The organism is Halanaerobium sp. (genome assembly GCF_003070835.1).
In genome coordinates this window covers 1-40,409 of sequence record NZ_QBLR01000011.1, presented here as the reverse complement: position 1 = coordinate 40,409, position 40,409 = coordinate 1, and the positions used below count along the sequence as shown (strand labels likewise).

40 protein-coding genes, 1 tRNA gene and 1 other RNA gene are annotated in these 40,409 nt (G+C 36.0%); 41 read left to right on the top strand and 1 reads right to left on the bottom strand.

Annotation, left to right across the window (positions count from 1 at the left end; genetic code table 11):
• Positions 1-5: 5 nt before the first annotated feature.
• Entirely contained in the window at positions 6-266 is a 261-nt protein-coding gene (gene rpsT / locus CI949_RS02595; RefSeq protein ID WP_290762766.1) for a 30S ribosomal protein S20, read from the bottom strand.
• Positions 267-523: 257 nt separating this feature from the next.
• Between rpsT and lepA the strand changes: the two genes are divergently transcribed.
• From lepA to tgt, 41 genes are all read left to right on the top strand, one after another.
• Positions 524-2,311 (top strand): translation elongation factor 4, encoded by a 1,788-nt coding sequence (gene lepA / locus CI949_RS02590; protein ID WP_133530331.1) that lies wholly within the window; start codon positions 524-526, stop codon positions 2,309-2,311.
• On the top strand, positions 2,304-3,527 hold the full coding sequence (gene hemW, locus CI949_RS02585) for a radical SAM family heme chaperone HemW (protein WP_290762765.1): 1,224 nt from the start codon (positions 2,304-2,306) through the stop codon (positions 3,525-3,527). Before lepA ends, hemW begins: the two co-directional genes overlap by 8 nt.
• Before the next feature lie 95 nt (positions 3,528-3,622).
• A complete protein-coding gene (hrcA, locus tag CI949_RS02580) occupies positions 3,623-4,672 on the top strand; it encodes a heat-inducible transcriptional repressor HrcA (protein WP_290762764.1) in 1,050 nt (349 codons plus the stop codon).
• A gap of 5 nt (positions 4,673-4,677) precedes the next feature.
• Positions 4,678-5,313, top strand: a complete 636-nt coding sequence (gene grpE / locus CI949_RS02575; RefSeq protein WP_290762762.1) for a nucleotide exchange factor GrpE — start codon at positions 4,678-4,680, stop codon at positions 5,311-5,313.
• Positions 5,314-5,406: 93 nt separating this feature from the next.
• Complete coding sequence (dnaK, locus tag CI949_RS02570) at positions 5,407-7,296, top strand: molecular chaperone DnaK (RefSeq protein ID WP_290762760.1); 1,890 nt, start codon at positions 5,407-5,409, stop codon at positions 7,294-7,296.
• Positions 7,297-7,419: 123 nt separating this feature from the next.
• Positions 7,420-8,544 (top strand): molecular chaperone DnaJ, encoded by a 1,125-nt coding sequence (gene dnaJ / locus CI949_RS02565; protein WP_290762758.1) that lies wholly within the window; start codon positions 7,420-7,422, stop codon positions 8,542-8,544.
• A gap of 82 nt (positions 8,545-8,626) precedes the next feature.
• On the top strand, positions 8,627-9,379 hold the full coding sequence (locus CI949_RS02560) for a 16S rRNA (uracil(1498)-N(3))-methyltransferase (protein WP_290762757.1): 753 nt from the start codon (positions 8,627-8,629) through the stop codon (positions 9,377-9,379).
• A 2-nt stretch (positions 9,380-9,381) separates the two neighbouring features.
• A complete protein-coding gene (gene mtaB, locus CI949_RS02555) occupies positions 9,382-10,692 on the top strand; it encodes a tRNA (N(6)-L-threonylcarbamoyladenosine(37)-C(2))-methylthiotransferase MtaB (RefSeq protein ID WP_290762755.1) in 1,311 nt (436 codons plus the stop codon).
• Between the two features lie 109 nt (positions 10,693-10,801).
• The gene (locus tag CI949_RS02550) at positions 10,802-11,146 is read left to right on the top strand and encodes a histidine triad nucleotide-binding protein (protein ID WP_290762754.1); all 345 of its coding nucleotides are present in this window, start codon (positions 10,802-10,804) and stop codon (positions 11,144-11,146) included.
• Between the two features lie 56 nt (positions 11,147-11,202).
• Entirely contained in the window at positions 11,203-11,652 is a 450-nt protein-coding gene (locus CI949_RS02545; protein WP_290762752.1) for a GatB/YqeY domain-containing protein, read from the top strand.
• 72 nt (positions 11,653-11,724) lie between these two features.
• On the top strand, positions 11,725-13,005 hold the full coding sequence (locus CI949_RS02540; protein WP_290762751.1) for a nodulation protein NfeD: 1,281 nt from the start codon (positions 11,725-11,727) through the stop codon (positions 13,003-13,005).
• Positions 13,006-13,008: 3 nt separating this feature from the next.
• Positions 13,009-13,995 (top strand): flotillin-like protein FloA, encoded by a 987-nt coding sequence (floA, locus tag CI949_RS02535; RefSeq protein WP_108138621.1) that lies wholly within the window; start codon positions 13,009-13,011, stop codon positions 13,993-13,995.
• A 34-nt stretch (positions 13,996-14,029) separates the two neighbouring features.
• Positions 14,030-14,479 (top strand): hypothetical protein, encoded by a 450-nt coding sequence (locus tag CI949_RS02530; RefSeq protein WP_290762748.1) that lies wholly within the window; start codon positions 14,030-14,032, stop codon positions 14,477-14,479.
• Between the two features lie 117 nt (positions 14,480-14,596).
• Entirely contained in the window at positions 14,597-15,556 is a 960-nt protein-coding gene (locus tag CI949_RS02525; RefSeq protein ID WP_108138617.1) for a PhoH family protein, read from the top strand.
• 2 nt (positions 15,557-15,558) lie between these two features.
• The gene (locus CI949_RS02520; RefSeq protein ID WP_290762746.1) at positions 15,559-17,817 is read left to right on the top strand and encodes an HD family phosphohydrolase; all 2,259 of its coding nucleotides are present in this window, start codon (positions 15,559-15,561) and stop codon (positions 17,815-17,817) included.
• On the top strand, positions 17,810-18,241 hold the full coding sequence (ybeY, locus tag CI949_RS02515; protein WP_108138613.1) for an rRNA maturation RNase YbeY: 432 nt from the start codon (positions 17,810-17,812) through the stop codon (positions 18,239-18,241). The genes CI949_RS02520 and ybeY overlap by 8 nt, the downstream gene beginning before the upstream one ends.
• Positions 18,242-18,250: 9 nt before the next feature.
• The gene (locus tag CI949_RS02510; protein WP_290762744.1) at positions 18,251-18,952 is read left to right on the top strand and encodes a diacylglycerol kinase; all 702 of its coding nucleotides are present in this window, start codon (positions 18,251-18,253) and stop codon (positions 18,950-18,952) included.
• A 29-nt stretch (positions 18,953-18,981) separates the two neighbouring features.
• Entirely contained in the window at positions 18,982-20,241 is a 1,260-nt protein-coding gene (locus tag CI949_RS02505; protein ID WP_108138609.1) for a hemolysin family protein, read from the top strand.
• Positions 20,242-20,257: 16 nt separating this feature from the next.
• Positions 20,258-21,352, top strand: a complete 1,095-nt coding sequence (locus CI949_RS02500) for a DUF3048 domain-containing protein (RefSeq protein WP_290762742.1) — start codon at positions 20,258-20,260, stop codon at positions 21,350-21,352.
• A 40-nt stretch (positions 21,353-21,392) separates the two neighbouring features.
• Positions 21,393-21,812 carry a cytidine deaminase gene (locus CI949_RS02495; protein WP_108138605.1) on the top strand — a complete coding sequence of 140 codons (420 nt, stop codon included), beginning with the start codon at positions 21,393-21,395 and terminating at the stop codon, positions 21,810-21,812.
• Positions 21,802-22,683 carry a GTPase Era gene (era, locus tag CI949_RS02490; protein WP_290762740.1) on the top strand — a complete coding sequence of 294 codons (882 nt, stop codon included), beginning with the start codon at positions 21,802-21,804 and terminating at the stop codon, positions 22,681-22,683. The genes CI949_RS02495 and era overlap by 11 nt, the downstream gene beginning before the upstream one ends.
• A gap of 84 nt (positions 22,684-22,767) precedes the next feature.
• Positions 22,768-23,451, top strand: a complete 684-nt coding sequence (gene deoC / locus CI949_RS02485; protein WP_108138601.1) for a deoxyribose-phosphate aldolase — start codon at positions 22,768-22,770, stop codon at positions 23,449-23,451.
• 16 nt (positions 23,452-23,467) lie between these two features.
• On the top strand, positions 23,468-24,235 hold the full coding sequence (gene recO, locus CI949_RS02480; RefSeq protein ID WP_108138599.1) for a DNA repair protein RecO: 768 nt from the start codon (positions 23,468-23,470) through the stop codon (positions 24,233-24,235).
• A gap of 80 nt (positions 24,236-24,315) precedes the next feature.
• Entirely contained in the window at positions 24,316-25,164 is an 849-nt protein-coding gene (locus CI949_RS02475) for a glycine--tRNA ligase subunit alpha (RefSeq protein WP_108138598.1), read from the top strand.
• 5 nt (positions 25,165-25,169) lie between these two features.
• Positions 25,170-27,233 (top strand): glycine--tRNA ligase subunit beta, encoded by a 2,064-nt coding sequence (gene glyS, locus CI949_RS02470; RefSeq protein ID WP_290762735.1) that lies wholly within the window; start codon positions 25,170-25,172, stop codon positions 27,231-27,233.
• Positions 27,234-27,255: 22 nt separating this feature from the next.
• Entirely contained in the window at positions 27,256-28,062 is an 807-nt protein-coding gene (locus CI949_RS02465) for a pyruvate, water dikinase regulatory protein (RefSeq protein WP_290762733.1), read from the top strand.
• Positions 28,063-28,073: 11 nt separating this feature from the next.
• Positions 28,074-29,087 (top strand): deoxyguanosinetriphosphate triphosphohydrolase, encoded by a 1,014-nt coding sequence (locus CI949_RS02460; protein ID WP_290762731.1) that lies wholly within the window; start codon positions 28,074-28,076, stop codon positions 29,085-29,087.
• 116 nt (positions 29,088-29,203) lie between these two features.
• Complete coding sequence (gene dnaG, locus CI949_RS02455; protein ID WP_290762729.1) at positions 29,204-31,003, top strand: DNA primase; 1,800 nt, start codon at positions 29,204-29,206, stop codon at positions 31,001-31,003.
• A gap of 16 nt (positions 31,004-31,019) precedes the next feature.
• On the top strand, positions 31,020-32,096 hold the full coding sequence (gene rpoD, locus CI949_RS02450; protein ID WP_166637136.1) for an RNA polymerase sigma factor RpoD: 1,077 nt from the start codon (positions 31,020-31,022) through the stop codon (positions 32,094-32,096).
• A 152-nt stretch (positions 32,097-32,248) separates the two neighbouring features.
• Positions 32,249-32,325: transfer RNA gene (locus CI949_RS02445), tRNA-Ile, on the top strand.
• Between the two features lie 102 nt (positions 32,326-32,427).
• Entirely contained in the window at positions 32,428-33,543 is a 1,116-nt protein-coding gene (locus tag CI949_RS02440) for a Nif3-like dinuclear metal center hexameric protein (protein ID WP_133530358.1), read from the top strand.
• An 83-nt stretch (positions 33,544-33,626) separates the two neighbouring features.
• Positions 33,627-33,990, top strand: an RNA gene (gene rnpB, locus CI949_RS02435) — RNase P RNA component class A.
• Between the two features lie 51 nt (positions 33,991-34,041).
• The gene (locus tag CI949_RS02430; protein ID WP_133530359.1) at positions 34,042-34,251 is read left to right on the top strand and encodes a hypothetical protein; all 210 of its coding nucleotides are present in this window, start codon (positions 34,042-34,044) and stop codon (positions 34,249-34,251) included.
• On the top strand, positions 34,244-34,453 hold the full coding sequence (locus CI949_RS02425; RefSeq protein WP_133530360.1) for a hypothetical protein: 210 nt from the start codon (positions 34,244-34,246) through the stop codon (positions 34,451-34,453). Before CI949_RS02430 ends, CI949_RS02425 begins: the two co-directional genes overlap by 8 nt.
• 192 nt (positions 34,454-34,645) lie before the next feature.
• Complete coding sequence (locus tag CI949_RS02420; RefSeq protein ID WP_108138585.1) at positions 34,646-34,996, top strand: helix-turn-helix domain-containing protein; 351 nt, start codon at positions 34,646-34,648, stop codon at positions 34,994-34,996.
• A 63-nt stretch (positions 34,997-35,059) separates the two neighbouring features.
• Positions 35,060-35,824, top strand: coding sequence for a YebC/PmpR family DNA-binding transcriptional regulator (locus tag CI949_RS02415; RefSeq protein WP_133530361.1), 765 nt, complete (start codon positions 35,060-35,062; stop codon positions 35,822-35,824).
• 152 nt (positions 35,825-35,976) lie between these two features.
• Positions 35,977-36,474, top strand: coding sequence for a crossover junction endodeoxyribonuclease RuvC (ruvC, locus tag CI949_RS02410; RefSeq protein WP_108138581.1), 498 nt, complete (start codon positions 35,977-35,979; stop codon positions 36,472-36,474).
• Entirely contained in the window at positions 36,471-37,073 is a 603-nt protein-coding gene (gene ruvA, locus CI949_RS02405) for a Holliday junction branch migration protein RuvA (protein WP_133530362.1), read from the top strand. The genes ruvC and ruvA overlap by 4 nt, the downstream gene beginning before the upstream one ends.
• A 2-nt stretch (positions 37,074-37,075) precedes the next feature.
• On the top strand, positions 37,076-38,122 hold the full coding sequence (gene ruvB / locus CI949_RS02400) for a Holliday junction branch migration DNA helicase RuvB (RefSeq protein WP_290762721.1): 1,047 nt from the start codon (positions 37,076-37,078) through the stop codon (positions 38,120-38,122).
• 38 nt (positions 38,123-38,160) lie between these two features.
• Positions 38,161-39,204, top strand: coding sequence for a tRNA preQ1(34) S-adenosylmethionine ribosyltransferase-isomerase QueA (gene queA, locus CI949_RS02395; protein WP_133530364.1), 1,044 nt, complete (start codon positions 38,161-38,163; stop codon positions 39,202-39,204).
• Position 39,205: 1 nt separating this feature from the next.
• Positions 39,206-40,318 (top strand): tRNA guanosine(34) transglycosylase Tgt, encoded by a 1,113-nt coding sequence (tgt, locus tag CI949_RS02390; protein WP_133530365.1) that lies wholly within the window; start codon positions 39,206-39,208, stop codon positions 40,316-40,318.
• Positions 40,319-40,409 lie beyond the last annotated feature (91 nt).

Sequence of the window (40,409 nt, the reverse complement as noted above, 5' to 3'; positions counted from 1 at the left end):
TTTAATTACATATTATTATACATCTTTGTGAGGCGGGATTTTTTGCGGGCTGCATTGTTCTTATGAATAATATTTCTTGTTACAGCCTTATCGATGACCTTTTTAGTCTCTTTTAACTGTTCTGCAGCAGCTTCTTTGTCCCCTGCTTCAACTGCTTTTTCCATATCCTTAATCGCATTTTTTAATCTATCTTTCCATTCGCGATTTTGAGCAGTTTTCTTTTCTGTTGTCTTAACTCTTTTCTTAGCAGATTTAATAATAGGCATCTAACTTCACCCCCTCTTAAAAGTAAGTATTTATACTCTCAGACTTAATTTGCAACATTTCAATTTTAACATGTTGTTTCCTAAAATGCAAGAGTTAAATTCAAAAAAAGCCATGAGCAGAAAGAGTTTAAAAATTTTGAACACAACTGGCTGTTCAAAAAGAGAATTGATTAATCAGCTTAAGTATAATATAATTAAAGTGCTGTGGATATTAATTTTTGTCCAGCAAAATGATTTATTAAAAGGAGGAAGTCTTTTTGCAGACCGATAAAATTAGAAACTTCTGCATAATAGCTCATATTGATCACGGGAAATCGACTCTTGCTGATCGTATGTTAGAATATACAGGAACTATTACAGATCGTAAAATGCAGGAACAGGTATTAGATAAAATGGATTTAGAAAGAGAAAGAGGAATTACAATTAAGGCTCAGGCGGTGACTATTGAACATCAGGGCTATGAACTTAATTTAATTGATACACCGGGTCATGTTGATTTTGCTTATGAGGTATCAAGAAGCCTTGCCGCCTGTGAAGGAGCTCTTTTAGTAATTGATGCTGCTCAGGGAGTAGAAGCTCAGACAATGGCTAATATTTATCTGGCCTTAGAGCATGATTTAGAAATTATTCCAGTTATTAATAAAATTGATTTACCATCAGCTAACCCTCAGCGGGTCAAAGAACAGCTTTTGGATATTGGTATTGATCCGGATGAAGCAATCTTAGCCAGTGCTAAAGAAGGGACAAATATTGATCAGATACTGGAGGCAATTATTGAGCGGGTTCCAGCTCCTCATAATGGAGAAAACCAGCCTTTAAAAGCTTTAGTCTTTGATACACTCTATGACTCCTATCAGGGGGTAATTGCCTATGTTAGAGTTATGGAAGGCTCAGTAAAAAAAGGTGATAAAATTTTATTGATGTCCAATCAGAAAAGCTATGAGGTTGATGAGGTTGGATTTTTTAGTCCTGCCATGCAGAAAAAAGATGAGTTAAGCTCTGGAGAAGTTGGTTATATTATCTCCGGGATTAAAGATGTTAGAAACTGCCGGGTGGGAGACACAATCACTTTAAAAAATAACCCTGCTGCTAAAGCACTTCCTGGTTATCAGAAGGTTCAACCGATGGTATTTAGTGGTCTTTATCCGACTGATAATGCCGATTATGAGGTTTTAAAAGAAGCTTTAGAAAAACTGCAGTTAAATGACGCCTCTTTCACCTTCGAACCAGAAACATCTGAAGCTTTAGGATTCGGCTTCCGCTGTGGATTTTTAGGGCTGCTGCACATGGAGGTTATTCAGGAAAGACTGGAGAGAGAATATGATCTTGATCTGGTGATTACTGCTCCCAGTGTGGAATATCAGATTATTAAAAAGAACGGGGAAGAGCTGAGAATAGAAAATCCAGCTGCTTTTCCAGAACAGAGTGAAATTGATAAGATAAAAGAACCTTTTGTGACTGCTGAAATTCACCTGCCGGAAGAATATGTTGGTCAGGCAATGGAACTCTGTCAGGATAATCGCGGTGAATTTAAAGATATGCAGTATATAGATCAGGATCGGGTTACCTTAAAATATGAAATGCCCTTGAGTGAAATTATAACTGACTTTTTTAATCAGTTAAAATCGAAAACAAGAGGTTATGCAACCTTAGATTATGAATTAGAAGGCTATAAAGAGTCTAAACTAGTTAAACTTGACATTCTCGTTAATAAAGAAGTTGTTGATGCGCTTTCTACAATTGTTCATGATGAGAACTCATATCAGCAGGGAAATGCCCTTGTAAGAAGATTAAAAGAAGTTATTCCCCGCCATATGTTTAAAGTTCCAATTCAAGCTGCAGTCGGTGGAAAAATTATTGCTCGAGTAAATATTCCAGCGATGCGGAAAAATGTACTGCAGAAATGTTATGGTGGAGATGTCAGCCGTAAAAGAAAATTATTAGAAAAGCAAAAAGAAGGTAAAAAGCGAATGAAACAGGTTGGAAGTGTAGAGATTCCTCAGGAAGCATTTATGACAGTTTTAGAAAGGGATGAAAATGCCTAATTTAAATTTTAGTTTAGCCAATGCTTTATATATTCACCTCCCTTTCTGCAGCAGCAAATGTCCTTACTGTGATTTTTATTCAGTTAAATACTCCAAACAGAGGGTGGACCTTTACTGGTTCGCCCTTTTTATGGAATTAGAAGAATTATCTCAAAAAGTAAATAATAATTTACTGCAGACAATATATATTGGGGGAGGAACTCCTTCATTAGTAGAACCTTTTTATATCAGAGAACTGATAAAAAAAATTAAGAAAAAATTTAAGCTTATTCCGACTGCTGAAATTACAGTGGAGGTTAATCCTGCTTCAATTAATGAAGAAAAGATTATTGGCTTAAAAAGAGCCGGGGTTAACAGATTGAGCGTTGGAATTCAAAGTTTTAATGACCAGCACTTAGATTTTTTGGGACGAAAAAGCAGTTCAGAGAAGAACAAAGAAATTTTAACTTTGATAGATCAATATTTTGATAATTACAGTGCTGATTTGATTTTTGCTCTGCCGGGACAGAGCTTAAATGAATTTGCTGATGATTTAGAGACTATGCTTAGTTTTAAACCACCTCATATTTCATTATATAATCTTGAGATCCACGAAAACACACCTTTTTATAAGCGTTATCACAGTGGTGAACTAAAGTTACCCTCGGAGGAGCTGGATGCAGAGATGTATGAGCTGGCTGTAGATAGCTTAAAAGCTGCTGATTATCAGCACTATGAAATTTCTAATTTTTCTCAGAGAGGTTATAGGGCCCGACACAACTATCTTTACTGGTTATTTGAACCTTATTTAGCTCTTGGACCAGGGGCAGCAGCTTTCGACGGCAGCTGCAGATCCCAGAATATTGCTGATCTCAATCAATATTTAGATCATTATAATCCCCAAAAAAGAAGTTTTAAAGAATTGATAAGTGAGGGAGCAGCAGATAATTCAAATCTGTTTACCCCTAATATTGAATCAAAAATTAGGACTTTAAACTGTCTTGAGCCAAAAGAAAAGATGGCCGAATATTCTTTTCTGGCCTTAAGAACGGCCCAGGGATTATTTTATCATAAATTTTATCGTCAATTTAAAGTTGGAGTTAAAAAAGTTTTTAAAGAGGAGATTGAAGAATTGAAATCAAAGCAGCTAATAAAGGAAGGAAATGAGAGAATTTATTTAACAGAGCGGGGAAAAGAATTAGCAAACGAAGTTTTCTTAAAATTTCTGCTTGATTAATTCCAATTAAAATTTGACAAAAAAAAATCAATATGTTATTTTATTATTAGCTGTTAGCACTCTCCTTAATTGAGTGCTAAAAAAAGAGGTGAGAAATGATGGTTGAAGAATTAGATCCGAGAAAAAAGCGAATACTGCAGGCCATCATTCAGGAACACATAATTTCTGCATCTCCGATTGGCTCAAGGACACTTGCAAAAAAATATAGTCTGGATGTAAGTCCTGCAACTATCAGAAATGAAATGGCTGATCTAGAAGATTTAGGTTATTTAGAACAGCCTCATACATCTGCTGGTCGAGTGCCTTCTGATAAAGGTTATCGCTATTATGTTGATCAGCTTGTCAGCAGAGAAAAAAATGAAGTTCCTGGAGTAATAGAAAATATAGAGAATTTATATCAGGATCTTCAGGATGTACAGGATATAATTTCTGGTATGGCAAAAATGCTTTCCAATATGACTCATTATACTGCTATGGTTAGTGAGCCCAAAAGTCAGGTCAGTCGTTTAAAAAAGGTTGAGATAATGCAGCTGGCAGATAACTCCCTGCTTTTAGTTTTAGTAACTGATACAGGGATGGTTAATAATAAGATTATTAACCTTGATCAGAGTTTATCTGCACGCAAAATTTCTTATCTTAATAAATTTTTAAGCGAAAAGCTGGAGAATAAATTACTTGCTAATTTAGATACTAATTATCTAAAAGAAGTTGAAAAAGAACTGATGGCAAGACTTGATTTGTCTGTTGACCTATTTAAACAGTTTTATAATGAGTTTGAAGGTGCATTTGAACCTGGTGGAGTTAAAGTCTATCTTGGGGGAACTTCTTATATTTTAGAACAGCCCGAGTTTAATGATTTAGAAAAGGTTAAAAAGATGCTTAGACTGCTGGACCAGGAAGAAATGCTTAATAAAATTATAAACAGTATGTCTGGTTCTGATCTTGAAATTAAGATCGGCCAGGAAAATGAAGTTGAAGATATTAAAAACTGCTCACTGGTTGTTGCAACCTATTATATTTCAAATAGAGCAGTTGGGAAAATTGGCGTTATTGGTCCCACCCGTATGGAATATCCGCGTGTTATTTCATCGGTTGATGTAATTTCAGATATTTTAGGTAAATTAATTTCTAAAGCTAGTGGGTGATAATTATGGACAAAGAAAAAGAAAATATTGAAATGGAAACAGAAAAAGAGAAAACTGAAACAGTAGCCAAAAAGGCTCAGGAGAATGAAAATTCTCAGGCTGAAGAAAATGAGGAAGAGAAAGCTGAAGAAACTGAAGAGCTTAAAGGAATTCAGATGGAGCTTTCTCGCGAAGAACTAATTGAAGAAGTAAAAGAAAAAAACGAAAAAATTGAAGAAATGGATGCTGAAATCGATGATCTTTTAAGTCGACTGCAGAGGCTGCAGGCAGATTTTGTTAATTATCGCAAAAGAAGTCAGCGAGAAAAGGCTGAAATGTCTGCTCGGGGTAAAATTAAACTCTGTGCCAGTTTGCTGCCTGTTATTGATAATTTTGAGCGGGCATTAAAATCAGAGGATAATAAAAATGAATTCTATCAGGGAGTTGAAATGATCTATAATCAGCTCTTAAAAACCTTTGCTGATCAGGGGATTGAAGAAATTCTGGCAGAAGGTGAAGAATTCAACCCGGAGTATCATGAGGCGATTATGCGGGTTGAAAGTGAAGAGTTTGAAGAAGGAACTGTGGTTGAAGTCGTTCAGAAAGGCTTCAGTCTTGATGATAGAGTAATTAGACCGGCAATGGTAAAAGTAGCTGGTTAAAATAAAGCTTTAAATTTTTAGATAGATTTTTGGCAAATTTAAATTTATATTAATCAAAAACTTAGATAACAATTTTATAAGGAGGAATATAAAATGGGTAAAGTAATTGGTATTGACTTAGGAACAACTAATTCCTGTGTGGCAGTAATGGAAGGTGGAGAACCAACCGTTATTCCAAATAAGGAAGGTGCTAGAACTACTCCTTCTGTAGTAGCATATTCTAAAAAAGGAGAAAGAATTGTTGGTGAGCATGCTAAGCGTCAGGCTGTAACTAATCCTGATCAGACAGTAGCTTCCATTAAAAGACACATGGGTTCTGATTATAAAGTTAATTTGAATGAGGAAGAATATAATCCTCAGCAGATTTCTGCAATGATTCTGCAGAAGTTAAAAAGAGATGCGGAAGAGTATTTAGGTGAAGAAGTTGAGGAAGCTGTAATTACAGTTCCTGCATACTTCAGTGATGCTCAGCGTCAGGCAACAAAAGATGCCGGTAAAATTGCTGGTTTAAAAGTAGAAAGAATTATCAATGAGCCTACAGCTGCTTCTTTAGCTTATGGTTTAGATGATAAAGGTGAAGAAACTATCTTAGTTTATGATCTTGGTGGAGGTACCTTTGATGTTTCCATTCTTGATATTGGAGATGGAGTATTCGAAGTAATTGCTACAAATGGTAACAACCACCTTGGTGGAGATGACTTTGACCAGAGAATTATAGATTATCTGGCAGAAGAATTTGAAAATAGAACTGGAATTGATTTAAAGAAAGATAAAATGGCACTTCAGCGCTTAAAAGATGCTGCCGAAAAAGCTAAGATTGAGCTTTCCAGTGTAAAACAGACTAATATTAATCTACCATTTATCACTCAAACTGATGAAGGACCTGAACACTTAGATATTGATCTAACAAGAGCTAAGTTTGAGAGCCTGATCAGTGATTTAATTGAACAATCTATGGAGCCAGCTCGTAAAGCGTTAAAAGATGCTGGAATGGATAAATCAGATATAGATGAAGTTATATTAGTTGGTGGATCTACCAGAATTCCTGCTGTTCAGGAAGCAGTTAAGGGTTTAATCGGTAAAGATGCCCACAAAGGAATCAACCCTGATGAGGTTGTAGCTGTTGGTGCTGCAATTCAGGGTGGTATTTTAGCTGGAGATGTTGATGATGTAGTACTCTTAGATGTTACACCACTATCTCTCGGTATCGAAACACTTGGGGGAGTATTTACTAAATTAATTGATAGAAATACTACAATTCCTACTTCCAAGTCTAAGATATTCTCTACCGCGACTGATAATCAGTCAAGTGTAGATATCCATGTTCTGCAGGGTGAGAGAAAGATGGCTAAGGATAATAAGACCTTAGGCCGCTTCCAGTTAACTGATATTCCACCTGCACCACGTGGAGTACCTCAGATTGAAGTAGAGTTTGATATTGATAAAAATGGTATTGTGCATGTAGCTGCTAAAGATAAAGGTACAGGCAATGAGCAGAAAATTACCATTAAGTCAACAAGTGGTTTATCTGAAGAAGAGATTGATGAAATGGTAAAAGATGCCGAAGAGCATGCTGAAGAAGATAAAAAGCGAGTAGAAAAAATTGAAACTCGCAATGAAGCAGATGCTTTAGTTCATCAGACAGAAAAGACCTTAGATGAAGCTGGAGATAAGGTTGATGACTCAATCAAAGAAAAAGTAGAAGCTGCTAAGGATGAGCTTAAAGAAGTTCTGCAGGATGAAGATGCTGAGATTGAAGCAATCAAGGAAAAAATGGAAGCATTAACTGATGAGCTAACTGAATTAAGTTCTGAATTATATTCACAGGCAGAAGGAGCTCAGGCTGGAGCAGGAGCTGCAGGTGCCGGTGCTCAAGCAGGAGCAGGTCAGGCAGGTCCACAGCCAGGAGCTGGAGCTTCTCAAGCTGATGACAATACAGTAGATGTAGATTTTGAAGAAGTAGATGAAGACGAAGAAAAGTAAATTAGACAATTAATATATAACACAACTATAATTTGTAAGTAATGAGAAAGATGTGTCAGTTTAGGGAGAGGAGGCCTCTCCCTATAACTGTTTTCTCTTTCTTTTTAGAGAGGTGATTTTAAGATGGCAAAAAAAGATTATTACGAATTGCTCGGTGTTGACCGGGATGCCGATCAAAAAGAAATTAAGCGGGCTTATCGTAAGCTTGCCAAAGAATATCATCCTGATATGAATCAGGATAAAGATACTTCAGATAAGTTTAAAGAAATATCTGAGGCTTATGAGATATTAAGTGATCCGGACAAGAGAGCTCGTTATGATCAGTATGGTCATTCAGGTATTAATGATCAGGACTTCAATTTTGATGATTTTGCGCAAGGCGGTTTTGGTGGACTTGATGATCTTTTCAATATGTTTGGATTTGGCGGCGGCATGGGCGGCCGCAGACGGAATGGACCTCGCCGGGGAGCAGATCTGCAGTATAGGCTGCAAGTTTCTTTTGAAGAAGCTGCTTTCGGTGGTAAGAAAGAAATCAGAATCCCACGGGAAGAAGAATGTGACCGCTGTGGCGGCAGTGGTGCTGAACCTGGAACAGATGTAAAAACCTGTCCGGAATGTAATGGTCAGGGTCAGGTGCGCAGCAGCCAGCAGACACCATTTGGACAGTTTACTCAGACAAGAGCCTGCCCTAAATGTGGTGGAGATGGTAAGATTGTTGAAGAAGCCTGTCATAAGTGTAATGGCTCAGGCAAGGTTCGTAAACAGCGCAAATTAACTGTTAACATACCGGCTGGTGTAGATACTGGAACCAGACTCAGAATGTCCGGGGAAGGCCAGGCAGGAGAAAAAGGTGGACCTGCAGGTGACCTATATATTGTAATCGATGTCCAGGAGCATAAGATTTTTGACCGCAAAGGTGATGATCTCTACTGTGAGGTTCCAATAAGTTTTGTTCAGGCTACCCTTGGTGATAAGATTAAAGTTCCTACTTTAGAAGGGAAAGTTCAGTTTGACATTCCTGAAGGAACTCAGCCTGGTACAACTTTTAGACTTAAAAACAAAGGTATTCAGCATCTTAATGGATATGGTCGTGGTGATCAGTATATTAAGGTAAAAGTTATGATTCCAAAAGATTTAGATAATAAACAGAAAGAGCTGCTGGCAGAATTTGCTGATATCAGCGGTGAAGAAATAAATCCAGAGCATAAAAGCTTTTTAAAAAAAATAAAAGACGCGATTAATATCTAATAGCACGGTAATCTAATTAATTGATAGAATCAAATTACTAAACTTATAATCTGAGAGACTCTAAAATAGTGGAGTGAAAAAAATGCATAGATTTTTTATAGATCAGAGTACTGAAATTGACAGCAGAGTAATTATTTCTGGAAATGACTATAACCATCTAAAAAATTCCCTGCGCCTTAATCTAGGTGACAGGGTTATTCTTTCTGATGGTAGTGGTTTTGATATGGAAGCAGAAATAATTAACTTTAGTGATGATGGAGCAGAACTTAAAATATTGACTAAGGAAAAATCTAAAGTTGAGTCAGGAATTAAAGTCTGGCTGGCTCAGGGTTTACCCAAAAAGAGCAAAATGGATTTAATTGTAGAGAAAGCAACAGAAATTGGTTTTGCAGGTTTAATTCCTTTAGAAAGCAAGAGAACTATAGTAAAATATAATCATAAGAAAAAGGAGAAAAAACAGAGCCGCTGGCAGAGAGTTGCTGAAGCAGCAGCCAAACAGTCAGGTAGAGCTGTGATTCCAGAAATTAAAGATTTCTATAGTTCAGATAACCTTAAAAATTTAAAGGATAAATTTGACTATGTTTTAATCTTATGGGAAGATGAAAAAAGTTATTCAATTAAGAATTTTTTTAGGGATAATCCAGTTAGTGAGGAAGCAAATATTCTGGTGATTATTGGTCCGGAAGGCGGCTTTTCGGAAGCAGAAGTTGAGAAATTCAAAACTGAGCTAAAAGCAGAAGTTATTAGCCTGGGACCAAGAATTTTAAGAACAGAAACAGCAGGAATTACTGCTTTGACAGCAATTTTATATGAGAAAGGTGAACTTGGTGATTAAAAATGATTAAAAAGGCAGCTTTTTATACCCTGGGTTGTAAAGTAAATCAGTATGAAACTGAAGCTGTAATTGATATATTTTTAGATAATGGCTATCAGATTGTAGATTTTTCCGAAATGGCAGATGTGTATATAGTTAACAGCTGTACAGTAACTAATGAGGCTGCTCGCAAAACGAGGCAGATTGCCCGGCGGGCTAAAAGACGATCTCCAGATAGTCTGGTGGCAATTGTAGGCTGCTATACTCAGGCTTTTCCGGATGAAGTAAGTGAGATTGAAGAAATTGATTTTGTAATGGGCAGCAATAATAAGGCGGAAATATTGGACAAAGCGGAAGAGATGCTGGCCGGTAGAGATGTAGATGCTGAAATAAAAAAATATAAAGAACTTAGGGACTATGAGGAATTAAACTTAAAGCGGCTTTCTAACACCACCAGAGCTAACGTTAAAATTGAAGATGGCTGCAACCAGTTCTGCAGCTACTGTATTATACCTTATGCGAGAGGGCCTGTTCGCAGCCGCAAAAAAGAAGATGTGGTTGCAGAAATAAGAAAGCTTTCTCAGCAGGGAGTAAAAGAAATTATTTTAACTGGAACCCATCTGGGGGCTTATGGAAGTGAAAATGGGAATTCTAAAGCCTTAACAGAATTAATGCAGAGTTTAACTGAAATTGAAAGTTTAAAAAGAGTTCGTTTGAGCTCAATTGAAGGCACCGAAATTGATCAGGGAATGATGGATTTAATTGCAGAAGAAGATATATTCTGCCCCCATTTACACCTCCCCCTGCAGAGTGGTAGTGATCAAATTCTGGATGCCATGCAGCGGCCTTATACTGTTGCAGAATTTAAAGAAACTGTGGCTGAACTCAGAAAGAGAATACCCGATCTGGCATTAACTACAGATGTAATAGTTGGTTTCCCCGGTGAAACAGAAGAAACATTTGCTCAAACTGTTGAAGTAGTAAAAGAGATCGGTTTTGCTAAAGTACATGTTTTTCCTTATTCAGCCAGGGAAGGTACACCTGCAGCAGGAATGGATCAGTTGAATGGGAATATTGTGACTGAGTACAGTAAAAAATTAAGGTTAATTAATGAAGCGTTAATGCTCGATTATCAAAAAGAATTTTTAGGAGAAAAGAGAGAGGTCCTAATAGAAGAGGTAAGAGATCATCAGACTGATTTATTAACAGGATATACTGATAACTATCTGAAGGTTTTAGTTGATGGACCTGATGAATTAAAAAATGAGCTGGTTGAAGTTAAGCTGGAAGAGCCTTTTGATTCTCATCATATCCTGGGAAAAATAATAGATTAGCAGGAATATTATTCTTTTAAGCGAATATAGTTAATAGTCACTTTTTCTAAAAAAATCTGAGATATTCTTTTAAAATTGAAATTAGAAAAAATAAAAGGAGGGATTTTTCTTGGCAGATTGTTTGTTCTGTAAGATTTCTTCAGGTGAGATGGATACTGATTTTGTTTATGAAGATGATCAGGTAGTAGTTTTTGAAGATATTAATCCTCAGGCACCTGTTCATTTATTAATTGTTCCTAAAAAACATATAGCTGATTTAAACCATTTAGAGGCAAGCGAAAATGATCTAATTGGACATGTTTATCAGGTGGCCAAAAAAATGGCAGCAGAAAATGAAATTGCTGATTCAGGTTACAGACTGGTTAGTAATTGTGGAGATGAAGGTGGTCAGACTGTTTATCATATTCACTTCCATTTATTAGGTGGTCGTGAACTGCAGTGGCCTCCAGGTTAAAAATGGGTTCTAAAAAATATAATCGTTTAACTGTAAAATAGATTGGAGATGTTAAAATGAGTGAATTAAAAGAACAGCTATTGGAAGATATGAAAAAAGCAATGAAGGCAAAGGATAAGGCCAGACTTTCTGTAATTAGAATGACCAGGTCAGAAATAAAAAATAAAGAGATTGAAACTGGCGAGGAATTAGATGATCAGGGTGTAACAGCTGTGATTGCAAAGCAGGTTAAACAAATCAAAGATTCACTTGCTGATTTTGAAAAGTCAGGGAAAGATGATGTTATGGAAAAACTGCATCAAGAAATTGAGATTCTCCAGGAATATTTACCTGAACAGATGTCAGAAGAAGAAGTTGACCAGCTTGTAGAAGAGGTTATTTCCGAAACAGGAGCAGAGAATATGTCTGATATGGGTCAGGTAATGGGTGCCATCATGCCTAAAATAAAAGGTAGAGCTGACGGCTCAATGGTTAGTGAAAAAGTTAAAGAAAAATTGAGCAGCTAAATATCAAATTAAAATAGAATTTAAAAGAAGGGGATTTCCCCTTCTTTATTCCTCTATACTGGAGGTTCAATTATGAAAAGAAAAATTTTAATTTTTTTAATATTAATGTTAACTTTTACTTTTTATAGCTCTGCTGCAGAAGCAGAAGTAATTCATATCCGACTTGATGGAGAAATTAACAGTGCAGAATATGCTTTTATAGATAAAAATCTAAGCCAGGCTGAAGCAGCAGGGGTAGATTTTGTGATTATAGAAATCAGCTCTCTTGGAGGCTATGTAGACCCTGCTTTAAAAATAAGAGATAGAATTTTAGAATCAGAAGTAGAGGTAATTACTTTTGTCAGCGGCAGAGCCTGGTCTGCTGCAGCCTTAATAGCTCTGGCGGGAGAAGAGTTATACATTTCTCCTTCAGCGAGTATTGGAGCTGCTGAGACAAGGCCTAATGAAGAGAAATATATTTCTGCTTTAAGAAAAGAATTTGCAGCTACAGCAGAGAGAAGAAACAAAAATCCTCAAATTGCAGAGGCAATGGTTGATGCTGCAATAGAAATTGAAGGTCTGATAGCAAAAGATAAACTTTTAACTCTGACTGCAGCAGAGGCGCTGGAATATCAGATGGCAGATTTTAATGCCTCAACTCTTGCTGATGTAGCAGCGATTAGAGAAGTTGATCTAAATGAAATTAGGACAGTAGAAAAGACTAATTTAGAAAAAATAATGGGTATTATCAGCAGTCCTTATATCAGTTCTCTGGTTTTAATTATTGCCTTTTCAGCTCTGATTTTTGAAGCGCTGACTCCCGGCTTTGCTCTGGGAGGAACTGTTGGAATTATAGCCTTACTGATATTTTTTGCCAGTCATATTTTTACCGGAGCAATTGGGACTGGGATTGTAGTTCTCTTTATCATTGGTGTGATTTTAATTCTGGCAGAAGTGTTTATAATTCCCGGATTTGGAATTGCAGGTATTAGTGGGATTGCAGCAGTTCTTGTTAGTTTGTTTTTTATTTTTCCCAATACTACAATTGCAATAAATGTGCTGCTGGCAGTAGTTTTATTTACAATGGTGATTGCAGTATTTATGTTTAAGAAGTTCGGCAGCAGCCGTTTTTGGAAGCGGATATCTTTAGAAAGTAGTTCCAAAAATTATTATTCTTCAAGCTCTAAAAAAGATTATTTAGACCAGGAAGCGAAAACTCTTTCCAAACTGCGTCCGGCAGGTACAATTGAGATTAATGGAAAAAGAATTGACGCAGTTAGTGAAGGTGCTTTTATAGAAAAAGATAAAAAAGTAAAGGTTATTTCTGTTTCAGGCTCAAGAGTTGTTGTTAGAGAAACATCAGAGGAGGAATAAATAATGGAAATATTTTCAATTTTAATTTTAGTTGCTTTAATATTATTTTTTGTTTTGTTTTTCTACTTTATCCCAATTGGTTTATGGATTTCGGCAACGGCTGCCGGAGTTAAGGTTGGCTTTTTCAATTTAATCGGAATGCGTTTAAGAAGAGTAGTACCTTCTTCAATTGTTGGACCAATGATTAAATCCCATAAGGCAGGTAAGGGTTTAAGCAGTGATCAACTAGAAGCTCATTACCTGGCAGGAGGAAATGTTGACCGAGTAGTTGATGCTTTAATTGCTGCTCAAAGAGCAGAGATTGACTTAACATTTGAGAGAGCTGCAGCAATTGATCTGGCAGGAAGAGATGTTTTAGAAGCAGTTAAAATGAGTGTTAATCCGAAAGTTATTCAGACTCCAATTGTCACTGCGGTAGCAATGGACGGTATTCAGGTGATGGCAACTGCTAGAGTAACAGTTAGAGCAAATATAGATCGTCTTGTAGGTGGAGCTGGAGAAGAAACAGTTCTGGCACGAGTTGGAGAGGGTATTGTCACAACAGTAGGTTCTGCAGAATCACATAAAAAAGTACTGGAAAATCCGGATTCGATTTCTAAAACAGTTTTAGATAAAGGACTGGATTCTGGAACTGCATTTGAAATTTTATCTATTGATATTGCTGATGTTGATGTTGGTAAAAACATTGGTGCTCAGCTGCAGACAGATCAGGCAGAAGCAGATAAAGAAATTGCTCAGGCTAAGGCTGAAGAAAGAAGAGCAATGGCAGTAGCTGAAGAGCAGGAAATGAAAGCTAGAGTCCAGGAAATGCGGGCTAAAGTTGTTGAAGCTGAGGCAGAAGTTCCACTGGCTATGTCCGAAGCTCTTAAAAAAGGTAATCTGGGCGTAATGGATTATATGAATCTTAAAAATGTGGAGTCAGATACAAAAATGAGAACCAGTATTTCCGAAGCTTCAGAAAATGAAAAAGATAAGCAGAATGAAAACTAATAGTTTAAACTGTCATCAATGCCGGAGGTGAAATATGGAAGATCTTATTTTTGTACTTCCTACATTAATAATATTCTTTTTCATTATTTTTCAGATATTAGCATTTTTCAAAAGGGGATTTGATTTTGTCAGGAAAAACTTTGATCTGACAATTGATCAGGCTGGTGAAGAAATTAAAAAGAAAGGCTCTCAAGCTGAAGAAAATTTTGATCAGAATGAGCTTGAAAATAGAATAGCTGAAGCTGAAAAGAAATCCCTGGCTGAAAGTAAGGAAAGAATTTTAAAGAGTTCGAGAACAAATTCAAAAAGAGATAATGCTAAAATTAAAAAAGATAAACTAATAAAGGATAATCCTGATCAACAAGAACTCAGCAGTAAAAAAAGCAGCTCACTGGGGGAAATTTTTGCTCAGTACAATGAGGTGGAAAAGGCTGTTATTTATAAAGAAATCTTATCTAAACCAAAAGCTTTAAAAAAAGATTAAAATCAAATCTTCTTCAAAACTGTGGCCCCCCTCCGGCTGCAGTTTTTTCGCTAAATTTGTTTAAAGAAATAAATATGATATAATAAATAAGTAAAAGTATTAAGGAGGAGTTATAATTTGAGTCAAAAAGAGAGAAAAATTGAAATTAATGATTATCAGCTTGCCCAAAACTTTTTCGGTCATAATGATCGGAACTTAAGGCTTTTAGAAGATATACTTTCCTTAAAGCTCAGCGGCAGAGGTAATCAGATAAAAATAAAGAGTGATGGTGATCTTGAAAATCCTGTAAAGATAATAAAAAAATTATTATCATTGACAGATCAAAATGAGGAACTATCACCGCGAAAACTTAAATATGCAGCTGAGCTTTTAAAACGAAATCCGGCTGTTGATTTAAATAGAATTTATGATGAAGTTATATTAGAAAATTATAAAGGTCGGAAAATAAAAGCTAAGACGATGGGGCAAAAACTTTATTTGGAGTCAATAAAAAATAGAGATATTGTTTTTTCTATTGGTCCAGCTGGAACAGGTAAGACATATCTGGCAATGGTTATGGCGGTAAAAAGTCTTTTAAATAATGAAATCAACAGAATAGTATTGACCAGACCAGCAATTGAAGCAGGAGAAAATTTAGGCTTTTTACCTGGAGATATGCAGGAAAAGGTTGATCCTTACTTGAGACCTTTATATGATGCACTTTATGATATTTTGGGACCTGAAAAAGCTAAGTTATATCAGGAAAAAGATATTATAGAAGTTGCTCCCCTGGCTTATATGCGGGGAAGAACACTTGACGATTCTTTTGTGATTCTGGATGAAGCTCAAAATACCACTTTAGAGCAGATGAAAATGTTTTTAACCAGAATTGGATTTAATTCTAAGGCAGTAATTACAGGTGATATAACCCAAATCGATCTTCCCAGTAAAAAAAGATCCGGCCTGGCCACTGTTCAAAAAATATTAAAAGATATTAAGGGAATAGACTTTGTCTATTTAAGTAGACATGATGTGGTCAGACACGATCTGGTTAAAGAAATCATAAAAGCATATGAAAGTTATGAAAGTGGGAACTAAAAATGAAATTTATGAAAAAATTAAGAGTCAAACTCCGAAATTGGAGAAGAGAATATCTTGATTTTTCAACAAACACCTATAAAGTAATCTGGGCTGTGATCTTCTTTCTTCTGGTTGCTCTAATTTTGAATTTGGATTTAATTCCAAATCAGGTTGATTTAAGAGCAGGTCAGGTAAGTCAGAGCGATATTACAGCTCCCAGGACGATCACTTTTATTGATGAGGCTAGAACTTCTGAATTAAGACAGCGGGCAGCAGATACTGCGCCCAGGGTATATGAAGAAGACAGTACTGTGGAAGAGAATGTGCTAAAAAAAGTTGATAATTTATTTGCAGCAGTAACTGCTGAAAGAAAGTTCTTTTATAATAATAAAATTTCTCTTACAGAAGAAAATGAAACTGAGCAGGGTCAAATCAATGAGGCAGTTAGTGAAGATTCTGCTGAGGAGGAAGAGAATAATTTAACAGCCGCTGAAATTAAAAACTTTAGTCAGGCAGAAATTAATGAAATTGCTGATCTGACCAGTGCTGAAATTGATTATGAACTCAGTCAGGAAAGCCTTGGAGTCTTAATTACTCTTAACCAGGAAGAATTATCAGAAATTGAGGATCGGACACTTAATCTTTTAGAAAATAAGCTGGGCAGCAGGATTCTGCCATCAGATCTGGTATCTGCCCGTGAAGAACTGCGCCAAAGTGCAATGGAGATGGATATTTCGCGTGATCAAAGACTTGCTATCGCTGAAATTGCAGAAACAGTTATTGCAGCAAATATGTTTTTGAATCAGGAGGCTACTGCCAGCAGAAGGCAGGAAGCTATATCTGAAGTTGAAGCTGTAGAAAAAACTGTAAGACAGGGAGAAATTATTGTCCGCAAGGGTGATGTAGTTACAGAAGCTGATATTGAGATTTTAGAAAGACTGGGGCTGCAGAAAGGCGGCATCAATTATTATAATATTGCTGGAAGAATTTTAATTAGCTTTATTCTGGTTCTTTTGCTTGGCTTTTATTTTTATAAATATCAGAAAGATGTCTGGCATGATAACAGCAGATTATTATTGATAGAATTATTAATTTTAACTGTGGTTTTCTTTGCAAAGATCATGACTTTTTTTCAGAATCCTTTTGTTGATTTTATGGTACCCACAGCTATGGCGTCAATACTGCTTACAGTTTTAATCAGCAGTGATACAGCTTTAATTACTACCTTATTTGTCAGCTTATTAATTGCTCCAATTTATGATATGAATTTTAATATAGTTTTGACCTCTTTTCTGGCCGGCTTGATTGGTATTTTTAGTGTTACCAGGGTTAAAGAAAGAGGCGATATTATAAGGGCCGGTTTAAATGTTAGTTTTATTTTAATCTTTTTAATCGGAGGTCTTTCACTACTTCAGCAGAATCAGGACTGGACATATCTGCTCTGGTCAATCGGTGGTGGAATTGTCAACGGGCTATTAGTTGGGGTGCTTGCAAATGGTCTGCTGCCCTATCTTGAAGATTTATTTGATATGACAAGCTCGGTTAAACTTTTAGAGCTATCTAATCCCAGTCAGCCAATTTTAAAGCGGATGCTGGTTGAGGCTCCGGGAACCTATCACCACAGTGTTATAGTAGGAAACTTAGCTGAAACTGCTGCAGAAGATGTGGGGGCAGATTCTCTATTGGCCCGGGCAGCTGCCTATTATCATGATATTGGAAAATTAAAAAGACCCTACTTTTTTTCAGACAATCAATTTGGTGGAGAAAATCCTCATGATAAAACTTCCCCCAATTTGAGTGCCTTAATCATTAAATCACATGTTAAAGATGGGGTAGAAATGGCAGAAGAAAATGGTCTGCCTTCAAAAATTATAGATATAATTAAACAGCACCATGGTACTAATCTAATTTCTTATTTTTATCAGCAGGCTCTTCAGGATAACAAACATGATGATATTGAAAAGAAAGATTTTCGTTATGATGGTCCTAAACCTCAGAGTAAGGAAGCAGCAATAATAATGCTTGCTGACATAACAGAGGCAGCAATTAGATCTAAAAACTTTAATAAAAACAACCATGATCGGATTGAAGGGTTTGTTAGAGGCCTTGTTAAGGATAAATTAATAGAAAATCAGCTTGATCAGTCAAATCTAACACTGAGTGACCTGGATACAATTGTAAAGAGCTTTGTTAAAGTTTTAACCGGTATTTATCATCAGCGTGTAGAATACCCGGATAAACTGCTGAAAGAGATGAAGGGTGGTAATAATAGTGATTAATGTAGATTTTAATAATCAACAGGATAAAGTTGAAATTAGCGAGGAAATGTTTGATCTTTTACGGGAAGTTATTATTACAGCTGCTGAACTGGAGGGTTATAGTGGTGGTGAAGTAAGTATTGCCTTTGTCAGTAATCAGCAGATCAAAGAGTTAAATCAAAAATACAGAGATAAAAATGAAGCCACAGATGTACTTTCATTTCCAATAGATGACGAAATGCTGGGAGATATAATAATTTCAGCAAATAGGGCTCTAGAGCAGTCTAAAGAATATGGACATTCATTAAAGCGTGAACTAGCCTATTTAACTGTTCATGGAATGCTGCATCTTTTTGGCTATGATCATCACAGTGAGGAAGAAAAAAATGAAATGCGTCAGAAAGAAGAAAGAGTTTTAACCCAGCTTGGAATCAGCAGAGATTAGGTGTAAATAATGTGGATTTTAAAAACTATTGATAGTTTTAATCATGCAATTGCTGGTTTAATTCATGCTATTAGAACCCAGAGAAATATGCAGATTCACCTGACTGCTGCAATTTTAGTCCTGGCCTTCAGCCTTTTCTTTGATTTAAGCAGAATAGAGCTGGGGCTGGTTATAGTAGCTATTTCTCTTGTTATTTTTGCCGAGCTGATTAACACAGCTGTAGAAGTTATTATTGATATTTTAAGTCAGGAATATAATTTTAAAGCAAGAATTGCCAAAAACATTAGTGCGGCAGCAGTAGTTATTGCAGCTGGCAATGCAATTTTTATTGCTTATCTCGTTTTTATTAATAAAGCTCAGGAATTATCTTTAAATCTCATTTTTAATATCAGACATGAGCCACTGCATCTAATATTTATTACACTGTCTTTAATATTTATTCTGGTTATTGTTTTAAAATCTATTTTCAGCAGTGGTACTCCACTTAAGGGTGGTATTGTTAGTGGTCATGCAGCACTTGCAGCTTCCTCGGTGCTTATCATCTGGTTTTTAACCAGGAGCTTGATTGCTCTTTCTTTAGCTTCAGTACTTGCTTTTTTGACAGCACAGAGTCGGCTGGAGGCTGGTACCCATTCATTTAAGGAGATAGTACTGGGGACTTTACTAGGAAGTATAATTGCATTTATAATTTTTTATTATTTCAGTATTTAATAACTTTGATGACTGTGGAGGAATTAATAATGTATTTAGAATTATTATCTTTATTCATCTTGATATTTTTATCTGCCTTTTTTTCTGGTTCTGAGACAGCCTTTATGTCTGTTAACAGAATTAAGATTAAAGAAAAAGTTCAAAGAGGAGATGAGCATGCTGCAAAAGTAGATAAATTACTGCAGGATCAGACTAAACTATTAACAACTATTTTGATTGGTAATAATCTTGTTAATATTGCAGCTTCCTCCATAGCAACAGCACTTTCGATAGAATTATTTGGAAGTAAAGGAGTTGGGATTGCGACCGGTGTAGTGACTTTATTAATTCTTATTTTTGGAGAAATAACTCCTAAGTCACTGGGTAATAATAGAGCAATTGATTATGCTAAAGCTGCAGCAGTTCCCCTTTATTATCTTGAAATAATTTTATCCCCTTTTATTTATCTTTTCACAAAAATAGTGAATCTTTTTGTGAAAGATAAAAGCCTGATTTCTTCCGCTTTTTTAAGTGAGGAAGAGATTAGACGTTTTGTTGATGTCAGTCAGCGAGAGGGTGTCATTAAAGAAACAGAGCAGGAAATGATTCAGAGTGTATTTGATTTTGATGATACTCTGGTAAAGGAGATTATGATCCCCAGAATTGATATGGTATGTATCGAAAAAAATGCCAGTTTAAAAGAATTAATAAAAATGGGGGTTGAAAAAGGTCATTCCAGAATTCCAGTTTTTGAAGAATCCATTGATAATATTATTGGTTTGATTTACATTAAGGACCTCCTGGAATTACTGCTGGAGCAAAAAGATGATGTTGATATTGAAGAATTTGTTAAACCCATTTATTTTATTCCAGAAGGAAAACCAATCAATCAATTATTATCAGAAATGAAAGATAGAAAAGAACATATGGCAATTGTAGTAGATGAATATGGTGGTACTTCTGGTTTAATTACTATTGAAGATTTACTGGAGGAAATTGTTGGTGATATTCAGGATGAGTTTGACTTAGAAAAAAGTTATATTGAAGTTATTGATGACAACAAACTGCTGCTTGACGGTAGAGTTGATATCGAAGAGTTAAATAGATATTTAAAAGAGCCGCTGGCTGAAAGTGATGATTACGAAACAGTAAGTGGTCTGGTATTATATTATCTAAACCGCCTGCCGGTTCAGGGAGAAAAGCTGCAACTGGAAGATGTAACATTTGTTGTTGAAAGTATAATTGACAATAGAATTAGAAAAATAAAGCTGATAAGTGAAAAAGAATTAAAAATTGAAGATGATGAATAATTTTTGGGGTGAGAAGATGAAGTCAAAGTTATATTTTCTGCTGATTTTACTGCTCTCAGCACTGCTCATATTTACAGCCTGCAGTAGTGAAGAAGGAGAGCAGCCAAAGCAGAGTGAGGAAGAAGTCAGTCAGCAGGAAGATTTAAATCAAGAAGAGCTGGAAGAAGAAATCAAAAAGATTGAAGAAGAATATGAAGCCGAAACACCGGAGGAAGATGAGATAACAGAAAGCAATTATAATGCAGTTTCTCCATTTACCGGGCTGCCAATTAAGCAAAATTATTATAAAAGAGCAGTGGCTGTTTCAATTGAAAATTCACCTGCCGCCAGACCTCAAAGCGGTTTGAAAGAAGCTGAAATAGTCTATGAATTTATGCTGGAAGGTGGGATCACCAGATTTCTGGCAATTTTCTGGCCGGAGGTACCAGAAAAAATTGGACCAATTAGAAGTGCCAGACCTGCTCTGGTCAAAACTGCACAGTCATATGATGCAGTATTTTTACATGCTGGGGCCAGTCCTGATGGTTTTGCAATTTTAGCAGTAAATGATATTCTGCATTTGGATCAGCTTTATAAGAGCCAGTACTTCTGGCGCAGCAGTAAGAGAAGAGCTCCTCATAACCTTTATTCCGGAGAAGAACCTTTAAAAGACTATTTAGATAACCTGGAGGAAAAAGAATATCCGGAGCAGTTTAATTTTTTAACTGCTTCTGTAGTCAGCAACTTTGAAAAGGCTGAAAATATCAGTGTTGACTACTGGGGATCATATGAAGTTCTTTATGAATATAATAGACTGGAAAACAATTATTTAAGATATTTAAATAGCGGAGATAACCCGCATCTTGTAGAAAATGGAGAACAGCTTAAGGCTAAAAATATCATAGTCCAGTATGTCAAAACTTCTACTAAAGATAATCAAGGTCGACAGGATATAGATATTAAATCAGGTGGAGAAATGAAATTGTTTAGAGATGGAATGGTTATTGAAGGCAGCTGGGAGAATAATGACAATCAAATAACTTATTTAAATGCTGCTGGTGAAGAAATTGAGATTAATCGGGGACAAACCTGGATTCAGGTGGTTCCAAATGGTACAGAAGTTACTTATTAATATAGAAAAGTTTTAAAAGCAATTTTGTGAGGTGTTAGTAATGAAAAAAGAAATTAAAGATAAAATGTTTAAAAAAGCTTTAGAAGTTCAAAAAAATGCCTATGTTCCTTATTCAGAATTCCCTCTGGGAGCAGCTATTTTGACTGAAGATGGTTCGATTTATACAGGGGTAAATATTGAAAATGCTGCCTATGGTTTAACTAACTGTGCAGAAAGATCTGCAATTTTTTCAGCTGTATCTGAGGGACACAGAAAAATTGAAGCAGTACTAATAGTTAGTTCTACCGAAGAACCTGTCCCTCCCTGTGGTTCCTGCCGTCAGGTAATTAATGAGTTTGCTGACGGAGAAATTGAGATTATTATGATGACAGAAAAAGGGAAAGAAATAACTATGACCAGTACAGAACTGCTTCCAGGAGCTTTTTCAGACAGTTCAATGGAGAAAAATAATGAGCTATAAATCAGGATTTGTAACAGTAATTGGCAGACCGAATGTTGGTAAATCGACCCTGATTAATAATTTAATAGGAGAAAAAATAAATATTATTTCTCCCAGACCCCAGACGACCCGTAATAGTATTAAAGCTATCTATTCAGAAGACGATGGGCAGATTATTTTTATTGATACACCGGGTATTCATGAACCTAGAAATGAACTGGATAAATACATGCAGGATGAAGCTTACAGCAGTCTTGACGGGATAGATGTGATAATTTTTATTCTTGACGGCAGTACTTACTGGGGTAAAAATGATCAATTAATTTATAATCAAATTAAAAATAGTGATCAGGAAATAATCTATGTGATGAATAAAATTGATAAAATATCAAATAAAGAATTGGTAAAAAGACAGCAGAAGTACAGTCAAAAAGTTGGTAAAGAAGTTATTCCAATTTCTGCTTTAAATAACAAAAATACAGATAATCTATTGAAAGAAATATTTTCAAAATTACCGGAAGGACCTCAGTATTACCCGGAAGATATGATAACTGATCAGATAGAAAGATTTGTTTTTGCAGAAATGATCAGGGAGAAGATTTTCTACCTAACCCGGGAAGAGGTTCCTTATGGGGTGGCTGTTTTAGTTGAAGAAGTTAAGGAAAGAAAAAATGATGATTATTATATTAGAGCCAATATTTATGTAGAAAAGAAATCACATAAGGGAATTATTATTGGCAAAAATGGTAAAATGTTAAAGAAAATTGGTCGGGCAGCCAGAAAAGAAATAGAAGATTTAATGCAGACCAAAGTTTATTTGGACCTCTGGGTTAAAGTCTTAAAGGACTGGCGCGAAAAAGATAATCTGCTCAAAAGAATGGGTTATAAATAAATTTATTGCAGGACAATGACAAAGTTTGTAGAATATAAATATTGATAAAGCAAAAATATAAGAATTTAAGGAGTGGTTTTAAAAATGGCGATCAAACCTCGTGATATGGCTAAAATGATTGACCATACAAATTTGAATCCAACAGCAACTGTGGATGATATCAAAAAATTATGTGAGGAAGCAAAAGAGCACGAATTTGCATCAGTGTGTGTAAATCCTATATATGTTCCTTTGGCTGCAAAGTTACTTGAAGAAAGCTCAGTCAAAGTCTGTACAGTAGTCGGCTTTCCTTTGGGTGCAAACACTACAGAAGTTAAATCATATGAAACCAGAAATGCAATCAAAAATGGAGCTCAGGAAATCGATATGGTAATGAATATTGGAGCTTTTAAATCTGGTGCTTATGAGATATTTAAGGCTGATATTAAGGCGGTTGTAGATGCTACTAAAAAAGCAGGTGTGAGTTCGGATATCATTGTAAAAGTTATTCTGGAGACTTGTTTTCTGGATGAAGAAGAAATTGTTAAGGCCTGTGAAATTGCAAAAGAAGCAGGGGCTGACTTTGTCAAAACTTCAACTGGCTTTGGTGATTATGGAGCTCGAGTTGAAGATGTTAGTATTATGCGGAAAACAGTTGGTAGGGATGTTGGTGTTAAAGCCTCTGGTGGTATCAAAAACTTTGAGCAGGCTTTAGAAATGCTTGATGCAGGGGCCAATAGAATTGGTGCAAGCTCTGGGGTAACAATTGTAACAGATGATGAAGAATAAGCGGGAGTTGAATTAATTGGCAACTTTTGAGACAGAAGCAGTAGTCTTAAAACAATTTGATTTAGGTGAGTCAGATCGTCTGATTACCTTATACACTAGAGAAAGAGGTAAATTAAAGGCAGTTGCTAGAGGAGCCCGGAAGGGGAAAAAATCTCGTTCCGGACTTGTTTTACCCTTTAGCTATCATAATTTTACTTTATATCAGGGAAAATCACTGGCTAAAATAAATCATATCGAGTCGATAGCAATGAACTCTAAGTTGCGCGAAGACCTGGATTATATGGCTTATGCCAGTGTTGTTTCTGAATATGTAGAGCGGGCCGGCCTGGAAGATGAAGCTGATCAGGCTCTTTTTTCTCTTTTAGCCCTTATTTTAGAAAAGATGGCTCAGGCTCAAAAGTCAGAGCTTTTATTTTATCTGACTGTTTTTAAGGCTAAATTACTGCTTTTGCTGGGGGTTAAACCTGAAATTGAGAATTGTACTATCTGTGGAGAAAAAGTTGATCTCAAAAGTTCAACCCCACTCAGTGTTGAAGAGGGGGGCTCAATCTGTAAAAATTGTTTTAATAAAAAAGATTTTAAGTATACCCTTTTTAGCTTAAATGAAATGAGAGCTCTCTATAAAATAACTTTTGCTGAATTTTCTCAGCTTAAGTCTGCCCAATTTTCCGAAGAAATTATAGAAAAGCTCAATCAGCTGACAGAAAAATTTTTAGTCTATCATCTGGACTTAAGTCCTAAATCATTATCATTTCTGTATACAATCAGGAAAATGAATAGTTAATTCAATTTGAGCCTTGTCCTAAAGGATAAGGTTTTATTTTAGTGAAAATTATTAAAATGAGTACGAGAGGAAGTGTATTTATGAATTTCCAGGAAATTATTTTTTCGTTGGATAGATTTTGGAGTGACCAGGGATGTGTAATTGAACAACCATATGATATTGAGGTGGGGGCGGGAACAATGAGTCCTTCTACTTTTTTGCGCTCACTGGGAGGAGAAGCCTGGGATACTGCCTATGTTCAGCCCTGCCGCCGTCCTACAGATGGCCGTTATGGGGATAATCCATATCGTCTGCAGAGGTATTTTCAGTATCAGGTAATAATGAAACCTTCACCTGATGATATTCAGGAAATCTATTTAGATAGTCTGCGGGCACTGGGGATTGAACCTGAAAAACATGATATCCGTTTTGTAGAAGATAACTGGGAATCTCCAACTTTAGGCGCCTGGGGTCTGGGCTGGGAAGTCTGGCTTGATGGTATGGAAATAACTCAGTTTACTTATTTTCAGCAGGTAGGGGGATTTAAAGCTGACCCGGTGACTGTGGAAATTACTTATGGTTTAGAAAGAATAGCTATGTACTTACAGGAAGTTGAAAGTGTGTATGATTTGACCTGGGTTGAAGGAGTAAAATATCATGATATCTATCATCAAAATGAGGTAGAACAGTCTAAATATAATTTTGAGGTTGCAGATATTGATAATTTATTTGAACTTTTTGATATTTATGAAGCAGAAGCTGAGAATTCACTGGCAGCAGAGCTACCTTTAGCTGCTTATGATTATACTTTGAAATGTTCACATGCTTTTAATCTTTTAGATGCCAGAGGAGCAATCAGTGTAACTGAGAGAACTAGATTTATCAAGCGAGTTAGAAAACTGGCTCATGACTGTGCAGCCAGCTATTTAAACTCAGGAGAGCAGGAGTGATAATGATGGCAAAAAATTTAATTTTTGAAATAGGAACTGAAGAAATGCCGGCTGCTTCTATGCAGAGATTTAGAGAGGATTATTTAAAAACAGCAGCCGAAATTTTTGACAATAATAATCTGGAATATAACAAAATGGAAGTTTATTCTACTCCCAGAAGACTTGTGCTTGCAGTTGAGCAGCTGGCAGAAAAACAGGAAGATCAGCGGGAGATAGTTCGGGGTCCTGCAGTAAATATTGCCTTTGATGATAATGGTGAGCCTACTAAAGCTGGAGAAGGATTTGCTCGCGGACAGGGAGTTGCTGTAGATCAGTTGGTTAAAAAAGATGGCTATCTCTATGCTGAGAAAGTAGAAAAAGGAGAAGAAACAGCAGAAATTCTAACTGCTATCTTAAAGAAGATTGTTGATCAGGTTCCTCTGCCTAAAGCAATGCGCTGGGGCAGTGTTCAGATGGAATTTATCCGTCCTATCAAATGGCTTTTAGTCTTATTTGGTGAACAAAAACTTGATCTGGAAATTGCAGGTGTTAAAAGCTCCAATTATAGTATTGGGCACCGCTTTTTAAGTGAAGGTAAGGTAGAAGTTAATGCTGCTGAAGATTATTTTTCTGCCCTAAAATCTGCAGCTATTATTGTAAAGCAGGATAAAAGAGAAGAAATAATCAAAGAACAGATTTCAGATCTTAATTTATCTGCTGAGGCAGTGATTAAAGATTCTCTACTGGCTGAAGTAATTGATCTAATTGAATTTCCAACCGCTTTTAAAGGGACTTTTGCTGAAGAATATTTAGAACTGCCGGCTGAGGTTTTAATTACTGCTATGGAAAAACATCAGCGTTATTTTCCAGTAATGATAGAGGATAATAAACTGCAGGCAGAATTTATCGGAGTTCGAGATGGAGGTAATGAATATCTTGAAGAAGTAATTTCCGGAAATGAAATGGTCTTAAAAGGAAGACTAGATGATGCCCAATTTTTCTTTGCTGAAGACCAGAAATACGGATTTTTAAATAGAAGCGAAGATATTAAAAATATAGTTTTTCAAAAAGATATAGGCAGTGTTTATCAAAAAGTTGAAAAACTGCAGCAAATTACATCAAGGCTGGCTGAACTATTAGATTATGATCAGGCTCAGCAAGAAATGGCGGTCAGAGCAGCTGAACTCTGCAAAAACGATCTGGCAACAGAGATGGTAAATGAATTTGCCAATCTTCAGGGATTAATGGGTAAAGAATATGCCCTTTTAGAAGGGGAAGAAAAAGAAACAGCAGAGGCTATTTTTGAACACTATTTACCCCGTTTTGCTGGTGATAAACTGCCAGAGACTAAGAGTGGTACTGTGCTTGCTGTGGCTGAAAAGTTATTTAATTTAAGCAGTCATTTTCTTCTGGGTAATATTCCCAGTGGTTCTCAGGATCCATTTGCTTTAAGAAGACAGGCTACAGGGCTTTTACGAATTGTTTTAGCAAATAAGCTGGCAGTTGACATCGAAGAAATTATTGAATTTTCAATGGAAATTGTTGCTATAAAGCCTGAGAATATTGAAGCTGCAGCTGCTGAGTTAAAAGAATTTATTAAACAGAGACTGGAAAATCTGCTGGCAGAAGAAGAGGTCAGATATGATATTATTAATGCAGTAATTAAGATTAATGATCAAAATCTACTTGACCTTTATCAGCGGGCACATAAATTAATGGAATTTAGATCAGAGAATCCGGAATTATTTGTTGATTTAATTCGCGGTCTGGTTCGGGCTAAAAATATCAGTGAAAAAGCTGAAAATAAATTGGAGATAGATGCAGGATTATTACTTGAAGATGAAGAAAAGGAACTATATAAAGCATTTAATCAGCGGCAAACAGAAATCAATAAGTTTTTTGCTTCTGGTGACTATCAAAAAGGTTTTTATCTGCTGGTTGAATTGAAAGAATATATTGATGCCTTCCTGGATAATGTAATGGTTATGGTTGATGACAGTGAACTTAAAAATAATCGGCTGGCTTTATTAGCTCAAATTGCTGTCTTAATGTCAGAGGTAATGGATATTGAAGAAATAGCTCTAGACTAATAATTAAACCGGGGTGAAAATTATGAGTGAAACTAAGTTAATTGCATATGCAGTGTCAGATTCAACCGGTAAAACAGCTAAACACCTGATGGAATCAGCCATCGGACAATTTCCGGACTCTGAGGTACAAATAAAATCTTTTTCTTTTGTCCGTTCACTGGAGCGAATTGATGAGATTATTGAAAAGGCAAAAGCTGATAACGCAATAATTGCCTACACTTTTGTCAAAACTGAGATGAGAGAACATTTAAATGAACTTGCTGAAAAGAATAATTTAGACTATATTGATATGATGGACCAGCCTTTAAATATGGTAGAAAAGAGACTGGAAGTGGAGGCAAAAGAAGAATTTGCTCTCAAATATAAATTGGACGAAGAATACTTCAAAAGAATTGAAGCAATGGAGTTTACCCTTAGATTTGATGATTTAAATGAGTCAAAGGGGATTGCAGAAGCTGATATTGTTCTGGTTGGAGTATCCAGAACTTCAAAAACTCCTCTTTCTGTTCATCTCTCGTATCTGGGCTATAAAACTGCCAATGTACCTCTGGTTCCGGAAGTAGATGTTCATCCTTCAGTCCTGGAAAATAAAGATAATAAGGTTGTTGGGCTGACCATTGATCCTGAATTATTAAATGATATTCGGATTGAAAGGTTAAAGAAAATGGGACTAGGTGATGATGCAACCTATGCAGCTAAAGAAAGAATTAATCAGGAATTTGAATATGCTGATTCTATAATGGAAGAAATAGGCTGTCCGATAATTGATGTTACAGATAAAACTATCGAAGAAACTGCTGTAGAAGTGCTTTCTTATTTTAATGAATAGGAGCTGATATTATGTTTTCCAGAGTTGAACAGCTGGCATGGGAAAAAGAGAAACTTTCTGATTTTGCCTGTTTGAGTGCAGAAAGCAGGGGGCGGAAAAAAGCGGAAGCTGACTGTGATATTCGCACAATTTTTCAGCATGACAGAGACAGAATTATTCACTCCAAAGCTTTTAGACGGCTCAAACATAAAACTCAGGTTTTTATTGCCCCTGAGGGTGATCATTACCGCACTCGCCTGACTCACACTCTGGAAGTTTCGCAGATTGCTCGGACAATAGCCAGAGCTCTTAAATTAAATGAAGATTTAGTAGAAGCTATTGCCCTGGGACATGACCTGGGGCATACTCCTTTTGGGCATGCTGGTGAGGCTGCTCTAACTGAGATTACTGGAGAGGAATTTAAACATAATCTGCAGAGTTTAAGGGTTGTTGATCTGATAGAAAAAAGGAGCAGCGGCAGCAGGGGTTTAAACTTAAGTATTGAGGTCAGAGATGGAATAGTTAATCATACAGGTGATACTAAACCTCTAACTTTAGAAGGACAGATTGTGAGAATTGCTGACCGAGTAGCATATATTAACCATGATATTGATGATGCTTTAAGAGCAGGAATTATAGACACTTCAGACCTGCCTCAGGACGCAATTTCTATCCTGGGCAGCACACACTCTGAAAGAATAGATGTGATGGTCAGAGATTTGATTAATTCCAGCTGGCAGCAGGCAGAAATAAAAAGATCGGCTGAGATTAAAACTGCAACGGAAAAATTGAGAAGCTTTCTTTTTCAGAATGTTTATATTGGTTCTGAAGGTAAAAGTGAGGAAGGTAAGGCAAAAAGACTTTTAAAATTACTTTATGATTTTTTTATGGAGCATCTTGATTATATTCCTGATGAATATTTAGAGTTTGAAAAAAATCACAAACAGGCTGTAATTGATTATATCGCCGGGATGACTGATCGATATGCAATTAATCTTGGGCAAAAATATTTTATTCCAACACCATGGTTCGACAAAAATCGCTAATATTTGAGCTGATAATTCAAATAAATGCAGGATTAATAATCTTTTTGGAGAAATATAATTACAACGGTTAAATACTTTTCTAATTTGAAATAAAAATTAAGGTCAGGGTGGATAAATTGGCCAGATATTCTGATGAATTTATTAATGAACTAAAAGAAAATGTTGACTTAGTGGATTTAGTTTCTGATTATCTTGAATTAAAAAAATCAGGCAATAGATATAAGGGCTTATGTCCTTTTCACAGTGAAAAAACTCCGTCATTTTTTGTTAATCCTGATAATAATTTTTATCACTGCTTTGGCTGTGGAGCCGGTGGGGATTCAATAAATTTTGTGATGGAAATTGAAAATCTAACATTTGTTGAATCGGTTAAGATGCTGGCTGAAAGAAGTGGGATGGAACTCCCAGATCTCAGTAATGAGCAGAGACAGCTCTACCAGGAACGGGAACAGCTATTTTCTTTAAATAAGTTAGCAGCACGCTTTTATAACTATCTTTTAACTGAAACTGAGATTGGAAAAGATGCCCTTAATTATTTAACAGATCGGGGTTTTAAAGAGCCAGAAATTGAAGAATTTAAACTCGGCTATGCTGCAGATGAATGGCAGCTTTTATTGAATTTTTTGCAGAAAAAAGGTTTCAGTATTGATCTGATAAAAAAAGCCGGTTTAATTAGTGAAGGAAAAAATAATTCTCACTATGATAAATTCAGAAACAGAGTTATGTTTCCAATCTTTAATAATCGCGGTGAAGTAATAGCTTTTGGGGGTAGAATTTTAGAAACTGAAACTAATTATGGCCCTAAATATCTAAATTCACCTGAAACGCCTATTTTTAGTAAGAAGAAAAATTTGTACGGACTGCATCTTGCTAAAGATTCGATTCGAGAGAAAAACAGCTGTATTATAATGGAAGGTTATACAGATGTAATACAGGCCCATAAAAAAGGCTTTAAAAACTCGATTGCTTCTTTAGGTACTGCTTTTACTGAAGAACAGGCAAAATTGATCCACAGATATGCTGAAAATGCCTATATTGCTTATGATGCAGATACAGCTGGAAATAAAGCGACCCTGAGAGGTCTTGACATACTCAGCAGTACTGGTATAAATGTTAAAGTAATTCAATTGGATGAAGGCAGTGATCCGGATCAACTCTTAAAAAATGAGGGTGAAGAGGTTTTTGATAAATTTATTTCTGAGGCTGTAAACTTAATAGATTTTAAAATTAATATGATTATTAAAAATAAAAATCTTGAAGATCCTGGAATCCGGAAAAAGATTTTGAGATCAATTGTAGAACTTTTAAGCGGGGTCAGTGACAATCTGGAAAGAGAAATATATATTGAGCGAGCTGCAGCTAAAACAGATTTTAAAGCTGAAGTTCTGGCCCGAGAAGTGGAAAAAGAATTTAAGAAAAATAAAAGCAGGAATTATCAAAGAAATAGAGAAAAACAAAATAAGCAAGCAGAAAAAGAATTTGACTTATACTCGCAATTATCATATTATCAAAAAGTTGAGGAAGAAATTCTGGCACATTTTATCAGTAATCCTGGTTTGAGAGAAGAAATTGCTGCCAGACTTTCTAAAGATGATTTTAATGGACGAACTGCTCAGCTGGCTGAATATTTATTTAAGGGTAGTGTGATCAGCAACTCAGTTAAAATTGATAAAATCAAAAATGACCTGGGAGACAAGCTGGTATCGTACTGGTCAGAAATTTTAGTTAAACAGGATAACTCTTTACCAAGGGAGCATATTTTAGAACTGGCTGACTATTTAAGTTCAAAAAGAATTGCCGGAAATAAAAAGAAGTTGTGCAGTTTACTCAGCAGAAAAGAATTAGGTTTAGATAAATTAAATCGAATTTTATTAACATTTTATAGTTTGAATTACAATTTTGAAAGGAGGGACTAAAGTGGCTGATAAAGATATGAGTCCTGCTAAAATAGATGAAGTTAAGGATCTTGTCAATCGTGGAAAAAAAGAAGGGGAACTAACTTATGAAGAAATTATGGATGCCCTGGAGGATATTGATTTAGATTCTGAAGATATAGAAAAAATCTATGATATATTTAGTGAAATGAATATAGAAATAGTTAATTCTAAATTAGAAGATGATGGGGACGAGGATGAAGACGATGAAAATAGTGGTCTTGATTTGAGTGTTCCTAAAGGTGTTGGCATAGATGACCCGGTTCGAATGTATTTAAAAGAGATTGGGAAAGTTGACCTTTTGACAGCAGATGAAGAGGTGGAACTTGCCAAAAGGATGGAACAGGGTGATGAATGGGCCAAACAGCAGCTGGTTGAAGCTAATTTGAGGCTGGTTGTAAGTATTGCTAAAAAATATGTTGGTCGCGGAATGCTTTTTCTTGATTTAATTCAAGAAGGTAATATGGGACTAATGAAGGCAGTAGAAAAATTTGATTACACCAAGGGTTATAAGTTTAGTACTTATGCCACCTGGTGGATCAGACAGGCAATTACCCGCTCTATAGCTGACCAGGCAAGAACAATTAGAGTGCCTGTGCATATGGTTGAAACCATTAATAAGCTGATTCGGGTATCAAGACAGCTTCTGCAGGAAAAGGGTAGAGAACCAAAGGCAGAGGAAATTGGTGAAGAAATGGATATTTCAGCTGAAAAGGTAAGAGAGATCATGAAAATTGCTCAGGAACCTGTTTCGCTTGAAACACCTATTGGAGAGGAAGAAGACAGTCACCTTGGTGATTTTATAGAAGATGAAGATTCTCCTGCTCCTGCTTCAGCAGCATCATATATACTGCTTAAAGAACAGTTAGACGGGGTTTTAGATACCCTTACTGATAGAGAAAAGCGAGTTCTGGAGCTCAGATTTGGAATTGAAGATGGCAGGCCCAGAACTTTAGAAGAAGTAGGCAAGGAGTTTGGAGTTACAAGAGAAAGAATCCGACAGATTGAGGCAAAAGCATTACGCAAATTAAGACATCCAAGCCGCAGTAAAAAACTGAAGGATTATCTGGAATAGAGAGTATAAATGGATAACTGGAAGTATTTATGAGATATTACAATATTATCATATATATTTCTGCAAAAAAATCTAAAATAACTCTTGACCTGGGCTGATTTCTATCATATAATTATTCTTGTCGTCACAAATAATAGATTTGTTTTATTAGCGGGCCCATAGCTCAGCTGGTCAGAGCAACCGGCTCATAACCGGTTGGTCCCAGGTTCGAATCCTGGTGGGCCCACCAAGAATATTCAAACCCTGTTCTTTACTTAAAGAGCGGGGTTTTTTGTTTTATAAAAATCAAATAATATTATTTTAAAGTACTTTTAATTAGAGGAGGTCAATTATGGCAAAGGTAGCAGAAGTGGTTCAGTTAATGGGAGAACTTGCTCCAGCTAGACTGGCAGAAGACTGGGATAATGTAGGTCTGCAGGTTGGTGATCTAAGTCAGGAAGTAGAAAATGTACTGCTGGCACTTGACTTTAATCAGCAAGTTTTAGCTGAGGCTGTTGAAAAAGACTGTCAGCTGATCATTACTCACCATCCTTTTATTTTTAATGGGATCAAGTCAGTGGATGCTCAGAATGAAAGTGGTAAGTTGATTTATAAACTGATTAAAAATAATATCTCGTTATTTTCAGCTCATACCAATCTGGATATTGCTGATGATGGTTTAAATGATTATCTGATTGAAAAACTGGATGTAGAAAATATATCAATTTTAAAAACAACAGACAGTCAAAATTATCATAAGCTGGTTACTTTTATTCCTGAAGATAGTTTTGAGGAGGTGCGGGATGCTCTTTATGCTAAAGGAGCTGGTGAGTATAAAAATTACAGTCACAGCGGCTTTTATCAGCCGGGGAATGGTACTTTTAAACCATTAGAAAATTCAGATCCCTATCTCGGGCGAAAGAACAGTTTTAATCAGGTAAAAGAATACAGATTTGAAACTATAGTAGCTCCAGAAAACTTAGATAAAGTAATTAATGCTCTGCTTAAAGTTCACCCTTACGAAGAACCAGCCTGGGATCTATATCAGCTAGAAAACTTAAAAAATAAGCAGGGAATTGGAAGAATAGCTGATCTAAAAGAAGAAACTGAGCTTGAGACTTTAATTGCTAAAACTAAAGAAATTTATCAATTAGAACAGCTTAAAGTTGTGAAGTCAAAAAATAAGATTAAAAGGGTTGCTCTCTGCAGTGGCAGTGGAGCTGATTTTATAAAAAATGCTTACTATCAGGGAGCAGATCTATATTTAACTGGAGATGTTAAATTTCATGAAGCTCAGACAGCAGAAGAGCTGGGACTTGCTCTGATTGATTTTGGTCACTACGGCAGCGAAAAATTTGTCAGAGAGTTGTTATTTGAAAAATTAAAGACTGCGGCTTCAACAAAGTTAAAAAAGGATCTTAATTTTGTTAAATCAGATGTTAATACTGATCCCTGGGATTATCAGTAATCACTATTACTGCAGTCTTTTTAACTTGAGTGAATCGCTTGACATATTATATAACTGGTGGTATACTTTATATGGTAAAAAAATAAGTTAACCAGATGATCGCATCTTTTTAAGATGAGGAAAGTCCGAGCTCCACAGGATAGGATGCCGGGTAACACCCGGTGGAGGTAACTCCCAGGCTAGTGCCACAGAAATATACCGCTTTTAATGAAAGGGTTTTCTTTGAAAACTCTACTGAAAGAGTAAGGGTGAAAAGGTAAGGTAAGAGCTTACCGGGTTTCAGGTAACTGGAATGCCAGGTAAACCCCATCCGGAGTAAGTCCAAATAGGGAGAATATAAAAGTGATCCGCTTTTCTCCGGGTAAGGACGCTTGAGGGTTCAGGCAACTGTTCCCCTAGATAGATGATCATCTGATACAGAACTCGGCTTACAGGTTAACTTATTTTTTTGTCTACTATATTTTTAATTTTTATAAAAATCAAAAAAGGGGTGTTTGGATGGAGAAAGCAGTAATTGATGTAATAGATTTTATTGATGCGGCAGTAAATAAAACAGAACAATTTAATGATTATTCTCCTGAAATGAGTAATAAAGTGCTGGATAATCGAATTATGACACTCGAAGGTTACATAAGATATATTGAACGGGAAACGATGCCCAGGCTGGAAAGTCTGGTAGAAAAGCTTGAGGAGGTTAATGATGGTTGATCAGATATATTATAAAATACAGTACCCTCTCAAAAAAGCTATAGATTTAATGAAGGATTTAGATAATCATGATATAGATTCACTTGGTGAGGGTTTAAGTGATTATGACCGAGAAAAGATTGCTGATTTTATAGAAACCTGGAATAATGGCGGTAAAGAGAAACTAACAGCATTAATCAGTGATTTAAGAGCACATCAATAAGTATTATCTTTTAAACCATAGCTTAAAGGCTGTGGTTTTATTATTTAATAGACTATAACTATTAGCATAAATGTATTTGAACAGATAAAATACCTAAATGCTTTAATAATACCTATATACTTTATTATAATACTTATAATCTCTTCAAATTATGGGCTCTTCACCCTAAGATATATATTAGAGGTGAGCCGAATGCAAAAAGAACTTATTGGTAAAAAAATTAAAGAATATCGCAAAACAAATAATTTAACCCAGGAAGGTTTGGGCGAGAAAGCTGGCCTGCATTATACATACATTGGACAGGTTGAACGTGGAGAAAAAGAACCATCATTAAAATCACTGATAAATATTGCAGAAGCTCTTGGAGTAGGTGTAGATAAACTATTGATAAATTATGATTTGAGTTCGGAAGCCAGTATTAAAATTTCTAACATAACTGATCTGCTTTTAAATAGAGACGAGAAAGAATTAGAAATGATATACATCCTGCTCAAAGATTTGACAAATATTTTAGAGGAACATGATATTGAAAAACAGCCGTAATTATGGTACAATAAACTGCAAACTGATTAAAGAAGTGTAATTTGATTTAAGGAGGGTTATTATATGGCCGGACATTCCAAGTGGGCTAATATAAAGCATAAAAAGCAAAAAGAGGATAAGAGAAGAGGTAAATTATTTTCAAAGTTAAGTCGCAAAATAGCTGTTGCTGCCAGAGAGGGTGGTGGAGATCCTGAGATGAATGCAGATCTCAGAATGGCTATTCAGAAGGCTAAAGATAATAATATGCCTAATGATAATATTGAGAGAGCAATTAAGCGTGGTACAGGAAATTTAGAGGGAATGACTTACGAGTCATTTGTTTATGAAGGATATGGACCTGGTGGAGTTGCTTTATATCTTGATATTATGACTGACAACAGAAATAGAACTGCATCAGAAGTTCGCCACATTTTAGATAAAAATGGTGGTAATCTTGGTTCTAATGGCTGTGTTGCCTGGATGTTTCAGCGCAAAGGGGAACTGGTAATTGATCTCAATGAATTTGAAGTTGGAGAAGAAGATCTGTTATTAGAGGCTTTAGAGGCAGGAGCAGAAGATTTAGATTATGGTGAGGAAGAAGCAGTGATTTATACTGATCCATCTAATTATGAATCTGCCAGAGAGGCTTTAGAAGAGGCTGGTTATGAATTTGAATCTGCCGATCTTGCTATGATCCCTGACAATACGGTTACTCTTGATAAAAGTGATGCTAAAAAAATGATGAGATTAATGGATCAGCTTGAAGATCATGATGATATTCAGGATGTTTATTCAAATTTTGAGATTCCAGAAGATGTTAGAGCTGAAATTGAAGCTGAGGAAGATTAATTAAATTTAATCTAATTTTAATTATTTTGTTATAAAATAGATGTAGATTTTAATAAGGGCACTGTGCAGCAGTGTCTTTATTTTTTTGTTTTAATATCTTTTCTGACTGTGATATAATAGACTCAAACATTAGTTTGAATGGGGTGTGGAATTTGCGAATTTTAGGTATTGACCCGGGTCTAGCTACTATTGGTTATGCCGTAGTAGATAAAGAAACAAACCATTTTGATGTTTTGGAATACGGAGTAATTAAAACATCAGCAGATAAAAAAGATACAAAAAGACTTGAAATTATTCATTATAATATTGAGGAACTGATAAAAGAATTTAAACCGGAGGAAATGGCTGTAGAAGAACTATTTTTTAATAAAAATGTAAAAACAGCTATTGCTGTTGGACAGGCGCGGGGGGTTATCCTGCTGGCCGGTTCACAGGCAGGCTTAAAAGTGGCTGAATATACTCCACTGCAGATAAAACAGGCTGTAGTGGGTTATGGTCGAGCAGATAAAAATCAGGTTCAGCAGATGGTTAAGTCTTTATTAAATCTGGCTGAGTTACCGCGGCCAGATGATGCGGCTGATGCTCTGGCGGTATCGATCTGTCACGGTCATGTTTTTAGTGCTCATTCTGGATGGGAGGAAAGACTATGATTGGCTATTTAGAAGGTGAAGTAATTTATGCTGAAGCTGGAAAGATTATTTTAGAAATTAATGGTGTGGGATATGAATTAGAACTTGCTGGTTTTAAAAAACAGCTTTCAGTTGGCGAAGATATAGAAGTTTACACCTATACATATGTAAGGGAAGATGCTTTAAAATTGTTTGCTTTTCCGGAGAGGATGGGTAAAGATTTATTCGAAATTTTAATTACAGTTAATGGTATAGGTCCAAGTGCTGGTTTAAATATTATTAATACTATGCCTGCTTCCAGGTTTATTTCTGCAATTATGAAGAAAAATGAAGAGGTATTAAAAGAAATTTCAGGGATAGGACCTAAGACTGCTCAGCGCCTAATTCTTGAACTTCAGGGAAAACTTGAAGATTTCGCCTATCTTCAGAATCTTAATAACAGGAAAGAAGAAGTAAATAATATTGATGAGGACAGACAGGATGTAGTTGATGCTTTAACAGCCCTGGGTTATAAAATATCGGAGATAAATAGAGCTTTAAGAGAAGTTGAATTTAAAGCTCAGCAAAATGTCTCAGAAAAAATAAGATTGGTTTTAAGTCATCTTGGTAAGGAGAGATAATAATGGAAAATGGAAGAAGGATTGTTTCTCCCAAAAAGAAAAAAAGTGATAATTCTCCAGCTGATAAACAGCCTGCTGCTTCAGCTGATAATTCAGTCGATAAAGGGCTTCGTCCTTTTACTTTAAAAGAATATGTAGGGCAGAAGAAGTCAAAAGAAAAATTGAAGATATTTATTCAGGCTGCACGTGATCGAAAAGAAGCGCTAGATCATGTGATGTTATATGGACCGCCGGGGCTTGGGAAAACCACTCTGGCTAATATTATAGCAAATGAATTGAATGTAAATATTCATCAGACCTCAGGACCGGCAATAGAAAGGCCGGGAGATCTGGCGTCAATTTTAACAAATCTGCAGCCGAGTGATGTTTTATTTATTGATGAGATCCACCGCTTAAATAAAATGGTAGAGGAAGTTTTATATCCAGCAATGGAAGATTACTGTCTGGATATAATCATTGGTAAAGGTCCAAGTGCTCGTTCTGTCAGGCTGGATCTGGCTCCTTTTACTCTGGTAGGTGCTACCACAAAAGCTGGACGCCTCAGTTCGCCTTTAAGAGACAGGTTTGGAGTAATTAATCGACTGGAATTTTATGATCAAAATGAGCTGCAGGAAATTGTGAGCAGATCAGCTGAAATTTTGGGTGTAGAAATTGTTGAGCATGGCGCTCTGGAGATAGCACGCCGTTCGCGCGGGACTCCTAGAATAGCTAATCGACTCTTAAAAAGAGTAAGAGATTTTGCAGAAGTAAAAGCAGATGGTATAATTAACAGGGGAGTTGTGGATGATGCTCTAAAACTGCTGGAGATTGATGAGCTAGGACTGGACAGAATTGATCATAAATTGTTAAAGACAATTATGATTAAATTCAGTGGTGGACCGGTAGGTCTAAATACTCTGGCGGCTGCAATCAGCGAAGAAACTGAGACAATTGAAGATGTTTATGAGCCTTATTTACTGCAGCTTGGGTTTTTAGAGCGGACACCCCGCGGCAGAGTTGCAACAACAAAGGCCTATCAGCATCTAAATATTAAGCAGAAAAGTGATTAATTATTTGACTAAGTTAAATAATTTTGGAGGTTTTTTTAATGAAAGTAGAAGAATTTGATTATCATCTTCCGGAAGAGTTGATAGCTCAAAAACCTCTTCCTGAGCGAGATGAATCTAGATTAATGGTTTTAAATCCCCAGCAGGATACTATTGAAGAAAATATCTTTAAAAATTTAAAAGAATACCTGGAGCCCGGAGATATGATTATTATGAACAACAGCAGGGTTATACCTGCCAGGTTATATGGAGCAAAAATTCCGACAGGGACAGAGATTGAACTTTTATTATTAAATGAGCTGGCTGAAGGTCGCTGGGAAGTTCTGGTCCGCCCTGGAAGAAGAGCAAAAAAGGGTGTGAAAATCAATTTTGAAGATATTTTAGAGGCTGAAGTTGTTGAATACACTGATTTCGGTGGCAGAATAGTAGAATTCAGCTGGGATCAGCAGAATTATGATTTTGAAGAAATTTTAAATCAGCTCGGGGAAATGCCCCTGCCGCCATATATTAATGAGAAGCTGGATGATCCTGAAAGATACCAGACAGTATACAGTCAGAAGAAGGGCTCAGCAGCAGCTCCAACCGCCGGCCTGCACTTTACAGATCGCTTATTAAAAGAGCTGCAGGAATATGGTGTTATACTGGACTATATTACTCTTCATGTTGGACTGGGAACATTTAGACCGGTAAAAAGTGAAGATATTGAAGATCATGAAATGCATGAAGAATATGCAGAAATTTCTGCAGAGACAGCAGCTAAAATAAAAGAGGTCAAAGCAAATGGCAATAAGGTTGTTGCAGTTGGAACAACAGTTACCAGAACTTTAGAATCTGCTGCTCAGGAAGGCGATTTAAGTGAATATAAAGGCTGGACAGATATTTTTATCTATCCCGGCTATGAATTTAAAGTAATTAATTCTTTAATTACAAATTTTCATCTCCCTAAATCTACCTTACTGATGCTTGTTTCTGCAATGGCCGGCAAAGAATTTATCTTAAAAGCCTACAAAAAAGCTGTGGAAGATGAATTTAGATTCTTTAGTCTGGGAGATGCAATGATGATTTTAAACAGGAAGGAAGATTAGTTTGTTTGATTTTAAATTATTTAAAGAGAACAAAAAATCACAGGCAAGACTGGGTGAGATAACTACTGACCACGGGAAAATTGAGACTCCTATTTTTATGCCTGTAGGAACTCAGGCAACCGTTAAGGCGATGTCATCCAGAGAATTAAAAGAGATTGGCTCTCAGATTATACTGGGTAATACCTATCATTTATATTTGAGACCAGGTGATGATCTGATTGCAAAAGCCGGAGGACTGCATCAGTTTATGAACTGGGATCGCCCAATTTTAACTGATAGTGGTGGATTTCAGGTTTTTTCACTTGCTAATTTACGTGAGATAGAGGAAGAAGGCGTTTATTTTCAATCTCATCTGGATGGATCAAAACATTTTATTTCTCCAGAAAAATCGATGCAGATTCAGCAGAATCTAGGTTCTGATATTGTGATGGCTTTTGATGAGTGTCCACCATATCCTGCTGAAAGAAAATATGTAGAAAAATCTCTCAATCGAACTCTGCGCTGGGCTGAACGATGTAAAGAAGAAATGAAAGGTGCAGAAGGGCAGGCGCTGTTTGGAATTATTCAGGGTGGGGTTTATCCTGAGTTAAGAAAACAGAGTGTTGAGGAAACAGTTAAATTTGATTTTCCTGGTTATTCGATAGGGGGCTTAAGTGTTGGTGAACCTAAAGAAGAGATGTATAAAATGCTTGACCACACTACTCCATTGATGCCCAAAGATAAACCACGTTACTTAATGGGGGTTGGAACACCTGAGGATTTAATTGAAGGGATTTATCATGGAATAGATATGTTTGACTGTGTAATGCCGACCAGAATTGCCCGTCATGGGCAGATCTTTACTCATCAGGGAAGAAAAACAATTAGAAATGCAACCTTTAAAGAAGATTTTTCTCCTCTTGATTCTGAATGCGACTGTCATGTCTGCCAGAATTACAGCCGCGGATATGTTAGACATTTGCTGAAGCGTAACGAAATATTAGGAGTCAGGTTAACAACCTATCATAATCTCTATTTTATGCTTAAGCTTTCAGAAGAAATTAGAAAAGCTATCAAAAATGATAACTTTATTAATTTCAGAGAGGAATTTTATAATAAATATGAATTAAAATAAATATTTTAATTCTTTTTAAAATAATATTTCGCTTTTAGCAGGAATATTATAATTATTGTTGAAATAGTTATGAGAGAAAAAAATTAATTAG

Coding starts and splice junctions, on each gene's coding strand:
- CI949_RS02530 (WP_290762748.1), top strand. CDS start 14,030: ATGGAAGATCTTATTTTTGTACTTCCTACATTAATAATATTCTTTTTC.
- hemW (WP_290762765.1), top strand. CDS start 2,304: ATGCCTAATTTAAATTTTAGTTTAGCCAATGCTTTATATATTCACCTC.
- mtaB (WP_290762755.1), top strand. CDS start 9,382: ATGATTAAAAAGGCAGCTTTTTATACCCTGGGTTGTAAAGTAAATCAG.
- CI949_RS02520 (WP_290762746.1), top strand. CDS start 15,559: ATGAAATTTATGAAAAAATTAAGAGTCAAACTCCGAAATTGGAGAAGA.
- CI949_RS02440 (WP_133530358.1), top strand. CDS start 32,428: ATGGCAAAGGTAGCAGAAGTGGTTCAGTTAATGGGAGAACTTGCTCCA.
- CI949_RS02430 (WP_133530359.1), top strand. CDS start 34,042: ATGGAGAAAGCAGTAATTGATGTAATAGATTTTATTGATGCGGCAGTA.
- CI949_RS02415 (WP_133530361.1), top strand. CDS start 35,060: ATGGCCGGACATTCCAAGTGGGCTAATATAAAGCATAAAAAGCAAAAA.
- rpsT (WP_290762766.1), bottom strand. CDS start 266: ATGCCTATTATTAAATCTGCTAAGAAAAGAGTTAAGACAACAGAAAAG.
- queA (WP_133530364.1), top strand. CDS start 38,161: ATGAAAGTAGAAGAATTTGATTATCATCTTCCGGAAGAGTTGATAGCT.
- era (WP_290762740.1), top strand. CDS start 21,802: ATGAGCTATAAATCAGGATTTGTAACAGTAATTGGCAGACCGAATGTT.
- CI949_RS02420 (WP_108138585.1), top strand. CDS start 34,646: ATGCAAAAAGAACTTATTGGTAAAAAAATTAAAGAATATCGCAAAACA.
- dnaJ (WP_290762758.1), top strand. CDS start 7,420: ATGGCAAAAAAAGATTATTACGAATTGCTCGGTGTTGACCGGGATGCC.
- CI949_RS02460 (WP_290762731.1), top strand. CDS start 28,074: ATGTTTTCCAGAGTTGAACAGCTGGCATGGGAAAAAGAGAAACTTTCT.
- CI949_RS02505 (WP_108138609.1), top strand. CDS start 18,982: ATGTATTTAGAATTATTATCTTTATTCATCTTGATATTTTTATCTGCC.
- hrcA (WP_290762764.1), top strand. CDS start 3,623: ATGATGGTTGAAGAATTAGATCCGAGAAAAAAGCGAATACTGCAGGCC.
- CI949_RS02495 (WP_108138605.1), top strand. CDS start 21,393: ATGAAAAAAGAAATTAAAGATAAAATGTTTAAAAAAGCTTTAGAAGTT.
- ruvA (WP_133530362.1), top strand. CDS start 36,471: ATGATTGGCTATTTAGAAGGTGAAGTAATTTATGCTGAAGCTGGAAAG.
- CI949_RS02560 (WP_290762757.1), top strand. CDS start 8,627: ATGCATAGATTTTTTATAGATCAGAGTACTGAAATTGACAGCAGAGTA.
- CI949_RS02500 (WP_290762742.1), top strand. CDS start 20,258: ATGAAGTCAAAGTTATATTTTCTGCTGATTTTACTGCTCTCAGCACTG.
- floA (WP_108138621.1), top strand. CDS start 13,009: ATGGAAATATTTTCAATTTTAATTTTAGTTGCTTTAATATTATTTTTT.
- CI949_RS02475 (WP_108138598.1), top strand. CDS start 24,316: ATGAATTTCCAGGAAATTATTTTTTCGTTGGATAGATTTTGGAGTGAC.
- CI949_RS02465 (WP_290762733.1), top strand. CDS start 27,256: ATGAGTGAAACTAAGTTAATTGCATATGCAGTGTCAGATTCAACCGGT.
- ruvB (WP_290762721.1), top strand. CDS start 37,076: ATGGAAAATGGAAGAAGGATTGTTTCTCCCAAAAAGAAAAAAAGTGAT.
- glyS (WP_290762735.1), top strand. CDS start 25,170: ATGGCAAAAAATTTAATTTTTGAAATAGGAACTGAAGAAATGCCGGCT.
- CI949_RS02510 (WP_290762744.1), top strand. CDS start 18,251: ATGTGGATTTTAAAAACTATTGATAGTTTTAATCATGCAATTGCTGGT.
- CI949_RS02545 (WP_290762752.1), top strand. CDS start 11,203: ATGAGTGAATTAAAAGAACAGCTATTGGAAGATATGAAAAAAGCAATG.
- CI949_RS02540 (WP_290762751.1), top strand. CDS start 11,725: ATGAAAAGAAAAATTTTAATTTTTTTAATATTAATGTTAACTTTTACT.
- deoC (WP_108138601.1), top strand. CDS start 22,768: ATGGCGATCAAACCTCGTGATATGGCTAAAATGATTGACCATACAAAT.
- CI949_RS02425 (WP_133530360.1), top strand. CDS start 34,244: ATGGTTGATCAGATATATTATAAAATACAGTACCCTCTCAAAAAAGCT.
- grpE (WP_290762762.1), top strand. CDS start 4,678: ATGGACAAAGAAAAAGAAAATATTGAAATGGAAACAGAAAAAGAGAAA.
- dnaK (WP_290762760.1), top strand. CDS start 5,407: ATGGGTAAAGTAATTGGTATTGACTTAGGAACAACTAATTCCTGTGTG.
- rpoD (WP_166637136.1), top strand. CDS start 31,020: ATGAGTCCTGCTAAAATAGATGAAGTTAAGGATCTTGTCAATCGTGGA.